The sequence below is a fragment of the Mixta sp. BE291 genome (assembly GCF_031457955.1).
In the GTDB taxonomy this organism is placed as follows: Bacteria; Pseudomonadota; Gammaproteobacteria; order Enterobacterales; family Enterobacteriaceae; genus Mixta.
The window spans coordinates 56,703-102,767 of the sequence record NZ_JAVDXN010000012.1 but is presented as its reverse complement, the minus strand read 5'-3'; the positions used below and the strand labels follow the sequence as shown (position 1 = coordinate 102,767).

The 46,065-nt window shown below is 53.9% G+C and carries 43 protein-coding genes, 7 tRNA genes and 1 pseudogene; 29 read left to right on the top strand and 22 right to left on the bottom strand.

Going from position 1 to position 46,065, the window contains the following annotated elements:
* Nucleotides 1-77 precede the first annotated feature (77 nt).
* From J2X14_RS19835 to J2X14_RS19820, 4 genes are all read right to left on the bottom strand, one after another.
* Nucleotides 78-153, bottom strand: a tRNA-Lys gene (locus tag J2X14_RS19835).
* A 2-nt stretch (nucleotides 154-155) separates the two neighbouring features.
* A tRNA-Val gene (locus tag J2X14_RS19830) sits at nucleotides 156-231 on the bottom strand.
* Nucleotides 232-257: 26 nt separating this feature from the next.
* Nucleotides 258-333, bottom strand: a tRNA-Val gene (locus J2X14_RS19825).
* Between the two features lie 41 nt (nucleotides 334-374).
* Nucleotides 375-450: transfer RNA gene (locus tag J2X14_RS19820), tRNA-Val, on the bottom strand.
* A gap of 271 nt (nucleotides 451-721) precedes the next feature.
* Here J2X14_RS19820 and gltX point away from each other — a divergent pair.
* Nucleotides 722-2,137 (top strand): glutamate--tRNA ligase, encoded by a 1,416-nt coding sequence (gene gltX, locus J2X14_RS19815; RefSeq protein WP_352412864.1) that lies wholly within the window; start codon nucleotides 722-724, stop codon nucleotides 2,135-2,137.
* A 50-nt stretch (nucleotides 2,138-2,187) separates the two neighbouring features.
* Here gltX and J2X14_RS19810 read toward each other — a convergent pair whose 3' ends face one another.
* Both J2X14_RS19810 and J2X14_RS19805 read right to left on the bottom strand, forming a co-directional pair.
* Nucleotides 2,188-2,541, bottom strand: coding sequence for a YfeC-like transcriptional regulator (locus J2X14_RS19810; RefSeq protein ID WP_352412863.1), 354 nt, complete (start codon nucleotides 2,539-2,541; stop codon nucleotides 2,188-2,190).
* 126 nt (nucleotides 2,542-2,667) lie between these two features.
* Nucleotides 2,668-3,456 (bottom strand): formate/nitrite transporter family protein, encoded by a 789-nt coding sequence (locus J2X14_RS19805; RefSeq protein ID WP_352412862.1) that lies wholly within the window; start codon nucleotides 3,454-3,456, stop codon nucleotides 2,668-2,670.
* A gap of 418 nt (nucleotides 3,457-3,874) precedes the next feature.
* Between J2X14_RS19805 and J2X14_RS19800 the strand changes: the two genes are divergently transcribed.
* Nucleotides 3,875-3,950: transfer RNA gene (locus tag J2X14_RS19800), tRNA-Ala, on the top strand.
* 42 nt (nucleotides 3,951-3,992) lie between these two features.
* Nucleotides 3,993-4,068 (top strand) — tRNA-Ala (locus J2X14_RS19795).
* Between the two features lie 190 nt (nucleotides 4,069-4,258).
* Here the strand turns inward: J2X14_RS19795 and J2X14_RS19790 are convergent.
* Nucleotides 4,259-5,446, bottom strand: a complete 1,188-nt coding sequence (locus J2X14_RS19790) for a NupC/NupG family nucleoside CNT transporter (RefSeq protein WP_352412861.1) — start codon at nucleotides 5,444-5,446, stop codon at nucleotides 4,259-4,261.
* Nucleotides 5,447-5,806: 360 nt separating this feature from the next.
* Between J2X14_RS19790 and J2X14_RS19785 the strand changes: the two genes are divergently transcribed.
* Nucleotides 5,807-7,051: an Nramp family divalent metal transporter gene (locus J2X14_RS19785; RefSeq protein ID WP_352412860.1), complete on the top strand. Its 1,245-nt coding sequence runs from the start codon at nucleotides 5,807-5,809 to the stop codon at nucleotides 7,049-7,051.
* 89 nt (nucleotides 7,052-7,140) lie between these two features.
* Here the strand turns inward: J2X14_RS19785 and J2X14_RS19780 are convergent, their stop codons facing one another.
* Complete coding sequence (locus tag J2X14_RS19780; RefSeq protein ID WP_352412859.1) at nucleotides 7,141-7,566, bottom strand: DUF2502 domain-containing protein; 426 nt, start codon at nucleotides 7,564-7,566, stop codon at nucleotides 7,141-7,143.
* Nucleotides 7,567-7,712: 146 nt separating this feature from the next.
* Nucleotides 7,713-8,702, bottom strand: a complete 990-nt coding sequence (gene mgrA, locus J2X14_RS19775; RefSeq protein ID WP_352412858.1) for an L-glyceraldehyde 3-phosphate reductase — start codon at nucleotides 8,700-8,702, stop codon at nucleotides 7,713-7,715.
* Between the two features lie 213 nt (nucleotides 8,703-8,915).
* Here mgrA and J2X14_RS19770 point away from each other — a divergent pair, with 213 nt between their 5' ends.
* Together J2X14_RS19770 and glk are read left to right on the top strand one after the other, a co-directional pair.
* On the top strand, nucleotides 8,916-10,571 hold the full coding sequence (locus tag J2X14_RS19770; protein ID WP_352412857.1) for an alpha-keto acid decarboxylase family protein: 1,656 nt from the start codon (nucleotides 8,916-8,918) through the stop codon (nucleotides 10,569-10,571).
* 149 nt (nucleotides 10,572-10,720) lie between these two features.
* The gene (gene glk, locus J2X14_RS19765; RefSeq protein ID WP_352412856.1) at nucleotides 10,721-11,686 is read left to right on the top strand and encodes a glucokinase; all 966 of its coding nucleotides are present in this window, start codon (nucleotides 10,721-10,723) and stop codon (nucleotides 11,684-11,686) included.
* Nucleotides 11,687-11,744: 58 nt separating this feature from the next.
* Here glk and J2X14_RS19760 read toward each other — a convergent pair whose 3' ends face one another.
* A complete protein-coding gene (locus J2X14_RS19760) occupies nucleotides 11,745-12,476 on the bottom strand; it encodes a LytR/AlgR family response regulator transcription factor (RefSeq protein WP_352412855.1) in 732 nt (243 codons plus the stop codon).
* A 13-nt stretch (nucleotides 12,477-12,489) separates the two neighbouring features.
* Nucleotides 12,490-14,172, bottom strand: coding sequence for a LytS/YhcK type 5TM receptor domain-containing protein (locus tag J2X14_RS19755; RefSeq protein WP_352412868.1), 1,683 nt, complete (start codon nucleotides 14,170-14,172; stop codon nucleotides 12,490-12,492).
* Between the two features lie 232 nt (nucleotides 14,173-14,404).
* Between J2X14_RS19755 and alaC the strand changes: the two genes are divergently transcribed.
* On the top strand, nucleotides 14,405-15,670 hold the full coding sequence (alaC, locus tag J2X14_RS19750; protein WP_352412854.1) for an alanine transaminase: 1,266 nt from the start codon (nucleotides 14,405-14,407) through the stop codon (nucleotides 15,668-15,670).
* Between the two features lie 44 nt (nucleotides 15,671-15,714).
* Here alaC and ypdK read toward each other — a convergent pair whose 3' ends face one another.
* The 3 genes from ypdK to J2X14_RS19735 form a co-directional block, all read right to left on the bottom strand.
* Nucleotides 15,715-15,786 carry a membrane protein YpdK gene (gene ypdK, locus J2X14_RS19745; RefSeq protein ID WP_103061073.1) on the bottom strand — a complete coding sequence of 24 codons (72 nt, stop codon included), beginning with the start codon at nucleotides 15,784-15,786 and terminating at the stop codon, nucleotides 15,715-15,717.
* 207 nt (nucleotides 15,787-15,993) lie between these two features.
* Nucleotides 15,994-17,022 carry an HlyD family secretion protein gene (locus J2X14_RS19740; protein ID WP_352412853.1) on the bottom strand — a complete coding sequence of 343 codons (1,029 nt, stop codon included), beginning with the start codon at nucleotides 17,020-17,022 and terminating at the stop codon, nucleotides 15,994-15,996.
* 2 nt (nucleotides 17,023-17,024) lie between these two features.
* Nucleotides 17,025-18,632 (bottom strand): MFS transporter, encoded by a 1,608-nt coding sequence (locus J2X14_RS19735; protein WP_352412852.1) that lies wholly within the window; start codon nucleotides 18,630-18,632, stop codon nucleotides 17,025-17,027.
* Nucleotides 18,633-18,801: 169 nt separating this feature from the next.
* Between J2X14_RS19735 and J2X14_RS19730 the strand changes: the two genes are divergently transcribed.
* From J2X14_RS19730 to J2X14_RS19715, 4 genes are all read left to right on the top strand, one after another.
* Nucleotides 18,802-19,584: an IclR family transcriptional regulator gene (locus J2X14_RS19730; protein ID WP_352412851.1), complete on the top strand. Its 783-nt coding sequence runs from the start codon at nucleotides 18,802-18,804 to the stop codon at nucleotides 19,582-19,584.
* Between the two features lie 12 nt (nucleotides 19,585-19,596).
* Nucleotides 19,597-20,049: a universal stress protein gene (locus tag J2X14_RS19725; protein WP_352412850.1), complete on the top strand. Its 453-nt coding sequence runs from the start codon at nucleotides 19,597-19,599 to the stop codon at nucleotides 20,047-20,049.
* Between the two features lie 22 nt (nucleotides 20,050-20,071).
* Entirely contained in the window at nucleotides 20,072-20,884 is an 813-nt protein-coding gene (locus tag J2X14_RS19720; RefSeq protein WP_352412849.1) for a hypothetical protein, read from the top strand.
* Between the two features lie 252 nt (nucleotides 20,885-21,136).
* On the top strand, nucleotides 21,137-21,418 hold the full coding sequence (locus J2X14_RS19715) for a putative periplasmic lipoprotein (protein WP_352412848.1): 282 nt from the start codon (nucleotides 21,137-21,139) through the stop codon (nucleotides 21,416-21,418).
* A 166-nt stretch (nucleotides 21,419-21,584) separates the two neighbouring features.
* Here the strand turns inward: J2X14_RS19715 and J2X14_RS19710 are convergent, their stop codons facing one another.
* Nucleotides 21,585-21,713 (bottom strand): hypothetical protein, encoded by a 129-nt coding sequence (locus tag J2X14_RS19710; protein ID WP_352412847.1) that lies wholly within the window; start codon nucleotides 21,711-21,713, stop codon nucleotides 21,585-21,587.
* Between the two features lie 753 nt (nucleotides 21,714-22,466).
* On the opposite strand from J2X14_RS19710, the gene licT reads away from it, so the two are divergent.
* From licT to J2X14_RS19690, 4 genes are all read left to right on the top strand, one after another.
* Nucleotides 22,467-23,321 (top strand): BglG family transcription antiterminator LicT, encoded by an 855-nt coding sequence (gene licT / locus J2X14_RS19705; protein WP_352412846.1) that lies wholly within the window; start codon nucleotides 22,467-22,469, stop codon nucleotides 23,319-23,321.
* 124 nt (nucleotides 23,322-23,445) lie between these two features.
* A complete protein-coding gene (gene bglF, locus J2X14_RS19700) occupies nucleotides 23,446-25,356 on the top strand; it encodes a PTS beta-glucoside transporter subunit IIABC (RefSeq protein ID WP_352412845.1) in 1,911 nt (636 codons plus the stop codon).
* Nucleotides 25,357-25,371: 15 nt separating this feature from the next.
* The gene (locus tag J2X14_RS19695) at nucleotides 25,372-26,766 is read left to right on the top strand and encodes a glycoside hydrolase family 1 protein (protein ID WP_352412844.1); all 1,395 of its coding nucleotides are present in this window, start codon (nucleotides 25,372-25,374) and stop codon (nucleotides 26,764-26,766) included.
* A gap of 82 nt (nucleotides 26,767-26,848) precedes the next feature.
* On the top strand, nucleotides 26,849-27,721 hold the full coding sequence (locus tag J2X14_RS19690; protein WP_352412843.1) for an SMP-30/gluconolactonase/LRE family protein: 873 nt from the start codon (nucleotides 26,849-26,851) through the stop codon (nucleotides 27,719-27,721).
* 78 nt (nucleotides 27,722-27,799) lie between these two features.
* Here the strand turns inward: J2X14_RS19690 and J2X14_RS19685 are convergent, their stop codons facing one another.
* Together J2X14_RS19685 and J2X14_RS19680 are read right to left on the bottom strand one after the other, a co-directional pair.
* The gene (locus tag J2X14_RS19685) at nucleotides 27,800-29,029 is read right to left on the bottom strand and encodes an L-lactate MFS transporter (protein WP_352412842.1); all 1,230 of its coding nucleotides are present in this window, start codon (nucleotides 29,027-29,029) and stop codon (nucleotides 27,800-27,802) included.
* Between the two features lie 268 nt (nucleotides 29,030-29,297).
* Nucleotides 29,298-29,597: a hypothetical protein gene (locus J2X14_RS19680; RefSeq protein ID WP_352412841.1), complete on the bottom strand. Its 300-nt coding sequence runs from the start codon at nucleotides 29,595-29,597 to the stop codon at nucleotides 29,298-29,300.
* A 151-nt stretch (nucleotides 29,598-29,748) separates the two neighbouring features.
* On the opposite strand from J2X14_RS19680, the gene J2X14_RS19675 reads away from it, so the two are divergent.
* Nucleotides 29,749-29,994, top strand: coding sequence for a hypothetical protein (locus J2X14_RS19675; protein ID WP_352412840.1), 246 nt, complete (start codon nucleotides 29,749-29,751; stop codon nucleotides 29,992-29,994).
* A gap of 196 nt (nucleotides 29,995-30,190) precedes the next feature.
* Here the strand turns inward: J2X14_RS19675 and J2X14_RS19670 are convergent, their stop codons facing one another.
* Nucleotides 30,191-30,793 (bottom strand): acyltransferase, encoded by a 603-nt coding sequence (locus J2X14_RS19670; RefSeq protein ID WP_352412839.1) that lies wholly within the window; start codon nucleotides 30,791-30,793, stop codon nucleotides 30,191-30,193.
* A gap of 368 nt (nucleotides 30,794-31,161) precedes the next feature.
* Here J2X14_RS19670 and J2X14_RS19665 point away from each other — a divergent pair, with 368 nt between their 5' ends.
* Entirely contained in the window at nucleotides 31,162-32,184 is a 1,023-nt protein-coding gene (locus J2X14_RS19665) for an acyltransferase (RefSeq protein ID WP_352412838.1), read from the top strand.
* A 181-nt stretch (nucleotides 32,185-32,365) separates the two neighbouring features.
* On the opposite strand, the pseudogene J2X14_RS19660 reads toward J2X14_RS19665, so the two are convergent.
* Nucleotides 32,366-32,662: pseudogene (locus J2X14_RS19660) on the bottom strand (tyrosine-type recombinase/integrase); the annotation flags it as partial.
* A gap of 104 nt (nucleotides 32,663-32,766) precedes the next feature.
* Between J2X14_RS19660 and J2X14_RS19655 the strand changes: the two are divergent.
* Nucleotides 32,767-33,878, top strand: a protein-coding gene (locus J2X14_RS19655) for an IS3 family transposase (protein WP_352412837.1) whose coding sequence is annotated in 2 segments (ribosomal slippage) — nucleotides 32,767-33,004 and nucleotides 33,004-33,878 — 1,113 coding nt in all. Because the reading frame shifts where the segments join, the coding sequence is not laid out codon by codon here.
* A gap of 234 nt (nucleotides 33,879-34,112) precedes the next feature.
* Here the strand turns inward: J2X14_RS19655 and J2X14_RS19650 are convergent.
* Both J2X14_RS19650 and J2X14_RS19645 read right to left on the bottom strand, forming a co-directional pair.
* Nucleotides 34,113-34,187: transfer RNA gene (locus tag J2X14_RS19650), tRNA-Arg, on the bottom strand.
* 79 nt (nucleotides 34,188-34,266) lie between these two features.
* Nucleotides 34,267-35,196: a formate/nitrite transporter family protein gene (locus tag J2X14_RS19645; protein WP_352412836.1), complete on the bottom strand. Its 930-nt coding sequence runs from the start codon at nucleotides 35,194-35,196 to the stop codon at nucleotides 34,267-34,269.
* A 240-nt stretch (nucleotides 35,197-35,436) separates the two neighbouring features.
* Between J2X14_RS19645 and ccmA the strand changes: the two genes are divergently transcribed.
* Genes ccmA through mlaA form a run of 10 tightly spaced genes read left to right on the top strand, consistent with a single transcriptional unit; the run spans nucleotide 35,437 to nucleotide 43,193 of the window.
* Nucleotides 35,437-36,054 carry a cytochrome c biogenesis heme-transporting ATPase CcmA gene (ccmA, locus tag J2X14_RS19640; RefSeq protein WP_352412835.1) on the top strand — a complete coding sequence of 206 codons (618 nt, stop codon included), beginning with the start codon at nucleotides 35,437-35,439 and terminating at the stop codon, nucleotides 36,052-36,054.
* Nucleotides 36,054-36,713: a heme exporter protein CcmB gene (gene ccmB / locus J2X14_RS19635; RefSeq protein ID WP_352412834.1), complete on the top strand. Its 660-nt coding sequence runs from the start codon at nucleotides 36,054-36,056 to the stop codon at nucleotides 36,711-36,713. The genes ccmA and ccmB overlap by 1 nt, the downstream gene beginning before the upstream one ends.
* Nucleotides 36,714-36,752: 39 nt before the next feature.
* On the top strand, nucleotides 36,753-37,496 hold the full coding sequence (locus J2X14_RS19630; RefSeq protein WP_352412833.1) for a heme ABC transporter permease: 744 nt from the start codon (nucleotides 36,753-36,755) through the stop codon (nucleotides 37,494-37,496).
* Complete coding sequence (ccmD, locus tag J2X14_RS19625; RefSeq protein WP_352412832.1) at nucleotides 37,493-37,720, top strand: heme exporter protein CcmD; 228 nt, start codon at nucleotides 37,493-37,495, stop codon at nucleotides 37,718-37,720. The genes J2X14_RS19630 and ccmD overlap by 4 nt, the downstream gene beginning before the upstream one ends.
* A 1-nt stretch (nucleotide 37,721) precedes the next feature.
* A complete protein-coding gene (ccmE, locus tag J2X14_RS19620; RefSeq protein WP_352412831.1) occupies nucleotides 37,722-38,204 on the top strand; it encodes a cytochrome c maturation protein CcmE in 483 nt (160 codons plus the stop codon).
* On the top strand, nucleotides 38,201-40,156 hold the full coding sequence (locus J2X14_RS19615) for a heme lyase CcmF/NrfE family subunit (protein ID WP_352412830.1): 1,956 nt from the start codon (nucleotides 38,201-38,203) through the stop codon (nucleotides 40,154-40,156). The genes ccmE and J2X14_RS19615 overlap by 4 nt, the downstream gene beginning before the upstream one ends.
* Nucleotides 40,153-40,710 carry a DsbE family thiol:disulfide interchange protein gene (locus J2X14_RS19610; protein ID WP_352412829.1) on the top strand — a complete coding sequence of 186 codons (558 nt, stop codon included), beginning with the start codon at nucleotides 40,153-40,155 and terminating at the stop codon, nucleotides 40,708-40,710. The genes J2X14_RS19615 and J2X14_RS19610 overlap by 4 nt, the downstream gene beginning before the upstream one ends.
* A 14-nt stretch (nucleotides 40,711-40,724) precedes the next feature.
* Nucleotides 40,725-41,189, top strand: coding sequence for a cytochrome c-type biogenesis protein (locus tag J2X14_RS19605; protein ID WP_352412828.1), 465 nt, complete (start codon nucleotides 40,725-40,727; stop codon nucleotides 41,187-41,189).
* A complete protein-coding gene (gene ccmI / locus J2X14_RS19600) occupies nucleotides 41,186-42,397 on the top strand; it encodes a c-type cytochrome biogenesis protein CcmI (RefSeq protein WP_352412827.1) in 1,212 nt (403 codons plus the stop codon). Before J2X14_RS19605 ends, ccmI begins: the two co-directional genes overlap by 4 nt.
* Nucleotides 42,398-42,431: 34 nt before the next feature.
* Nucleotides 42,432-43,193, top strand: coding sequence for a phospholipid-binding lipoprotein MlaA (gene mlaA, locus J2X14_RS19595; protein ID WP_352412826.1), 762 nt, complete (start codon nucleotides 42,432-42,434; stop codon nucleotides 43,191-43,193).
* Nucleotides 43,194-44,005: 812 nt separating this feature from the next.
* Here the strand turns inward: mlaA and fadL are convergent.
* Nucleotides 44,006-45,346, bottom strand: coding sequence for a long-chain fatty acid transporter FadL (fadL, locus tag J2X14_RS19590; RefSeq protein ID WP_352412825.1), 1,341 nt, complete (start codon nucleotides 45,344-45,346; stop codon nucleotides 44,006-44,008).
* A 346-nt stretch (nucleotides 45,347-45,692) separates the two neighbouring features.
* Between fadL and J2X14_RS19585 the strand changes: the two genes are divergently transcribed.
* Nucleotides 45,693-45,989: a YfcZ/YiiS family protein gene (locus tag J2X14_RS19585; protein WP_352412824.1), complete on the top strand. Its 297-nt coding sequence runs from the start codon at nucleotides 45,693-45,695 to the stop codon at nucleotides 45,987-45,989.
* Nucleotides 45,990-46,065 lie beyond the last annotated feature (76 nt).

The following is a 46,065-nucleotide window of genomic DNA, read 5'->3' as shown; positions in this document are numbered from 1 at the left end:
CGGCCCGAACCTGCTGCAGGTTCGCTTCCTGCCGATTACGCATAGCAAAAAGGCGCCTTTAGGGCGCCTTTCTACATTGGTGGGTCGTGCAGGATTCGAACCTGCGACCAATTGATTAAAAGTCAACTGCTCTACCAACTGAGCTAACGACCCGATGGTGGGTGATGACGGGTTCGAACCGCCGACCCCCTCCTTGTAAGGGAGGTGCTCTACCAACTGAGCTAATCACCCATTTCGGTGCGACAAAGTATAAAAGATGGTGGGTGATGACGGGTTCGAACCGCCGACCCCCTCCTTGTAAGGGAGGTGCTCTACCAACTGAGCTAATCACCCATCTTTTATCATCTGTCTTACACTGCGGGCCATCTTAGAGATGGTGGGTGATGACGGGTTCGAACCGCCGACCCCCTCCTTGTAAGGGAGGTGCTCTACCAACTGAGCTAATCACCCCCGCTGTGTGGAGTCGCATTATAGGGAGTGTTCGCAACGAGTCAACGCTTTTTAAAACGAAAATGTTTGTTCGTATTAAAATTAGGCAGCGTGTCGCGCTTTTAACCGAAACCAGGCGGGGTATGCATGAAAATTCAGCAGCATGCCGCATCAACGCCGGGTTTGCCGTTGAGGAATCAGGGGCAGGTGATAGAATATGCGCACTGAAACAATGCATGAAAATCATCTTTTCTGTCATTCCGCAGAAAATCTGCGCACTAAGGCAAGCTCAATGAAAATCAAAACCCGTTTCGCGCCCAGCCCAACCGGCTATTTACACGTTGGCGGCGCACGTACCGCGCTCTATTCCTGGCTGTTTGCTCGTAATCAAGGCGGTGAATTTGTCCTGCGCATTGAAGATACCGATCTGGAGCGCTCCACGCAGCAGGCTATCGACGCCATTATGGATGGCATGAACTGGCTGAATCTGGACTGGGATGAAGGCCCTTATTATCAGACCAAACGCTTCGATCGCTATAACGCCGTGATCGACGAAATGCTGGAAGCGGGTACCGCCTATAAATGCTATTGCTCTAAAGAGCGTCTGGAGCAGCTGCGCGAAACACAAATGGCGAACGGCGAAAAGCCGCGTTACGACGGACGCTGCCGTGACAGCCATGAGCATCATGCTGATAACGAACCGCATGTGGTGCGCTTCCGTAACCCGCAGCAAGGTTCGGTGGTATTTGACGATCAGATTCGTGGTCCCATCGAGTTCAGCAACCAGGAACTGGACGATCTGATTATTCGCCGCACCGACGGCTCGCCCACTTACAACTTCTGTGTGGTGATTGATGACTGGGATATGGGCATCACCCACGTTATCCGTGGCGAAGACCATATCAACAACACGCCGCGTCAGATTAATATCCTGCAGGCGATCGGCGCGCAGGTGCCGGTTTACGCGCATGTCTCCATGATCCTTGGCGACGACGGGAAAAAGCTCTCCAAGCGTCACGGCGCGGTGGGCGTAATGCAGTATCGCGACGACGGCTATCTGCCGGAAGCGCTGCTCAACTATCTGGTGCGTCTGGGCTGGTCCCACGGCGATCAGGAAATTTTCTCAATTGATGAGATGAAGCAGCTGTTCTCGCTGGATGCGGTCAGCAAATCCGCCAGCGCGTTCAACACTGAAAAACTGCAGTGGCTGAATCATCACTATATTAATAGCCTGCCGCCGGAGTATGTGGCTACGCATCTGCAGTGGCACATTGAACAGGCGCAGATCGATACCCGTACCGGGCCGGAACTGGCACAGCTGGTACAGCTGCTGGGCGAGCGTTGTAAGACGCTGAAAGAAATTGCCGCCAGCTGTCGCTATTTCTATGAAGAGTTCGACGCCTTTGATGCGGATGCGGCGAAAAAGCACCTGCGTCCGGTTGCGCGTCAGCCGCTGGAAGTGGTTCGCGATAAGCTGGCAGCAGTAAGCGACTGGACGGCAGAAAACGTTCACCACGCGATTCAGGCCGCGGCGGACGAGCTGGAAGTGGGTATGGGCAAAGTCGGTATGCCGCTGCGCGTTGCGGTAACTGGCGCAGGGCAGTCACCGGCGCTGGACGTAACGGTGCAGGCGATTGGTCGCTCGCGTGCCGTGGCGCGTATTGAAAAAGCGCTGGCCTTTATCAGCGAGCGGGAAGCGCAAGGCTAACGCTCTGTTATAGCCATAAAAAAACCGGAAGCATGCTTCCGGTTTTCTTTTTACTTACTGTCAATCCCCAGCCGCTTAAGCAGCCCCTGAACGCCTTCACGTAGCAGAAGGTTCTGCAGATTTTGCTGTTCTTGCGGCGTCATCTGCTGAACGAACGAGGTCAGCAGCCCGGGCAGCGTATTGGCGCTGGTGTAATAGTTCCCGGCCGGTTCCGCAGCATGGCGCGTCTCATGCAAAAAGGCGGATACCCTTTCATCGATTTTTACCACGCGCGCTTTGCCACCCTGTACACCGGGCTTGGGCTTTGTTGTCCAGTGCTCGCGCTTAATCCATTTATTAATCGTCTGACGCGTATAGCCTGTGCGTTTAGCAAGCTCGTCCGGCGTTAACCATTCCTCTTTCACGTTTTCATCCCTGTAAACTTAAGCAAACAGGCAAATATATTACATGAAAACGTCACGTGATTAACTAACCAGGATCACTAACAGAAAAGGTGAAGCCCTCTGCCCGCAGGCAAAGGGCTGGTTGAATCAGCGCGTAGTGGCGGCGCTTTCTACTGCAGGACGGTAGGCCAGGAAGTAGGCGAGGGCAACGAAAACCGCACCGCCAACGCCGTTGCCAAGGAAAACGGCAATAAAGTTCGGCAGGTATTCAGCCCAGGTAATCTGACCGGCAAAGATCGCTGCCGGTACGATAAACATGTTGGCGACAACGTGCTGAAAGCCGATAGCAACAAACGCCATGACCGGGAACCAGGCACCGAAAATCTTACCGACCATATCTTTACTGGCGAAGGCCAGCCAGACGGCAAGGCAGACCAGCCAGTTACAGCCGATGCCGGAAATAAAGGCGTGCATAAAATCTGCATTAACTTTTGCCGAAGCAATGGCCACGGTTTTATTCAGATAATCGCCTTCGGTCATACCAAGCAGGTGACCAAAAAACCATGCCACGGCGATGCTGCCGATAAAGTTAGCAATCGTGGCCCAAAACCAGTTACGCAGCACGCTGAAGCCGCTGATCTGACGTGCGAACCAGGCGATAGGCAGTGTCATCATATTGCCGGTCAGCAGTTCGCCACCGGCCAGAATGGTCAGGATCAGACCTACCGGGAATACGGCTGCGCCAAGAAAGCCGCCAAAAGAACCCCAGTCTGCGGGCAGTTTATTAATCACATGTAAATCCAGCAGAAAACCGACCGCAATAAATGCGCCCGCCATAAAGCCAAGAATTAACAAGGAAGTAATAGAGAGACGACTTTTCGCCACGCCAGACTGAATAGCAATGGCGGCGATTTCTTTAGGTGAATACAAGGACATAATGGCTCTGGTGTTAGTCAAAGTGTAATAATGGTTTTCGCTTCTCGGCGACAGCAGGAAGCCATCCGCGCGGATTCGATCAACCGATAGATTAATTAGCGTGCGAAGTTTTGCATAGCAAATTAACAATAACAAGCATCATTTTATAAATGCATTAACGCAAAATTAACAACGAAGCGCTCTCCGCCAGTGGCGGCCAGTAATATATCTTTCCCCAACCCCAACCTGCGCGATTGAAGGCAGTTCAACCACTGTTTTAAGGAGGATTATCTGGTTACTGGCCAGCAAAGCGCGGATGCGGTTAAATGTTGTTTGACGTCTTTTTCAGCGATCAAACACAGATTTTGAATTTGCCGTTGACACCCTGGAGGCGGTTTCATATTATGCGCTCCGTCAACACGACACGATTATCCGGTATGGGGCTATAGCTCAGCTGGGAGAGCGCTTGCATGGCATGCAAGAGGTCAGCGGTTCGATCCCGCTTAGCTCCACCAAATCTTATCCCAACAGGTTTGGACAGGGTAATCATCTGATGTGGGGGTATAGCTCAGCTGGGAGAGCGCTTGCATGGCATGCAAGAGGTCAGCGGTTCGATCCCGCTTATCTCCACCAATCTCTTTTCTGTTTCTCTCTCTCTTTGTTATTATTATTTGCTTATCTGCTTATCTGCTTATCTGCTTATCTGCTTATCTGCCTATCTGCTTATCTGCTTAATGCAAATGCATCTGCCGCCAGCGGTTATATGCCGTCACGCGCGCATAAAAAAACCGGGCCAGGCCCGGTTTTTTCAATGCTGATGCGATCAGGAAAGCACCAGACCGGCGATCGAGGCAGAAAGCACGCTGACCAGCGTTGAACCATACAGCAGCTTCAGGCCAAAGCGGGAAACCACGTTGCCCTGTTCTTCATGCAAACCTTTAATCGCACCGGCCACGATACCGATAGAAGAGAAGTTAGCAAAAGAGACCAGGAACACCGACAGGATGCCTTCACCGCGCGGCGAAAGCTGCCCGGCGATTTTCTGCAGATCCATCATGGCGACAAACTCATTGGAAACCAGCTTGGTTGCCATAATGCTGCCCACCTGCAACGCTTCGCTGGCCGGAACGCCCATCACCCAGGCAAACGGGAAGAAGACGTAGCCCAGCACGCCCTGGAAGCTGATGCCGAAAATGGCGTCAAACAGCGCGTTAATCGCGGAAATAATCGCAATAAAGCCGATCAGCATCGCCGCAACGATAATCGCCACGCGGAAACCGGCAAGGATATATTCGCCCAGCATCTCAAAGAAGCTCTGCCCTTTATGCAGATCGTTCAGCTGCAAATCTTCTTCGCTGTCGACGCGGTAAGGGTTAATCAATGAGAGCACGATAAAGGTACTGAACATATTCAGCACCAGCGCCGCGACCACATATTGCGGCTGCAGCATCGTCATATAGGCACCCACGATCGACATGGAAACGGTAGACATTGCGGTAGCGGCCATGGTGTACATGCGGCGCTGCGACATCTGACCCAGGATATCCTTATAGGCGATAAAGTTTTCTGACTGTCCCAAAATCAGTGAGCTGACCGCGTTAAAGGATTCCAGCTTGCCCATGCCGTTAACTTTTGACAGCACCGTACCGATCGCGCGAATCACGATCGGCAGAATACGGAAGTGCTGCAGGATACCAATCAGGGCGGAGATAAAAACAATAGGGCAGAGAACATTCAGGAAGAAGAACGCCAGACCTTTCTCACTCATACCGCCGAATACGAAGTTGGTCCCTTCAGCAGCGTATTTCAGCAGGTAGTCAAACAGGCCGGCAAAGCCTTTTACGAATCCCAGGCCAGCTTGTGAATTGAGGAAGAACCAGGCAAGCAGAACCTCAATCACCAATAGCTGTACGATAAAACGGACGCGGATATTTTTACGATCGCGGCTTACCAGCAATGCCAGTAACGCAACCACCACCAGCGCCAGAACAAAATGCAAAATGCGGGACATGTATGCTCCAAATTTGAGGCAGATTATATTTCGCTGCGTATTCTATGTAACGCCGGGCGTAAAAACGAGATCAAGTCCACAATATAACAATTGCCTATAGCAGGCTGCGTCAGAAAACGCACCCCGATCACAACTGTAACACTGAACAAAAAAAACACATGCGCATTGTTAACATTTTTGCGATGGCCTACAGTTAGTGGGTTGATGCGTTGTAAACAGTCAGTTATTGTAAATAATAATATAGCATTTGCTATACTTTATAGCGCGAGCTATCACAGCGATAATGATAATCACATTTTACCTTGGCTTACGTTCCTTTACGCTGTAAGGGCGACACCACTTTTAGACAGGATAATGACTATGTTAGAAAGCCGCACCGCGGAACGCGCAGCACGCGGAGCCCGTAAGATAAAGCTGGCGCTGCTTGGGCCGGCCTTTATTGCGGCGATTGGTTATATCGATCCGGGTAACTTCGCGACCAATATTCAGGCAGGTGCCTCCTACGGCTATAAGCTGCTGTGGGTAGTGGTATGGGCCAATATTATGGCCATGATCATTCAGCTGATGTCTGCCAAGCTGGGCATCGCCACCGGCAAAAACCTTGCGGAACATATTCGCGATCGCTTTCCGCGCCCGGCGGTATGGTTTTACTGGGTTCAGGCGGAGATCATCGCCATGGCGACCGATCTGGCGGAATTTATCGGCGCCGCGCTTGGTTTTAAAATGCTGCTGGGCATCTCGCTGTTAGAGGGCGCAGTGCTGACCGGCATCGCGACCTTTTTAATTCTGATGCTGCAAAGCCGTGGCCAAAAGCCGCTGGAGCTGGTCATCGGCGGGCTGCTGCTGTTTGTTGCCGCCGCCTATATCGTTGAGCTGTTTTTCTCTCAGCCGCAGATGAGCGAGCTGGCGCTGGGCATGGCGGTGCCTTCACTGCCGACGGCTGACGCGGTATTCCTGGCCGCAGGCGTACTGGGCGCAACGATTATGCCGCACGTGATCTATCTGCACTCTTCGTTGACGCAAAACGGCGGACGCGGCAACTCGCGTAGCGAGCGTTACTCGTCCACCAAGCTGGATGTAGCGATCGCCATGACCATTGCCGGTTTTGTTAACCTGGCGATGATGGCGACGGCGGCGGCGGCCTTCCACTTTAACGGTAATACCGGCGTGGCGGATCTCGATCAGGCCTACCTGACGCTGAAGCCGTTACTGAGCGATGCCGCCGCGTTTGTCTTCGGCCTGAGCCTGGTGGCTGCGGGGCTCTCTTCCACGGTGGTGGGGACGCTGGCGGGGCAGGTCGTGATGCAGGGCTTTATTCACTTTCATATTCCGCTCTGGCTACGCCGGACAATCACCATGCTGCCTTCTTTTATTGTGATCATGGCGGGCTGGGATCCCACGCGGATTCTGGTGATGAGTCAGGTACTGCTGAGCTTTGGGATTGCGCTGGCGCTGGTTCCGCTGCTGGTGTTTACCGGCAAGCAGGAGCTGATGGGCGACATGACTAACTCACGTATTATGCAAGGCATCGGTTGGATGATTGTTGGGCTGGTGGTCGCATTGAATATTTACCTGCTGGTTGGGGAAGCGATCGGACTGGGTTAAAACAGGCGCCGTAGCAACGGCGCCTGGGGTTTCAGGCGTGGGCATCGGTTCCCGCGCTTAATCGCCTGCCGATTAACCTGCGCAGGCGATCAGTCACGATGATGCTTTTCCCACTGTCGATGTTCGCGATCCAGATGTTTTTCCCACTGCCGATGATCGCGTTCACGCTGTTTCTCCCAGCGGCGGTGATCGCGCTCACGGGCGCGTTCATGGTGTCGCCACTCCCGCTCCCGCTGCCATTCGCGGCGCTGCCATTGCTGGCGTTCCCAGTCGCGATGGCGCCGCCATTGTTCATGACGCCACCAGCGACCCTGCTGCCATTCATAGCGATTGTGCCACCAGCGCCCGTCGCGCCAGCGTCCGCCATCCCAGTATTGACCCTGACGATCGCGATCGCCCAGCTGTAGCGTCACGCCTGGCGCCAGGGTAATTGTGGCGCCATCTGCCTGTGCTGTGTGTGTAACAAAAGGGGACAAGCTTGCCAGCAAAGCGGCAAAAATAAGGGCACGTTTCATATTTCTCCTTATCAGTGCGCAAACAGCAGCACTGTGGCGGCAGCATATAAATAAAGTCTGGAGATAACATCGGCGGCGGTCTGAAAAAGTTAAGGATAATCTGAATTGGGAGTTTTCTGGCTGCGCCTGGGCAGCCAGAGAAAAGGTTAACGCAGTATGCTTTCGATTTCCTGTAGCTCTTCCGTGCTCAGGCGGCTTTGCTGCAACATCGCTACCGCGTCATCGATCTGGCTGGTTTTGCTGGCGCCGATCAGTACGCTGGTCATGGCAGGCTGGCGCAGTACCCAGGTCAGCGCCATCTGCGCCAGTTTCTGGCCGCGCCGCTGTGCGATGGCATTGAGCCGCTGTACCTTCTCCATTTTCTCCGTGGTGAGCTGCTCGGCATTCAGGAAGCGACTACCGCTGGCGGCACGGGAATCTTCCGGTACGCCGTGCAGATAGCGATCGGTCAGCACGCCGCCAGCCAGCGGTGAAAAGGCGATGCAGCCCACGCCATCACGCGCCAGCACATCCAGCAGACCCTGTTCCGGCTGACGCTCAAACAGCGAATATTTCGGCTGATGAATCAGGCATGGCGTACCTAGCTCGCGCAGAATGCTAATCGCTTCTGCCGCGCGCTCGGCGGGATAGTTAGAGATCGCGGCATACAGCGCTTTGCCCTGACGCACCACCTGATCCAGCGCCATCATGGTCTCTTCCAGCGGCGTTTCCGGGTCGGGACGATGATGATAAAAGATATCTACGTACTCCAGTCCCATGCGCTTCAGGCTCTGATCGAGGCTGGAGATCAGATACTTACGTGAACCCCAGTCGCCGTACGGCCCATCCCACATGGTATAGCCCGCTTTGGTGGAAATGATCAGCTCATCGCGCAAGGCGTGAAAATCTTCCCGCAGAACGCGGCCAAAATTCTCCTCGGCCGATCCCGGCGGCGGGCCGTAATTATTTGCCAGGTCAAAATGGGTAATGCCTGCGTCAAAAGCGTGACGCAACAGCGCCCGGCTGTTATCGACGCGTGTGCTGTCGCCAAAGTTATGCCACAGGCCCAGAGAAATGGCGGGCAGCTTAAGGCCGCTGCGGCCAGAACGGCGATATTCCATCTGCTGATAACGCTCAGCGGCGGGTTGATAGTGCATGAAGGTTCCCTGTAGAAATAAGCGGTTAAACAGGCAGCTTAGCAGTGTATACGGTTACACCAGTTGAAAGCCGCAGGGCGGATCGCAATTACAGAAAAATCCTCAGGCGTAACGCGCGCTTGCCACGTTGCGCCAGCAGATAACAATATCGTATGTCGACGCGATGGCAGAATAATCAATACTGATATGACGTGATGATGCAAGGAGTCTGCTATGTCTGGCTTAACAGTTAGTGATTATCTGCTACAGCGGCTGCATGAAATCGGAATCGATCATCTGTTTGGCGTGCCGGGAGATTTTAACCTGGCGTTTCTCGATCGGGTTATCGCCCATCCGCAGCTGGCCTGGGTAGGCTGCGCCAATGAGCTTAACGCCGCTTACGCGGCGGATGGCTACGCACGCAGCGGCCGTCCCGCCGCGCTGCTCACCACGTTCGGCGTCGGCGAACTGAGCGCCATTAACGGCATCGCAGGCAGCTACGCGGAATATCTGCCGGTGATCCATATTGTCGGCGCGCCCGCGTTAGCGCAGCAGCAGCGCGGCGAGCTGGTGCATCATTCGCTTGGCGACGGGGATTTCGCGCATTTTTTGCGTATGCAGCGTGAGGTAACCGTCGCTCAGGCCGCGTTAACCGCCGACAACGCCTGTGAAGAGATCGACCGGGTGATTAGCGAAGCGCTGACGCAGCGGCGGCCTGGCTATCTGCTGCTGCCGGTGGATGTCGCGGGTGCGCCAGCGGGCCTGCCCGACGCGCCGCTGACGCTCCAGACGCCGGCCGATCCGCAGGCGCTGCAGGCGTTTCGCCAGGCGGCGGAGCGGCTGCTTTCCGGCGCGCGCAGCGTATCGCTGCTGGCAGATTTTCTGGCCGATCGCTTTGGCGTGCAGCAACAGCTGGCGCACTGGCTGGAGGCGGTGCCGCTGCCGCATGCCACGCTTCTGATGGGAAAAGGGGTGCTGGATGAACAGCGGCGGGGTTTTGTTGGCACTTACGCCGGAGAAGGCTGCGCCGCCGAAACGCGGCGGGTAATAGAGCAGGCGGATGTTATTCTCACTATCGGCGTACGCTTCACCGATACCATCACGGTAGGCTTTACCCAGCAGATTGCGGCGGCAAAAACCATCGACGTACAGCCTTTTAGCGTAACGGTCGCCGGGCAAGTTTTTGATGCGCTGCCAATCTCCACGGTGATTGCGGTATTGCAGGAACTCTGCCTGCGCTACGTTGCCCGTTGGACGCTGGACAGATGTCAGCCCGCGCCGCTGGCGGCCAGCGATCGGCCTGGCCTGACGCAAAATGCTTTCTGGCAGGCGATGCAGGATTTCCTGCGCCCGGGCGATCTGATTGTGGCGGAGCAGGGCACGGCCGCGTTTGGCGCGGCGGCGCTGCGCCTGCCCAGCGGCGCGCAGCTGATCGTGCAGCCGCTGTGGGGATCTATCGGCTATACTTTGCCAGCGGCCTTCGGCGCCCAAACCGCGCAGCCGGAACGGCGGGTGATTCTGTTGATTGGCGATGGATCGGCGCAGTTAACGGTGCAGGAATTGAGTTCAATGATGCGCGATAATTTGAAGCCGCTGATTTTTCTGTTAAATAATGACGGCTATACCGTTGAACGCGCCATCAACGGCGCCAACCAGCGCTATAACGATATTGCGGCCTGGAACTGGACGCAGATACCGCAGGCGCTCAGCACCGCCTGTCCGGCGCAAAGCTGGCGCGTGCTGGAGACGGTGCAGCTGACGCAGGTAATGACGTTGATTGCCGATGCGCGCCGCCTTTCGTTGGTTGAGGTGGTGCTGCCGCGTCTCGATATGCCGCCGCTGCTGCAGCAGGTCTCCGCTTCGCTGCATCAGCGCAATTCAACATCATGATTTCAGAAAGATGGTGCTGTTCAGCATCGGCTTTCACGGTTAAGGTAACGGGCAATTTGGCAACGCGCTCTTTTGATGGGCGTTGTTGTTTTACCGGGGGAAATTTATAGTGTCCCGTAGTGAATTGACATAAGCGGAGCAGCAGAATAATGACTAAATACGCTTTGGTGGGTGACGTTGGCGGTACCAACGCGCGCCTGGCGCTGTGTGAAGTAGAAACCGGCCTGATTTCTCAGGTAACGACATATTCCACCTCAGAGCATCACAGCCTGGAAGAGGTGATCCGTCTGTTTCTCACCGAACAGCAGCAGGATATAAAAGATGGCTGCATCGCCATCGCCTGTCCGATTACTGAAGATTGGGTCGAAATGACCAACCATGACTGGGCGTTCTCTACCAAAGCGCTGAAAGCCAGCCTGGCCTTCGATCACCTGGAGATCATTAACGATTTTACCGCCGTCTCCATGGCGATTCCGATGTTAACGGAAAATGACGTCATCCAGTTTGGCGGCGGTTCGGCGGTAAAAGATAAGCCGATCGCCGTGTATGGCGCGGGCACCGGCCTTGGCGTGGCGCACCTGGTGCATGTCGATCGCCGCTGGGTAAGCCTGCCGGGCGAGGGCGGTCACGTTGATTTCGCGCCCAACAGCGTTGAGGAAGATCTCATTCTGCGCGTGCTGCGTGAAGAGCTGGGCCATGTCTCCGCCGAGCGCGTACTGTCAGGCGCCGGTCTGGTTAACCTTTATCGCGCCATTGTGAAATCTGACAAGCGTGAGCCGGAAAATCTGAAGCCGAAAGATGTTTCTGAACGCGCGTTGGCCGATAGCTGTATCGACTGCCGCCGTGCGCTGTCGCTGTTTTGCGTGATTATGGGCCGTTTCGGCGGTAACCTGGCGCTGACGCTGGGCACCTTTGGCGGCGTTTATATCGCCGGTGGGATCGTACCGCGCTTCCTTGATTTCTTTACCGCTTCCGGTTTCCGCGCCGCGTTTGAAGACAAAGGCCGCTTCCGCGATTACGTGCATAATATTCCGGTTTACATGATCAGGCACAATCAGCCAGGGCTGCTGGGCGCGGGTGCGCATCTGCGCCAGACGCTGGGACGCGTGCTGTAATCCTGCCACCGTTTTAGCCTGCGCGTACGCAGGCTAAAACGGTTAGCGCTGGCTCGCCTTACAGGCGCATCAGCTGGCGAAACGCTTTGACTTTACTGCGGCTTACCGGCACCTGAAAATCCAGATCGCGTAGCCGCAGCAGATAGGTGTTATTAAACCAGGGTTCGATTTCACGGATCTTGTTCAGATTGACGCAATAAGAGCGATGGCAGCGGAAAAACTGGCTCTCCGGCAGTCGGCTGCAAAACTCGCTCATCGCCACCGACATCACATACTCCTCACGCCGCGTATAGACAAACGTCAGTTTTTCATGCGCTTCCAGATAATAGATCTCATTGATATCCGTTACGATAATCCGCTCGTCCCGCATCAGGTTAACGGTTTGCGCCACCGGACGCAGCGTGGAGGCATCCGGCGCGGCGGGCTGCTGTTGCCCGTGCGCTTCCAGCTTATGCAGCATGCTGACGATACGCGATTCGTGGTAGGGCTTCAGAATGTAGTCAAAGGCTTCCAGCTCAAACGCCTGTACCGCATGCTCTTTCCAGGCGGTAATAAAGACGATTTGCGGCTTATGGGCGAATTTGCTGATGTTTTGCGCCAGCAGCACGCCATCCAGCGACGGAATATTAATATCCAGAAAGATCACGTCGACGTCGTTATGTTGCAGAAACTTCAGCACGTCGAGGCCGTCATCGAAGCAGGCGACAATATCGATGCTGCTGTGCTGCTTAATCATCCAGCTCAGCTCCTGCTGCGCCAAAAACTCATCTTCCACAATGATGGCTTTCACTTGCCTCTCCTCTTCAGGCCGTCAGCGACAGCGTTTTTTCCGGCAGTTTTTCACCGTTCTTGCTGATGAAAAAGGCAATTTCGGTGCCCGGATGCAGCTGCGTAATCTGTAGCCCGCCGCCATACAGCAGCTTAACGCGATGATGCACATTCAGCAGGCCAATCTTATTGCCCGGCATTTCGTTACGCTGCACGCGGGCGATGACCTCATCGCTGATGCCGTTGCCGGTATCGCGCACCGCGATCCGCACCCGATCGCCAAGATCCTCAACCGACAGCGTCACCACCCCTTTACCGCGGCAGGGCTGGATGCCATGCACAATCGCATTTTCCACCAGCGGCTGAATCAGCAGGCTGGGCAGCACGCAGTTTAACTCTTCGTCGATGTGATAAATCATGGTCAGCTTATCGCCAAAGCGCGCCTGCTCGATGGCGATATAATCTTTCACCTGATAAAGCTCTTTTTTAATATCGATCGGCTCGTCATCGTTCAGCTCAAGGTTATAGCGTAGATAGCGCGATAGATTAATAATCAGCTGACGCGCAGTATCGGGATTAAGGCGAATCGAGGAAGAGATGGCGTTCAGCGCGTTAAACAGAAAATGCGGGTTAATTTTGCTTTGCAAGGCGCGCAGTTCCGCCTTGTTGGCCATTTCACGCAGCTGCTCGGTACGCGACACTTCCAGCTGGGTAGAGATAATCTGTGACAGGCCGACCGCCATCTCCTTCAGCGACCAGGTAATACGGTGCGCATGGCGATAATAGATTTTCAGCGTGCCGGTGACTTCCCCTTTTTCCCACAGCGGAATAACGATCATGGAGTGAATATCGCGCGTACGGTAGGCCTCATCATTGTTTTTAATAATGATTTTGCCGTAATTGATCGCCTGACGGGTGGTGGGACTCAGGCTGTCGTCGCCCTCACGATAATGCTGTTCGCCGTAGCCGACATAGGCAAGGATCTGATGCTTATTGGTCATTGCCACGGCGTCGGCGTTGATGTCGTTGCAAATAATTTCACACACCTGACGCAGCGAGTCGCTGTTAACCTGGCGGAACAGCGGCAAGGTTTTATTGGCGATATCCAGCGCCAGCTTGGCGTGACGCGCGGCAACTGCCTCTTTTTCCCCTTCCACGCTCTGCACCAGCAGCACAATCAAACCGATGCTGACCGCGCCCAAAATCATCGGAATCGAAATCTCAGAAACAATCTCAATGCCCAGCGCCGGAGGCCTGGCCCAGAGCAGAATCAGCAGCATGGTCAGTGCTTCGCACAGCATGCCGCCGAGAATGCCGAGCCGCCAGCGCTGCGCCTTCGGCACTTTCAGGTTAATCCAGCCGGAGACCACGCCAGCGATGATGCTGGTAATCAAACAGGGCACCGACGAGACGCCGTGAATATCGATTAAAAATCGATGCAGCCCGGCGATAATTCCGGTAACGATGCCCACCCACGGACCAAACAGAATGCCGCCGGACATCACGGCAATGGTGCGCACGTTCAGCAGCGAACCTTCCACATTCACCGCCGACCAGGTGCTGAACAGGGCAAACAGGGAGAAAATCGCGGTCACCGCCAGCAGCTCCTGGCGCGAGTGTTCATCTTTTTGCAGTAGCTGGCGAAAGTGGCGCGTGCGCGTCAAAAAAAACAGGCAGATCAGCATCAACGCGGCGCGGTCAAACACCGCCAGCAGCATATCGAATATAGATTGCACAGGCATCTCATGGCGTGATTAAGAGGCCACATGATAAAAAATGCGGCCACAGGGCGCTACGATCTTCGCACTTTTCCGCCCCCCGCTCGATAAAAGTTTATTTTTTCTGCGTGCTCGACAAGCGCGTGGCGGCCAGGCTATGTTGATTATTCGACCGTTTTGCGGTCAGCGTCGCTCGGACGGTCCGGGCGCTTACGTCTATTCAGAGGATGCTATGGCTGATAACAGCTCATCTCGTCGTTTCTCTCGTATTGAACGCCTTCCCCCTTACGTGTTTAACATTACCGCTGAATTGAAAATGGCGGCGCGTCGGCGCGGTGAAGATATTATCGATTTCAGCATGGGTAACCCGGACGGCGCGACGCCGCCGCATATCGTGGAAAAACTGTGCCAGGTGGCGCAGCGTGACGATACGCACGGTTACTCCACCTCACGCGGTATTCCGCGCCTGCGTCGGGCCATTTCGCGCTGGTACGCCGACCGCTACGCTGTCGACATCGATCCCGAATTAGAAGCCATTGTCACTATCGGCTCAAAAGAGGGGCTGGCGCATCTGATGCTGGCAACGCTCGATCACGGCGATACCGTGCTGGTGCCTAATCCCAGTTATCCTATCCATATTTACGGCGCGGTGATCGCGGGCGCGCAGGTGCGTTCGGTGCCGCTGGTGGCCGGGGTGGATTTTTTTAACGAGCTGGAAAGGGCGATTCGCGAGAGTTACCCCAAGCCGAAAATGATGATCCTCGGTTTTCCCTCTAATCCTACCTCTCAGTGCGTCGAGCTCGATTTTTTTGAACGAGTAATTGCGCTGGCGAAGCAGTACAACGTGCTGGTGATCCACGATCTGGCCTACGCCGACATTGTATACGATGGCTGGAAAGCGCCTTCGATTATGCAGGTGCCGGGCGCGCGCGACGTGGCGGTTGAGTTTTTCACGCTGTCGAAAAGCTACAACATGGCAGGCTGGCGCATCGGCTTTATGGTAGGCAACAAAGATCTGGTGGCGGCGCTGGCGCGCATTAAAAGCTATCACGATTACGGCACCTTTACGCCATTGCAGGTGGCGGCTATTGCCGCGCTGGAAGGGGATCAGCAGTGCGTACGCGATATCGCGCAGCAGTATAAGCGTCGCCGCGACGTGCTGGTAAAAGGGCTGCATGAGGCGGGCTGGATGGTGGATGTGCCGAAAGCGTCTATGTACGTCTGGGCAAAAATTCCCGATCGCTATGCAGAGCTGGGCTCGCTGGAGTTTGCCAAACGGCTGCTGCAGGAGGCGAAGGTATGCGTTTCGCCCGGCGTGGGCTTTGGCGACTATGGCGATACCCATGTGCGCTTTGCGTTAATCGAGAATTGCGACCGCATTCGTCAGGCGGTGCGCGGGATTAAAGCGATGTTTCGCGCCGATGGCATTCTGCCGGCGAACGGCAAAAGCAGCGAAGCAGGGGAGAGCAATCTGAAAAGCGACGTTGCGCCGGAGTAGCAATAAATCGGGCGACAGAGTATGTCGCCCCTATTTTTGCATGCTTACAGCATTAACATGAACGTGCCAACCCAGACTAACAGGAAAAAAGAGATTCCCATCAATGCATATTTCACCTGACAACTCCTCTGAGCGATTATATCAGTGGCGATCCCAAACCTGCATAACGCAAACAGAATAAGAACAAGGCATGCTTTCTTTGGCGCGACGCCGTTGTTCCGGTGAGTTCTGAATAACTCAGAACGGGATCGCGCGCTAATTTACGCGGATTCGATCACAAAATAAATAGGCATGCTCCGAGCCGTAGCCCGGCAGCCGTACCCTTATTTCACGGCAATTTCCGGTATTACCGACATGCCCACCCGCAGATGCGCCAGGTTCGGCTGATCGTTATCCAGCACGATTTTCACCGGCAGACGCTGTACCACTTTGGTGAAATTACCGGTGGCGTTATCCGCCGCAATCGCGGAAAAGGTTGCGCCGGTGGCGGGCGCGATGCTGTCAACGTGACCGCGAAAATGCTGACCAGGCAGCGCATCAACGCTGATCGCCACCGCCTGGCCGGGCTGCACATGGTCCAGCTGGGTCTCCAGATAGTTAGCGATAATATAGCTCTGCTCCAGCGGCACCAGCGCCAGCAGGCGGCTTCCGGCAGAGACATAAGCGCCCTGACGCAGTGCGCGCTGGCCTACCATCCCGCTCACCGGCGCCACAATCCGCGTATAAGAAAGATTCAGCCGCGCCTGATCCACCGCCGCCTTCGCCGCCGCAATATCGGCTTCCGCCTGTTTCTGGCTGGCGAGTAAAATAGCGGTTTCCTTTTCTGCGGCCAGCACCGCCGCGCGGTTTTGCTCAACCTGCGCAGCGGCAGAACGCATCGTGGAGCTGGCCTTCTGCTGCTCGTCGGCGGTGGCGGTGCCGCTCTGCAACAGACGACGATAGCGATCGGCATTTTGTCCGGCATAGCTTAACGTCGCCTGGCTGGCGTTAACCGCCGCTTTTTGTTGCGCAATCACCGCCTGCTGCTGCTCACGCTGGGCAACAATGCTGGCGAGCTTCGCCTCGCTTAGCTGCTGTTTCGCCTCGGCGCTCTCCAGCGCTACGCGGTAGTCGCGGTCATCCAGCGTCGCGAGCAGGTCGCCCGCTTTCACCCGCTGGTTATCGCGCACCATCACCTCGCTGATATAGCCCGAAATTTTCGGCGCAACCAGCGTGTAGTCTGCGGTGACCCAGGCGTCATCGGTGCGATAGTCGGCCCGCGTCATGCTGGACCAGATAAAAAAAGCCATTGCCAGTAAAGCAATTAACAGCGCCGCCAACAGGCCGGTGCGTTTAGCAGGAGTTAAAGACATCGTTAAGTTCCCGGTTTTGAGATAACAGGTTGTTGTAATAGCGTTTGCGGCGGCCAGACGCGTTTCGGCAGCCAGGCGGTAAGCAGAATCAGCAACAGCGCAATCGCGATCAGCAGCAGATAGCTATCGCTGATGCTTAATATCTGCGCCTGATGCCTGATCAGCGTGGAGAAGTGCGCAATATTCTCTGTGGAGCTGATACTGCCGTCCGGCAGCAGCGGTGCCGAGCTGCTGGCATCGCTGGCCGACCCGGCGCGTAACAGCCAGCTGCGGTTGGCAGCGCCGTCCAGCAAGATATGGGAGTGAAACTGTTCTCGATGGCTGATAAACCACTGCACCAGCGTACCGGCCGCGACGCTGGAAAAGCCGCGCACGGTATTAAACATCGCCGAAGCAAACGGGCCTTCCGGCGGCATCACCACCGACGTTGCGCTCATTAGCACCGGCAAAATCATCATCGGCTGACCAAAAGCCTGCATGATCTGGATCAGCCAAAAATTCTGGCGCGCCCAGTCGCTGGTGAGCTGTGTTCCCATCAGGCAGGAGCCCGCCATCAGCAGCGCGCCGCAGGAGAGCACCCAGCGGCAGTCTATCCAGCGCAAATTCAGCAGCATGGCGATAAACGGCGCAATCAGCAGTTGCGGCGCGCCAATCATCAGCGCTAACGGCGCAAACTGCGCGGTACGAAACCCTTCCACCTGCGCAAAGTAGGCCGAAGGCAGCGCGGAACCAGAAAGCGCCACCAGCAGTACGCCCGCCAGCGTCAGCAAACCGTGCGTCAGATTGGGACGCGACAGCATTTGCAGACGAAACAGCGGCAGCGGATGAAACCATTCATTAATCAGGAAGGTCACCAACAGCGCCACGCTTGCCAGCAGCATGGCGCTAATCAGCGGCGAACTCAGCCAGTCTAGGCGTTCCCCGTGATTTAACACCAAAATCAGTAGCGCAACACCGCTACAGCCGGTAAGCATGCCGAACAGATCCATCTGGCGAAAACGCTCAAAGCGCGTGGGATCCTGAGGAAGGCCCCAGCCAATCAGCAGCATGGCGATCAGCATTGCCGGAATAATCTGCCAAAAAACAAACGCCCAGCCCACGCTGTCGGTCCAGAAGGCGGCAAGGCTGGCCGCCATATTCGGGCCGAAAGTGGCGGTTAACGCATACGCGCTCAATCCGTAAAGTTTTAGCGGCGGCGGCAGAAAGCGCAGGGCGACGGTCATCAGCAGCGGCGGCAGCGCACCGCCGAAAATGCCCTGCAGCACACGCAGCGCCAGGAATAACGGATAATGCGTAATAAAAGGCAGCAGCGCCGCCGTCAGACCAAAGCCAAACGCTACGCCAAGCGCAAAGCGACGCAGCGATAGCGTAACGGCAAACCAGGGCGCAATCATCATCGCCGCGACTTCAGCCGCTTGGTAGCTGGCAATTAACCAGCTTCCCTGGTCATGGCTGATGCCCAGCGCAGCGCGAATATCGGCCAGCGCAATATCGGTGACGCGATCGTTAAGCCCGGAAGCGAGGGCGGCAATCAGCACCCCGACCAGACCCAGCGCCAGCCGCAGGGTAAAAGGGTGGGGAGCCGGTGCAGCGGCAGGCTGACCGTTCATAGCAGGTACTCCATAGCGTTTTTATTATGGTGAGGTGTATTGTGATGCGATACAGCGAGCGCGCATCTTACATGGCGATTAGATGTATTGCAATGCGGTACAGGGTGGGAAAGCGGCATAAAACGCGCTACAGTATCGGCGCCTTTCATGGAAAGAGAACAGCATGTTCATGTCTGAAAAACCGTCTTGTCGTGACGATGAGAAAACGGGCGGCATCCAGGTGATTGCTCGCGCAGCAAAAATTCTTAATGCCCTGGGCGAGCAGCCGGGCGGCATGAGCCTGGGTGAAATTGCTCAGGCGGTGGATTTACCACGTTCAACGGTGCAGCGCATTGTCGCGGCGCTGGACGCGACGCAAATGGTGCGTAGCCATGGCGCAGGCGGCGTGCGTCTGGGGCCTGCGCTGCTGCGCCTGATCTCCAGCGTACATACGGACGTCGTGGAGGTGGCCCGCCCTTCGTTACAGGCGCTAAGCGACGCCACCGGCGAAACCGTTTCGCTGGCGCGCGCCAGCGGCACGCAGCTGGCGATTGTGCATTTTATCGTTGCCGATCGGGAACTGCGCGTGGTGCCGCGCATGGGGCTGAATCTGCCTCTGTTCAGCACCTCAGGCGGACGGGCGCTGTTGGCGCTGGAGAGCGACGACGACGTGCGGGCGCTGGTGGGAGAATCCTGGGACGCCATTACCGAAAACACCATCAAAACGCTGCCGGAACTGCTGCGGCAGTTAAAAGCGATCCGCCAGACCGGCGTCTCTTTCGATCGTGGCGAGACGTTAGAAGGGATCTCGACCATGGGCGTGGCGCTGGATACGTTACTGGGGCGCTTTGCCGTTTCGCTGCTGGTTCCGGCGGCGCGTTTCCATAAGAATGAAGCACTCTATCGCGCAGAAATACTAAAGTGTAAAGAAGCGATGACGCGTGAAATTGGTAAACATCTGGCGCATGACTGAGGAATAAACCAAATGACAACCTTACTGGTGGCAATAGATAACTCGGATCACTCACGTAAAGTTATCTCTCTGGCAACGGAACAGGCACGAGCGTTAAAGGCGCAGGTACTGGTGCTGTGCTGTATCGATCCCGCTTACGCCACCTGCGGTGAACCGCTGGATATTACCGCAGGCGAAGATCCTAATGATTTTGGCGCGGCGCTGGATGAGCAAAACACGGCGGAGTTGGTGATTCGTCATGCGCTGGCTCAGCTGCTAGGCGCGGGGATCGCGGCACGCGGACGCGTGGTTGCGGGCGAATCGGCGGAAACCATTGTGGCGCAGGCCGCCGCGCTGGATGCGCAAATGATTATTATGGGACGCCGCCACCTTTCACCGTTTAACCGGCTGCTGAAAGGTTCCGTCAGCGCGGCGGTGATTGAGCGCGCCCATTGTCCGGTACTGGTGGACGTACGCGCCCAGTAGCGGCTTTGGCAGGAATAACATTTTGCAGCTTTCTCTTATTATCAGCGCGCTGTTGCTGGTGGCGCTGATCGGCGCGTTAACCGCCTTATACCGCCGCAAACAGCTCTCCAGAATCAAGGCTTTAGGGCTGACACTAGCGCTGGCGCTGCTGTTGGGCGGCTGGCTTGGCTACCGTTACCTTATTTTGCCGGAGATGCGCCTGCAGGCACGCATTGAGGCGACGCAGACGCAGCTGATGCATTTACCGGGTTATCGTCTTCTCCAGCAGCAGGAACCGGCGCTGTGGCGACAGTTAAACGAGGAATTAGCGGCGCAGCTGCGTGCCGGTGTCAACCCATCGCAGGCATTCGGGCATTTACGCCCGCTGCTGACCGATCTGCTTAATCAGCGCATTGGACGCGCCGGGGATGCGGCCATCAATAGCTATATCGCGGTGTCGTTAAAACAGATGGAAAGCCTGCGCGCCCGCGACGTGAAACTCTGCTTTCGCTTTCTTTTTCCGCAGGTTAATGGTGGCGTTAATTTAAATCAGCTGCTGCCGGAAAAGCTGATCCAGCAGGACAGCGCAGTGATTGAGCAACTGTTACAGGAAAGTACGGGAGCAGAACGGGCAGTGGATCTCCCGGCGGCCCATCAACAGCTAAACCGCGTCGTACAGCAGCTGTATCTTTCCTGGGGCGATGATTTACAGTGGCTGAATGCGCCTGCTGATGCACATGTGGATCGGCAAAAAATGTGTGATATGACCATCGACCTATACCGCGCCATCCTCGCACTTCCGGATACGCAATCGGCTAACGTTTTGCGTATGATGCTTAGCGCTAACGCCGGATAACCGACAAAAAAAAGCCCGCATCAAGCGGGCCTTAACGGTTAACTCATTGTTATTTATATATAAAACCTGGTGTGTGGCACAGACATCATGGCGTCTGAAAAGATAATCGCACTTAACGGGCAACTCCACTAAACGTTAACTTGAATCGATTCAATTGATAAAACCTTGCATGGCGCGCTGCGCTTTAAGCCGCATTCCGATTGTGCCTGCCTTGCCGCCTGTTAAGATGCCGCACCAGCATAAGGAAAAGAGATGAAAAGCAAAATTTACGGCGTTTTGGCGCTGTTTTTATTAGCGGGCTGTACGGCCAGCAAACCAGGCGCTTTCGAGCGGGTAGATGAAGATCCCGTTTCCCATACGGTACAGTATCGTTATCACCCGCAGAAAGTAGATAAAGATGCGCTCAAACTTGATGTGGCTAATTATTGCCGCGCTCAGGGCTTTGATTTAGTTGATGCATTACCGCCACAGGATAGCCATATCCCAGGATTAACCACCGCCTGGTATCAATGTAATTTCGCGTTGAAAGGCTAATAAAGAAAAGGGCGAGAATATTCTCGCCCAAATTTTCTTACTTATTTTTTATTATATTGCTGTGTGCAGGCTTTGCCCGCCAGGTATGTCGTGACTTACCTGTTTCTACCCGCCCTGTTTCAGATTGCAGCCGCGTCGGCTTTTCTGGTTCACTTCAGTCACTGACTTACGTAAGTGTCTGATAATTCACAGTGTCGCCGCCTGCCTGCGTGCCGAACGGGTTAGGGTTAGAATCTTTTTTACCATCCGCGATGATGATGGTGGTGGCGCCAGCCATTATGATGACCATTGTCATGGTGCCAGCCAGGCCCGCGATCGTGAGCAATAATACACCCACTTAGCATACTGACAATCGCCAGAACAGACGCGCTTTTTATCATTATTCGCATGGTGAACTCTCTTGCTGCCTTTAATACCAACCACTATAAAAAACAAAAGTGGAGGAATAACGACGCTAATGTAGAGTTTATTAATAAAATATTTACAAATATTTCAATGCGATTAAGCGTAGATGAAAAGTGCCATGTAAAAATATAGGAATGGACCGAATGGATAGCTATAATAACAGGAATTATCCTAAAGGCAACAAACTTTATATTCTCATTCTCATTTACCGTCCAGCTTGTTAATCGCGTTTACCGCAGGAATTTACCTTAAGGAAAAATATGCCCGTGACAACGGTGCGGCTATTAAAGCCGGGCGGAAAAGCAGCGTGTGATTGCAGGAAAATATCTGGACAGATATACAGGGAAAAATAGATTGAAAGGGATTAACCGCAGCATTAATAATGCCTGCACGCAACATAGCGGGTAGCTAAAGCCAAAGGAAATTTGCGCTAAGCCCGCAGGGCGCAATAAAAAAACATAGCGGAAACAATTCAATAACCTTAGCAGGTTGCTGATGATCGCTATCACGTTTTTATTCATAACGCATTGAGCGCTTAAACAAAGCTGATAGAGTGAAGTCGCTGAATTGTTACTGCATACGCAGGCAAAACCTGATGCTCTGGCCTGTGCCGGAGGTCGGGTTTTTTTGTTTTGAGGGATGCATGAAGATCACCAAGGTACTTAATAATAATGTCGTGGTCGTTCTGGATGAACATCAGTGCGAGCAGGTGATGATGGGATGTGGCCTTGGCTTTCAGAAGCGCCCGGGCGACAGCATTGACAGCAGCAAAATCGAAAAAATATTTGCCCGGAAAAATAGCGCGCTGGTAACGCGGTTAACGGAACTATTAAGTCATATTCCACCGGAGGTGGTGACCACCTGCGATCGCATTACTGAACTGGCGCAGCGGCGGCTGGGTAAGCTTCAGGACAATCTTTGCATTGCGCTTATCGATCACTGCCACTTTGCTATTGTGCGCTATAACGGCAATGTGCTGCTTCCCAACGCGCTGCTTTGGGAAATTAAGCAGCTCTACCCAAAAGAATTTACCCTTGGCCTGGATGCGCTGGCCATCATTCATCAGCGGCTGGGCGTGCTGTTACCGGAAGATGAGGCGGGGTTTATTGCGTTGCATCTGGTGAATGCGCAGCTTAATAGCGAGATGCCGGAAGTGATGCATATTACCGGCGTGATGCAGGAGATTTTGCATATTGTGAAATATCAGCTGCACCTGGAATACGATCTGCAATCGCTCAGTTATCAACGCTTTATTACGCATCTGAAATTTTTCGCGCAGCGCATGCTGGGGCGTTGCGTGGTGGCCGATGATGAGGCGATGCTCTATCTTTCGATCAAGGAAAATTATCCGCAGGCGTGGCGCTGTGCGGAAAAAATCGAACAGCATTTAATGCGCCAGTATCAGAGCGCACTCACCAACGAAGAAAAAATGTTTCTCGCTATCCATATTGAACGCGTGCGTAAGGAGAGCGAAAGCCAGCAGCCGATCGCGCACTAAACATCATCTGGATTGTTACTGCTTCGGCAGGCAAAACCTGAAGACAGGCTGCATCAGCAGACCTGCCGTCAGGTTTTTTTTCGTTTTATGCTGCCGCCGGGCAGCCGTCATAAAAGGATTGAATATGTCGTATCAACAATTAGCCAGGGATATTATCAGCGGAGTAGGCGGGCGCGCCAATATTATCAGCATGATGCATTGCGCTACCCGGCTGCGCTTTAAATTAAAAGATCTTACGCTTGCACAAAGCGAGCAGCTAAAAGCCCATCCGGGCGTGATCATGGTGGTGATCAGCGGCGGTCAGTTTCAGGTGGTCATCGGCAACCATGTGCATGAGGTCTGGCAGGAAATCTGCCAGCAGAATGGCAGCGACGAGCAGGCTGCGCCCGTCGCGAAAGCGGAAAAGCCAGGTCATCTTTTTAATCGCTTAATCGATATTATTTCCGCCATTTTCACCCCGTTTCTGGGCGTGATGGCAGGCTCCGGTATCCTGAAAGGGCTGCTGGCGCTAAGCGTAGCCTGTGGCTGGCTGCGCACTGAGAGCGGTACTTACCAGATATGGTTCGCCGCCAGCGATGCGCTGTTCTATTTCTTTCCGTTGGTTTTAGGCTATACCGCCGGTAAGAAGTTTGGCGGCAGCCCGTTTCTTACCATGACCATTGGCGGCGCGCTAACGCATCCGCTGATGATTCAGGCATTTCAGGCCAGTACGCGGTCCGATGCGCCCCTCGTTGGCTTTCTCGGCATTCCGGTCACCTTTCTGAATTACAGCTCATCGGTGATCCCGATTATTTTTGCCGCGTGGGTAAGTTGCTGGCTGGAAAAGCAGTGCGGGAAGATTCTGCCTGCGGTGGTTAAAAATTATTTTACACCGCTGATTTGCCTGATGATCACCGTGCCGCTGACGTTCCTGCTTATTGGACCGGCGGCCACTTGGCTAAGCCAGGGGCTGGCTCACGGCTATCAGGCGATTTATATTTTAGCACCCTGGCTTGCGGGCCTGGTGATCGGCGGCATCTGGCAGGTTTGCGTGATGTTCGGCCTGCACTGGGGGCTGGTGCCGTTGATGATGAATAACCTGGCGGTGCTGGGCTATGATACGTTAACGCCGTTAGTGCTGCCCGCAGTAATGGGGCAGGTAGGCGCCTGTCTGGGCGTGATGCTGCGCACCCGCGATGCGCAGTTAAAAATGCTGGCAGGCTCAGGCGCAACCGCAGGCGTGTTTGGTATTACCGAACCGGCGGTATATGGCGTGACGCTGCCGCATCGTCGTCCCTTTATGTTTGGCTGTATCGGCGGCGCGCTGGGCAGCGCTGTAACCGGCTTTTGCGGCGTCAGCGCTTACTCTTTTGGCCTTGTCAGCATCTTCAGTCTGGCGCAGTTTATTCCTCCCTCCGGGATCGATATCAGCGTTTGGGGTGCCGGACTGGGCACGTTATTGGCGCTGCTGGTCGGCTGCCTATTAACGTTGATCGCTGGCCTGCCGAACGGCGCGGTTTCCGCTGCGAAAAAGGAGGCTTCACCCGCTGAACGCCCTTCCGCCTCATCTTCTTGTGTTACGCCAGCTGAGGTCGAAAATCACGATACGCTGCTTGCACCGCTCAGCGGAACAGTGCTGGCGCTGGACAAGGTAGCAGATCCCACCTTTGCCAGCGGGCTGCTGGGCATGGGCGCGGCAATTCTGCCGCACGACAACTATTTGCTGGCACCGTTTCACGGCGAAGTCGCTTCGCTGTTTGCCACGCGGCACGCCATTGGCCTGTTGAGCCGCAGCGGTATCGAAGTGTTGATTCATGTGGGCATTGATACCGTCAAACTCAACGGGCAGCACTTTATCGCCCATGTAAAACCAGGCGATACCATCAAGCCGGGCGATCTTTTGCTCGAATTCGATCGACAGGCGATCAAAAACGCCGGTTACGATCTCACTACGCCGGTGATTATCAGCAACAGCGACGATTACGCAGCCGTCGCTACGCTGGCCAATGGCGAACGTATCCACGCAGGCGCGCCTTTTCTCGGCGTGCAACCTTAATAACAAGGAGTCAGTATGAAACGGTTTCCGGATAATTTTTTATGGGGCGGCGCGATCGCGGCTAATCAGGTTGAAGGCGCATGGCAGCAGGACGGTAAAGGCCTGACGACATCGGACGTTCAGCCGCAGGGGATCTTTGGCCCGGTGGTCGAGCGTCGCGCTGGCGATAGCGCGTTAAAGGATATCGCCATCGACTTTTATCACCGTTACCCGCAGGACATTGCCTTATTTGCCGAAATGGGATTCAGCTGTTTACGCGTTTCCATCGCCTGGGCGCGCATTTTTCCGCAGGGCGATGAAACCCAACCCAACGAAGCCGGACTGGCATACTACGACCGGCTGTTCGACGAGCTGGCGCAGCATCAGATCCAGCCGATGGTGACCTTATCCCACTATGAAATGCCGCTGGGGCTGGTGCAAAACTACGGCGGCTGGGGAAGTCGCCAGCTGATTGATTTTTTCCTGCGCTACGCCCGCACCGTTTTTCAACGCTATCAGCACAAAGTGAAGCTGTGGCTCACCTTTAATGAAATCAATATGTCGCTGCATGCGCCTTTTACCGGGGTTGGCTTGCCCGGCGATAGCAGCAAAGGCGACATTTATCAGGCGATCCATCATCAGCTGGTTGCCAGCGCGCTGGCGGTAAAAGCGTGCCATGACCTTATCCCTGATGCGCAAATCGGCAATATGCTGCTGGGCGGGTTGATGTATCCGCTGACCTGTAAACCGGAAGATGTTTTTGCCACCCTGCAGGAGAACCGCAGCTGGCAGTTCTTTGGTGATGTGCAGTGCCGCGGCGCGTGGCCGGGTTATATGTTGCGTCAGCTACGTGAGCAGGGTATTGAACTGAATATCACCGATGAGGATCGCGTTGCGCTGCGTGAAACCGTGGATTTTATCTCTTTCAGCTATTACATGACCGGCTGTGTTACCGCTGATGAAGCGCTGAATCAGCAGGCGCGCGGCAATATTCTCAGTATGGTGCCGAATCCGCATCTGCACAGCTCTGAGTGGGGCTGGCAGATCGATCCGATTGGCTTGCGTACGCTGCTGAATACGTTATGGGATCGCTATCAAAAGCCGCTGTTTATCGTCGAAAACGGCCTGGGCGCGAAAGATTACCCGCAGGCAGACGGCACCATTGAGGATGATTACCGCATCAGTTACCTGAATGACCACCTGTTGCAGGTGGCGGAAGCGTTGAAAGATGGCGTCGAGGTGATGGGATATACCAGCTGGGCGCCCATTGACCTGATTAGCGCCTCGAAAGCGGAGATTTCTAAACGCTATGGTTTTATCTATGTTGATCGCCATGACAATGGCGAAGGCAGCCTGGCGCGTAGCCGCAAAAAGAGCTTTTACTGGTATCAAAAAGTGATTGCCACGCAGGGCGACAGCCTGCAGCCGTGATAATTTTGCCCAACAGGTAAGCCGCAGCGCGCCAATTTCCGCTACAGTTTATGCACCAAACTCGTAGCGAAAAGGAGCCGCCATGAACTGGCAGGTAGAGCGCGTTTTACCGATTGAGACCGAGCTGGGCGAATGCCCGTTGTGGTCAACCGCAGAGCAGGCGCTGTGGTTTGTTGATATCCTGGCCCCGGCGATTCACCGCTTCGATCCAAAAAGCGGTGAACACCGGGTTTTTCCGCAGCGGGAGGAGGTTGGCTGTATCGGTTTGCGCCGGGAAGGCGGCCTGGTGGCAGCAATGCGCAGCGGCGTCTGGTTTATTGACGCGCAGGGAAAGCCGGAACGTAAGATCGCCGATAACCCCGGCGAAGCCAGTAAAAGCCGCTTTAACGACGGTCGCGTCGATCCCTTTGGCCGTTTCTGGTGCGGCAGCCTGTGGGAGCCGCAGGATCGTAACGGCGCGAAGCTCTGTCGTCTTGATAAAGATCTGCAACTGCAGGTGATCGATGATGATGTGCAAATCTCCAACGGCCTGGCGTTTTCACCCGATCGGCGCTGGGTTTACCATAGTGACACACCGCATCACGTTATCTGGCGCTATCCGCTTGATCCCGAGACCGGTGAGCACGGCAAGCGTGAGGTTTTCCGTCGCTTTAACGATGGGCTAATGCCGGATGGCGCGGCGGTGGATGCAGAAGGTTTTTATTGGTCGGCGCTGTTTGATGGCGGACGTATCGTGCGCATCGACCCCAATAGCGCAGAGATTGTTGATGAGATCCCGCTGCCGGTGCGCTGGCCGACCATGGTTGCCTTTGGCGGCGATGATTTGAAAACGCTTTATATCACTTCCAGCCGTGAAAACCGCACGGCGGAAGAACTGGCGCAATATCCGTGGTCAGGAAGCATTCTGGCGGTGCGGGTGCCGGTTGCGGGTCAGCCAGAACCGCTGTTTGGATAAAAAATTCCGGACGGGCAGAGCGCGTCCGGAAGCTAAAGCGAACGGCCGGGCGGCGTTGCTGGCTGCCCGGCAGAGAGATTAACTGCGTTGCAGAACCTGCTGCATGTTGTGCGCCCGGTGCGGCATACGAATGATTAACGACATCACCAGCGAGATCACCAACAGCGTCATAATCAGGCTAAAGGTAACGGTAAAGCCGCCAAACAGCGAAGCGATAAGCGAACCCAACACGCTGCCGATACCAAAGCCCAGGTAAATCACCCCGTAGTTTTTCGTCAGGTTATTAAGCCCAAAGAAATCGCTGACCAGCGAAGGATAAACGGTAATGGTGCCGCCAAAGCTAAAGGCGATACAGGCAACAGAGATAAAGAACGTGGTTTCATTCATATGGGTAAAAAGCAAGATTGCCATACCCACCAGCGACACCACCTGCGCCAGCGTAATCACGCGGATGCGCGCCATTTTATCGGACAGCACGCCCAAAATCAGACGGCCGCTCAGGTTAGCGATGGCGATAATGGTTACCGCGCTGGCAGCGGTTTGCGTGCTGAGCTGTACCATGCCTTCGCCAATATCTTTCGCCACGCCAATGACATACAGGCCACTCATGCAGGCGGTTAAAAACATCAGCGCCAGCATCCAATATTGCGGCATACGCATTGATTCCGCCAGGCTGTAATCACGCGTGGCCGCCTCGCCGTTTTTATTCTGAGACACCTGCTGCTGCGGCGCATCTTTCATCAGCAACGCGCCAATAATGACCATGCTCATCGCCAGCGCGCCCCAGATCAAAAAGGTATTTTCCAGACTAAAATGCGCCAGCAGGCTGCTACAGATAAATTTAAAACCGAGGCTACCCAGGCCGTAGGCACCAATGGCGCAGGCGGAGATCACGCCTTTACGCTCCGGGAACCACTTTACGCAGTTGGATAACGTCATAAGATAACCGGCACCGTCCGCCAAACCGACCAGCACACCGGCGCTCAGCCACAGCATCAGCAGGGAATTGGCCTGCGCCGTCAGATAAAAGCCCAGCGCCAGCAACAGACCTGCGCCGATAGCGACGTTGCGCACACCAAAACGCTCCTGCAACTTACCGGCAACCGATGAAGAGATCGCCAGCCCAAGGCTGAGCAAACCAAAGGAGAAAGCCACCTGGCTCACAGGCGCATCCAGCTTTTGCGACAGCTGCCCGTTAAACAGGCTCCAGGTGTAAACCGAGCCAAGCGCGAACTGCGTGATAATGGTGCCGAGTAGCGTTAACCAGCGAACGGAATTTGGAACGGATGAGAGGTTGGTTCTGCTCATTATCTTCTCCCTGAGGGAATGCCTGAATTAGCCTGATAATAGAGCTGACGCGTTTTGTTGCGGGGTAAATTGCCGTGAATCGCCGCAGGGACGGAATAAGCTGCCTGTTTCACGGCATGAATGACATTGCATTGCTAAACAGGGGCAGGATTAAAGAGAAAAAAGAGGTTAAGACCGAGGGTTACAGGTGAACAACTTGTCAATTTTTTGCTAACGAGGTAAACGATAATAATGCACTTACCTTTATATCGCAATGTGCCTGTTTACCTCACCGGCGATTTAACGCAACGTTAAGCCGATCCAGATAAAATTGACGCAGCGCGTGAGTCAATTGCTGGCGCTGCGGTTCTTTATAAGAGGCCAGCCAGCTATCAACCAGAGGTTTGCAGAGCAGAAAGGCGCGATTCACAATCGCTTCTGGTGCGCTATTGCTGCCCATCTGCGGCAAAATATGGTCATTAAGGCAATTGGTCATTGGGTTAGCGTGCGTTAACGGATTCGCACAGGCTGCCGACATTTCCCCTGTAACCAGCGCTAGCAGCAGCGCCAGCGCGCAAAAAAACCGCATTGATATGCCTCCGATAAAGATTTTTCGGTAGTTTTGGCGCTAAATCGCAAGCAAAAGACAATAAACGTTGCAACATATTTCACTGGTGGGAAAGTTTACACAAGAAACTATTATCTGTGCCAGACTTAGTTTTTACATAAAAGGAGGAAATATGAAAGACCGAGCATATGAATCCACTACCAAAGAGGACGAAGTTTGTTGCCTTATCGGTCGTGCTGTTATTGAACTGAGTGATGCGACTCAGCCACTGAACAAATCGACCCTTTCACTGAAACTGCTTTCCATGGCAGATCGTGAAGGCGATGATGACCGAGTTTTACTTTACTGGCTGGCAAGGAAAGCGATCAACCAGCCGCATCAGGTTGTTGACCTGAACGCCTTCCGTCAGGCGCGTTAAACCAGACCGGCAGGCATGGAGGCCTGCCACAGGTGCGTTTTTAGTTTCATCTGTTATCAGATTAGCCCTGCGTTGATATGTTATCCTTCTTGGCACATATGCGCCTGAATATAATAGAGAAAATATCACTAGCAGCATTTTAGCGAAGTAGATACTCATTTGGGTTTCTCCATTCTTTTAGCGATATAGCTGCGGTTCACTCCACTTTATTCAAAGCAGGTTCAAAAATCTTTATAACCTTTGCTGGTGTACCGCCATATAAACAAAATGGTGGCACTGATTTGGTGACAACACTACCAGCAGATATAACAGAACCACGCCCAATCCTTACTCCAGACAACACTGTGGTACCTGCACAAATCCATACATCATCTTCGATAATTACAGGCTTAGCGCCGCTTGTCGTATTGATTCGATTTGCCACATTCTCGAATGATAGTTCGTGTCCATTACAATCAGTAATCTGACAGTTTGCAGCTATTAAGCATCGATTCCCAATTTCAACCAATTCGTAAGCGTGTATACATGAGCCATGAATGCGCGTGTTATTGCCGATACGGATCTTAGCCCCAACACGATCGGCCATTAATTTCACAGGGGAAAACATGTTTAGGTGGTAACCTTTGTTCGATGAGTTTATTGTGCAATTTGGGCCAATAATTACTTCAGCATCTTTGGTTATTTCTATAAGGGGATAGCCATTGAAAATGACTCCGTTTCCTATGCGTAGCCCTTGCTTTGCACGCATGATAAGTAAAATCAATGTCCTAATTAACTTTCGCCAAATCTTGAGAACCATTACGTTGCTCTTTTAAAATCAATAGAAATTATGATATATCACAACTTTATGTTTTTACATATACGTAACATGAGATTCTTATTAGCAAAAGTTCTAAATCTTTTCATTAGCGGTATCATTTGCTTTGTCGCGGCATATGCAGTGATATGCGACAATGATTTTGTATGTAAGATTGTTCTTGAAATGTTGCATTATGTGCGTTTAGCTGTTTTAACCATGCGTGGTTTAGAAGAGGGTGTGGAAAAATGCTATACTATTTTCTGGTGCTAATTTCTGTAATTTTAAAAGTAAGGTAGGTTTACGTTGGTATTAATTTTTAGAGTATGCCAATATCATTAATAGTAACATGGCTTTTCAGTGAGAATACTGTGAATAGAGTTTTTTGGATAGATTGCGCCAGATTCGTAGCTATAACTTTGGTTTTACTGACCCATGCTCATGAACAGGCTAACGTCAGCAATGAAACTGTTAAAAGTATTCTGTATTGCATAGATAGAACAGGTGTGCCAATTTTTTTTATGCTTTCAGGCGGTCTGATACTTCCTAAAATACACTCTGTACCGGTATTAACTTTTTATCGGAAGAGAATACCACAGTTTTTTTTATTGCTTATTCTATATTCTGTGGTCACAAATACAGTTTCTCAATGGCTAAACGGTGGTTTCTCTTTGTCGTCACTTTTTTCATCAATTATTAATCACAATGGCATTTACCCAGCGAATTACGGTTTTGCTGCTCAAATGTGGTTTATGTATGCGATTATTCAGCTCTATTTAATTGCGCCGTTCCTCTCCAGGTTATTAGTGAGTTTAAAAACAGGTGAAATATTTATTTTTCTCGCTGTTTGTATCCTGTTTAATTTTTTTCGCCATACTATTCCTGCGCTAGGATCTGACTGGAGAATTCTGGGAAGGTTAGGGAATGAATTTACGGGCCCTTACATTGCTTACTTTATTACAGGCTATTTATTAATGAACCGAGGCTGCGCTGAATGGCATCTGATGAAAAACAAACTGTTAAATTTTATTATTTTTACTTTTCCAGTGATGGCGGTTGTTGCCGTTGATTTTCGTGCAGGTAAAGTTATAGATAACCTGCACTGGTATAGTTCTTCTTTGTTTATCTACATATCAAGTATTGGCGCAATTCTTTTAATTAAAAATTTCGCTGATGGTAAAGTAAATAAATTTATTTCTACTGTTGGCCTATATTCCTTTGGGGTTTACTTGGTTCATTTTGTTTTTATTAGTATGTCTAAGAAAATAACCAATTACTTTGAAATGAACTGGGTTTGGACAACGATTTTATTATTTATTTTATCTATGCTGCTTAGCATAATTTATACACATATAATGTTCAAGAGAAAAGCAACAAGATATTTTGTGTCGTAATATTTAAGGCGCGCGACTGGCGCGCTATATTATTAAAGATAGTCAATATTCTGATCCCAATAGCTGCCCTATTCATAATCATATTTTTCAGGTCTAAATCTTTCTGTTCCCGCGCCATTTGAAACTTAATTTCACAAAAAAATCATCCTACCTACTATATGCCAATCAATTCGTACATGACCTAGTCTTTCGGAAATTTGTTCTCAAATCTCAAGGATTTTGTCCTGCACATTGGGAGCGGGCCCTTATATTGTTGTTTTATATTAAATTGCTGAGGTTGGAATTTTTCTGTTTCCATATATGCCGAGTGATTGTATCTAACTTGCGTTCCTTTACTATTTGTGCGCACCAGCTGTGCCTCAATAGCGTCGCTGTTCCAGTGCTTTTCATTAAGCACCGTACTGAACGAGTGTCGGAATACATGCCCAGAAGTTTGCCTTCCGTAGCCGATGCGGCAAAGCAAGCTAAAAATAGTATTTTCGCTGCTCGACTTTCTCTTTCTTCTTTACTGCTTGCTTCTGAATCGCCACGGGTTTAACAGACACCTCGGAGTCATTTAAAATGGCTTAAAGAGAGGTGCCTATGAGTGGTAAGCGTTATCCCGAAGAGTTTAAAATTGAAGCTGCCAAACAGATTGTTGATCGTGGTTATTCTGTTTCCAGTGTTGCAACACGTCTCGATATCACTACCCACAGTCTTTATGCCTGGATAAAGAAGTACGGACCGGATTCTTCCACTAATAAAGCACAGTCAGATGCTTTGGCTGAGATCCGCCGACTCCAGAAAGAGCTGAAGCGGGTTACGGACGAACGGGACATATTAAAAAAAGCCGCGGCGTACTTCGCAAAGCTGTCCGACTGAGGTACGCCTTTATCCGTGATAACACCTGTTGCTGGCCTGTTCGCCTGCTCTGTCGGGTGCTGGATGTTCATCCCAGTGGGTTTTACGCCTGGCTTCAGCAGCCGCATTCACAACGCTATCAGGCAGACCTGAGACTGACAGGACAAATTAAACAGTTCTGGCTGGAATCGGGGTGCGTCTATGGTTATCGCAAGATCCATATGGATCTGCGGGACAGCGGGCAACAGTGCGGAGTTAACAGAGTCTGGCGACTGATGAAAAGAGCCGGAATAAAGGCTCAGGTCGGATACCGAAGCCCGCGGGCACGTAAAGGCGAGGCCAGTATCGTGTCGCCCAACAGGCTCCAGCGGCAGTTCAATCCGGATGCTCCGGATGAGCGTTGGGTAACGGACATAACCTACATCAGGACCCACGAAGGCTGGCTGTATCTTGCCGTGGTTGTTGATCTGTTCTCACGCAAAATTATTGGCCGGTCAATGCAATCCCGGATGACAAAAGATATTGTCCTGAATGCGCTTCTGATGGCCGTGTGGCGGCGTAATCCACAAAAACAGGTGCTGGTTCATTCTGATCAAGGTAGTCAGTACACAAGCCACGAGTGGCAGTCATTCCTGAAATCACACGCACTGGAGGGCAGTATGAGCCGCCGCGGTAACTGCCACGATAATGCGGTTGCAGAAAGCTTTTTCCAGTTATTGAAACGCGAGCGGATAAAGAAAAAGATCTACGGAACGCGGGAAGAAGCCCGCAGCGATATTTTTGATTACATCGAAATGTTTTATAACAGTAAGCGTCGGCATGGTTCGAGTGATCAGATGCCACCAACGGAATAAGAAAAAAAATATTACCAACGGCTCGGAAGTGTCTAAATTACCCGTGGCGATTCATTGCTTAACGGTGAGTATTGGGTAAAATCCAGATGGGTAAAGTTGATTTACCCAGAATTTACTCAGTTAAAAGTCAGGCTGTCAACGAACGACGGCGAACAAGTGCGAACGAGCGTTTAGCGTGAGCCTTAGTGGGAGAGGTTTTTTGCGAACTTTAACGGAAGGTGGCGAACGATGAAATGGCGTCCCCTGCAGGAATCGAACCTACAACTAGCCCTTAGGAGGGGCTCGTTATATCCATTTAACTAAGGGGACGGCGGCGGGCAGTATAGCGCAATTTATTCCACAGATTAACCACTTACCCGCCTGATTGCTTATTCTCTCAGCAACTTCGTTATTTTTGCGCCTTTTTCTGCGCTTTCTCCTGCTGGCGCGCCCGCTTTTTCTGCTCGGCTGCCGCCTGCGCTTTTTTCTCATTGCTCATATCGTTACGGATTTGCGCATGGCTGATCAGAGCAAAAATAAAGGTTCCGCCGATGATATTGCCCGCCAGCGTTGGCAAGGCGAATGGCCAGATAAACTCCTGCCACGGCAGCGCGCCGGTAAACACCAGATACCAAACCTCTACCGAACCCACCACAATATGTGATAAATCCCCCAGCGCCACCAGCCAGGTCATCAGAATAATCACCAGAATCTTGGCGGCACCTGCAGAGGGAAACATCCAGACCATAGTAGCGATAATCCAGCCCGCAATAATGGCGTTAGCGAACATCTCCGCAGGCGGGTTCGCCATCACTTTTTCACTGATGTGGGTAAACGCGAGGCGCGTAGCGTCATCGAAAATCGGCATATGGGCGAAGGCCAGCGCCGCTAAACCAGTGCCGATCAGGTTGCCCAGCAGCACCATCCCCCAAAGACGCAGCAGCAGCAGAAAATTACTGCCGCTCGGTTTATGCATTACCGGCAGCACCGCGGTAACGGTGTTCTCGGTAAACAGCTGCTGGCGCGCCATGATCACAATAATAAAGCCAAAGGTATAGCCCAAATTCTCCAGTAAAAATGCGCCCGGCACATCGCCCAGATGCGTCTGAAAAATGCCTTTGGCCATCAGCGAAGCACCCATCGAAAGCCCGGCCGCAATCGCCGACCACAGCAGCGCAACGCTGTCACGCTCCAGCTCTTTTTCCCCATCCTGACGTATCTGCTCATGAATCGCCGCCGCGCGCGAGGGCAGCTCCTCTTCATCTACTTCGATCTCTTCGCCCTGATCTCTTTCTTCGCTTTCCACTTCCGGCTCATGTTCTTTTTCTTGTGTTGTCATATTTCCCCCAGCGTTATAAACGTAATTTAAGCGTAGCCAGTTTTTAAGTAAGTAAAATGTGGCTTAATTTTAGAATAAAAGTAACAAAGCTTTAATGTTGTGTTCTTTTTCAGCAAAAGCAGTAATTTTTGCCGCTTATTTGGCCGTTTTGCCGCTCGCTAAAAGTGAGCACAGACTTCGGGGAAATACTGACTTATGTTATTATCGCGCCCCTATCTAATAGCGCGAACGATTCCTTTTATGCTGGAAGCTATCAATCTGACCTGCATTCGCGATGACCGTACTCTGTTTAGCGAGCTTAATTTTACCGTGCATAGCGGTGATATCGTGCAGATTGAAGGGCCGAACGGCGCAGGTAAAACCTCATTGCTACGTCTGCTCGCTGGCTTAAGCAGCGCTGAGCAAGGCGAAGTGCGCTGGCAGGCTGAGCCGTTAAAACAGCAGCGTGAGCAATGGCATCGCCATCTGCTGTTCCTTGGGCATCAGCCCGGCGTGAAAAGCATCCTGTCGCCGTTGGAAAATCTTGCCTTTTATCATGCTGAATCTGATGAGGAACAGCGTTTTGCCGCGCTTGAAGCCGTAGATTTACTGGGCTTTGAAGAGGTGGCGGTGGCGCAGCTCTCTGCGGGTCAACAACGGCGCGTTGCGCTTGCGCGGCTATGGCTAAGCCAGGCGGCGGTATGGATATTAGATGAACCGTTAACCGCAATTGATGTTAATGGCGTTGAAAAGCTGATGGCGCTGTTTGTGCGGCATGCGCAACGGGGCGGCATGGTGATACTTACCACGCATCAGCCTTTACCGGCCAGCGCCTGGCCGCTGCGGAAAATTAGCCTGACGGCAGGAGAGCGCATCTGATGTTATGGCGCGTAATAAGCCGGGAGCTGCGTATTGCCTTTCGCAGCGGGGCGGAAATCATTAACCCGCTGTGGTTCTTTTTGATCGTGATTACGCTGTTTCCGTTGGGCATTGGGCCGGAGCCGCAGCTGCTGGCGCGGATTGCGCCAGGCGTGGTATGGGTGGCCGCTTTGCTCTCATCGCTGCTGGCTCTGGAACGCTTGTTCCGGGATGATTTCAACGATGGCTCGCTGGAGCAGCTGCTGTTGCTGCCGACGCCGCTGCCGATAACGGTGCTGGGGAAAGTGATTGCCCACTGGCTGATTACCGGCCTGCCGCTGCTGCTGCTGTCACCGCTGGCGGCGCTGCTGCTGTCGCTGGATTTTAATAGTTGGCGCGCGCTGGCGCTGACCCTGCTGGTGGGCACGCCGGTGTTTAGCCTGCTTGGCGCCATTGGCGTGGCGTTAACGGTGGGCCTGCGTCGCGGTGGCGTGCTGCTTAGCCTGTTGGTTTTACCGTTGGCGGTGCCGGTGCTGATCTTTGCCAGCGCGGCGATCGACGCGGCGGGCATGGGGCTGCCCATCGGCGGTTATCTGGCGATTTTAGGAGCAATGCTGGCAGCCAGCCTCTGTCTGGCGCCGTTTGCGACGGCGGCAGCGTTACGTATTAGTCTGCACTAAAACATTATCGTTTTATATTTTTTACCGTGAGCAATAACAATGTGGAAATGGATACATCAGCTGGCGAAGCCTGAGCGGCTTTATCAGTTTAGTGGTCGCCTGGTGCCAGGATGCGCGCTGCTGGCAGCCGTAACGCTGTTTATTGGCTGGGGCTGGGGATTTGGCTTTGCGCCAGCCGATTATCAGCAGGGAGAGAGCTACCGCATTATCTATATTCACGTACCTGCCGCTATCTGGTCTATGGGCATCTACAGCGCCATGGCCGTCGCCGCCTTTACCGGCCTGGTATGGCAGATGAAAATGGCTGATTTGGCCGCGGCCGCGATGGCGCCGGTTGGCGCAACCTTCACCTTCATTGCTTTGATCACCGGGTCGGCCTGGGGTAAGCCGATGTGGGGCACCTGGTGGATCTGGGACGCACGCTTGACCTCTGAGCTGGTGCTGCTGTTCCTTTATATGGGCGTTATCGCGCTGTATAGCGCCTTTGACGATCGACGTCTTGCCGGGCGCGCCGCCAGTATTTTGATTCTGGTGGGAGTGGTGAATATCCCGATCATTCATTTCTCCGTGCAGTGGTGGAACACCCTGCATCAGGGATCCTCCGGTATGTTGCAGCAGGCGATTGCTCCGGCGATGCGCATACCGCTGCGCTGGTCGATTATCGGTTATCTGTTGCTGTTTATTACCCTGACGCTGATGCGGCTGCGTAATCTGATCTTATTAACCGAGCGCCACCGGCCCTGGGTCGCTGCGTTAGTGAATAAAGGAGGACGTTCCGCATGATGCCTGCATTTTCTTCCTGGCACGACTTCCTGGCGATGGGCGGTTACGGCTTTTATGTCTGGCTGGCGGTGAGCTTTACGCTGCTGGCGCTGGCTGCGCTGGTGGGGCATACCTTATGGCAGCGCCGTCAGCTATTACAAAGCGTCCGGCAGTATCAGGCGCGTGAACGCCGCATCAGGGCGGCAAAAACGAAGCAGGCCGCCAGCGAAGCGGCAGGAGAGTAATGTGAATACCCGTCGTAAAAACCGCCTCTATGTGGTCGTGGCGATTCTGGTTGGTCTTGGCCTGGCAACGACATTAGTGATGTACGCGCTGCGTTCTAATATTGACCTGTTCTATACCCCCAGTGAAATTTTATACGGCAAGGGCGAAGCGCATACGCGCCCGCAGCCCGGCCAGCGTTTACGCGTCGGCGGCATGGTAATGCCCGGCAGCGTCAAGCGTGATGAAAAAACGCTGCGCGTCTCGTTTACGCTGTATGACGCCAAAGGCGAGATTAACGTCAGCTACGAAGGCATCCTGCCCGATCTGTTCCGGGAAGGGCAGGGCGTTGTAGCGCAGGGCGAGCTGCAGGCGGGCAACCTGGTTCAGGCGAAAGAGGTGCTGGCAAAGCACGACGAAAAATATACGCCGCCGGAAATCAGCGAGGCGATGCAGAAAAATCATCAGACAACGGCGACAACACAGCCGCAGGGTGACCGCTCATGATGCCAGAAATCGGTCACTTTCTGCTTTGTCTGGGGTTGGCGCTGGCGCTGCTGTTGAGCCTCTATCCACTCTGGGGCGCGGCGCGTCAGGACAGCCGATTAATGGGGCTGGCGCGCCCGCTCGCCGTGGGGCTGTTTTTCTGCGTGGCGGGCAGTTTTCTGCTGCTGGTACACGCTTTTATTGTTAACGATTTTACCGTGGCCTATGTGGTCAACAACGCTAACAGCCAGCTGCCAGTTTATTACCGCATCGCCGCCACCTGGGGCGCGCATGAAGGCTCTCTGCTGCTGTGGGTTTTGATGCTCAGCGGCTGGACGCTGGCGGTGGCGATATTCAGTCGCGGCATGCCGCAGGATGCCATCGCGCGCGTGCTGGCGGTAATGGGCATGATTAACGTCGGTTTCCTGCTGTTTATTATTTTTACCTCCAATCCGTTTGCCCGCACGTTGCCGGACTATCCCATTGACGGTCACGATCTGAATCCGATGCTGCAGGATATCGGACTGATCTTCCATCCGCCGCTGCTCTATATGGGCTACGTCGGTTTTTCCGTCGCCTTTGCGTTTGCTATCGCCTCGCTGATGGCGGGACGACTGGATACGGCCTGGGCGCGCTGGTCACGTCCCTGGACGCTGGCTGCCTGGCTGTTCCTGACCATTGGCATCGTGCTGGGATCCGCCTGGGCCTATTATGAATTGGGCTGGGGCGGCTGGTGGTTCTGGGATCCGGTGGAAAACGCCTCCTTTATGCCGTGGCTGGCGGGCACGGCGCTGATTCACTCGCTGGCGGTAGCCGAGAAGCGTGGCGCGTTCAAAGCCTGGACCGTGCTGCTGGCAATTGCCGCGTTTTCGCTCAGCCTGTTAGGCACGTTTCTGGTGCGCTCCGGCGTGCTGGTTTCGGTGCATGCTTTCGCCTCCGATCCGGCGCGCGGCATGTTTATTCTGGCTTTCCTGGTGATCGTCATCGGCAGTTCGCTGCTGCTGTATGCGGTGAAAGGGGGGCGGGTGCGCAGCCGGGTACAGAACGATTTCTGGTCACGTGAGTCGTTCCTGCTGAGTAACAACGTCTTGTTGATCGCCGGGATGCTGGTGGTGCTGTTAGGTACGCTGCTGCCGCTGGTGCATAAACAGCTGGGGCTGGGCACGATTTCTATCGGCGAACCCTTTTTTAATACCATGTTCACCTGGCTGATGGCGCCTTTTGCGCTATTGCTGGGCATCGGCCCGTTGGTGCGCTGGCGACGTGATGAACCGCAAAAGCTTTGGAAACGTTTGGCGCTGGCGCTGTTGGTCACGCTGCTGCTGTCGGTGATGCTGCCGTGGCTGATGCAGGATCGCATTGAGGCGATGACGGTGGTCGGGCTGAGCATGGCGCTGTGGGTAATACTATTAACGCTGCTGGAACTGCACGAGCGCGCCACGCATCGCCATAGCCTGCTGCGCGGCCTGCGTCAGCTTTCCCGCAGCCACTGGGGCATGGTGCTGGGCCACCTGGGCGTGGCGGTAACGGTTATTGGCATCGCCTTTAGCCAAAATTACAGCGTGGAGCGCGACGTACGCATGAAAGCGGGCGACAGCGTGGATATCCATCATTATCACTTTGTGTTTCGCGACGTACGCGAACTGAACGGCCCGAACTACAGCGGCGGCGCGGCGATTATTGATGTGACGCGCGACGGCAGGCCGGAAGCGACGCTACAGGCGGAAAAACGCTATTACAGCGTGGCGCGCAGCATGATGACCGAAGCGGCGATCGATGGCGGCCTGACGCGCGATCTCTACGCGGCGCTTGGCGAGGAGCTGGAAGATGGCTCCTGGGCGGTACGGATTTATTACAAACCTTTTGTGCGCTGGATATGGTATGGCGGCCTGTTTATGGCGTTCGGCGGCTTGCTTTGCCTGCTCGACCCGCGTTATCGCAGCCGTAAAAAAGCGCAACGGGAGTTGGTATGAGCAAGAAAATTCTCTATATTCCGCTGGTCCTGTTTCTGCTGCTGGCGCTGGCGCTGATGTGGCAGCTAACGCGCAACGCCGAGGGCGAGGATCCGACGCGGCTGGAGTCGGCGCTGATCGGGAAGCCGGTGCCGCCATTTACGCTGGAGTCGCTCGCTTCGCCGGGCAAAGTTTACCATCAGGCGGTGCTGGCGGATGGCAAGCCACTGTTGCTGAACGTCTGGGCGACCTGGTGTCCTACCTGTCGCGCTGAGCATCACTATTTGAACCAGCTGGCGGAGCAGGGCGTGCGCGTGGTCGGGCTGAACTATAAAGACGACCGCGCAAAAGCGGTGGAATGGCTCAATAGCCTGGGCAACCCCTATGCGCTTAGCCTCTATGACGGCAGCGGTATGCTTGGACTGGATCTCGGCGTCTATGGCGCGCCGGAAACGTTCCTGATCGATGGTCAGGGCATTATTCGCTATCGCCATGCAGGCGATCTTAATCAGCAGGTCTGGCAGCGGGAAGTCGCGCCGCTGTGGCAAAAATATAGCAGGGAGGCGGCACGATGACGCAGGGAAGCAGCATGGCAAAACGGTTAGTATGCTTACTGGCGGGGCTGTTGTTCAGCCTGAGCGCGCTGGCGGCGATCGAAACCTGGCAATTTGACTCGGCCGCGCAGGAGCAGCACTACCGCGAGCTGACCGCCTCGCTGCGTTGTCCGAAATGCCAAAACAACAGTATTGCCGACTCAAATGCGATGATTGCGGCGGATATGCGCCTGAAGGTTTATCAACTGCTCAAGCAGGGGCAGAACAAACAACAAATCACGCAATATATGATTGACCGCTACGGTAATTTTGTGACCTATCAGCCGCCGGTTACGCCATCAACGCTGATTCTGTGGGCGGGACCGTTGCTGTTTATTATTGCCGGGGCGCTGGTTATTTTTCTCCGCAGTCGCCGCCCGCCGCCTGCCGGGGCACGGTTAAATGTGGATGAACAACAGCGCCTTGATGCGCTGCTGAACGATGACAGGAAATCTTCATGACGCTTTTCTGGCTGGTTTTTAGCGGTCTGCTGCTGGCCGCGCTGCTGTTGCTGTTAATCGCGGGCTGGCGCGGCGCTCGCCCGTCGCCGGATCGCGATACGCTGAATAAAATTTTCTATCAGCAGCGCTTGCATGAGCTGGATCAGGATGAGGAGCAGGGGGTGATTGCCGCTCGTCAGCCGCTGGTGCAGGAACTGCAACAAACGCTGCTGACCGATATTCCCTCCTCTTCGTCGTCTGCGCCAGCGCGTCCGCTTGGTCGCTGGGTATTGCTGCCCGGCGCGCTGTTATTAGTGGTGGTGAGCCTTGGCTGTTATCTGAAAACCGGTGGGTTGCCTGGCCTGATCGCCTGGCAACAGGTACAGAATGATTATCCGGCGCTGCGCGCGCGTCTGCTCGATCCGCAGGCGAAGCCGCTGACGCTGGAAGAGCTGGCGCGTCTTGGGCTGGGGCTGCGCACCGCGCTTCAGCAGGATGGCAGCCAGCTGCATGACTGGCTGATGCTGGGGCGTATCGGCATGGTATTAAACAATCGTGATACCGCTATTGAGGCGTTTCAGCGCGCATTACAGCTGGCGCCGAATAACAGTGAGGTAAAACTCAGCTATGCTGAAGTGCTGACCCGTTCCAGCGATCCGCAGGATAACCGTGAAGCGCAGGTGATATTGCAGGCGATGCAGCAGCAGGATCCTGCGAACACGCGTCTGCTGGGGCTGGTGGCCTTTAATGCTTATCAGCAACAGCACTATGCGCAGGCAATTGCGGCGTGGCAAACCCTGCTGACGCAGCTGGCGACAAACGATCCGCAGCGAGCGCAGGTGCAGCGCAGTATCCAGCAGGCGAAAAGCGCCGGTGGGCTGCAAACCAGCCAGCTTTCGCTTAACGTCACGCTGGCCGCGACTGTAGAAAAAATGTTACCGCCGGGCGGAGTCATGTATATTTCTGTTTCCGACGGTGTTTCACCGGTTCCGGTGGCAGTAAAAAAACTGCCGCTGAGTCATTTTCCGCTATCGCTGACGCTGGATGACAGCAATGCCATGATGCCGGAACGCCTGCTTTCGGCGCAGCATCAGGTTAAAGTTCGCGTGCGTATTGCGCGTGACGGCAGCGCAACTCCCCGGCCTGGCGACTGGTTCGGAGAGAGCGCATTAACGCCTTTTGATGGTCATCAGCATCTTGCTGTTGAAATTAATCAGCAGCAGCCCTGAAGCGGTAAACACTTAATTAGACAGGGAGAAAATTATGAACTTCCGCCTGACGGGGTTGGCGCTGGCCAGCGTTTTGTTAGCAGGATGCGCCAGTTCACAGCATAACGATGAACCGCAGGGGCGTTCCGATCCGCTGGAGGGTTTTAACCGCACGATGTTTGATTTCAACTACAACGTGCTGGATCCCTATGTGCTGCGTCCGGTTGCGGTCGCCTGGCGCGACTACGTGCCGGTTCCGGCGCGTACCGGCGTCAGTAATTTCCTCGGCAACCTGAGTGAACCTGCGGCGATGGTGAACTCATTTCTGCGCGGCGATCCCTATCGCGGCATGATTCATTTCAACCGTTTCTTCCTGAATACCGTTCTGGGTCTGGGCGGTTTTATTGATGTCGCCGGTATGGCGAACGATAAGTTAGCACGTGAAGAGCCGCCGCGCTTTGGCGGAACGCTGGGGACCTGGGGCGTCGGCTACGGCCCTTATGTGGTTTTGCCGGGCTACGGCAGCGCTACGCCGCGTGAAGATGGCGGTGATTATCTCGATACGCTTTACCCGGTGCTGGGCTGGCTGAGCTGGCCGATGACCGCCGGTAAATGGGTGCTGGAGGGCGTGGAGACGCGAGCGCAGCTACTGGATTCCGATGCGATGTTGCGCAATACCAGCGATCCTTACGCTTTTGTGCGTAACGCTTATTTCCAGCGTCACGATTTCCTGGCTAACGGCGGCAAGCTGAAGCCGCAGGAAAACCCGAACGCGCAGGCGATTCAGGGCGATCTCGATGAGATCGACGCCGAATAACCGGCAAAGAAACAGCAAAGGCGGGAGATTCCCGCCTTTTTTATGACCTTTATAACGCCAAACGCCAAACGCCAAACGCCAAACGCAGGGCGTAACAACCCCCAAACGCAAAGCGCAGGGCGTCATAACTCGGAACTTAAGGCGTAGGGCGTAATAACTCTGAACATAAGGCGCAGGGTGTCATAACTCGGAACTCAAGGCGCAGGGCGTGATAACGCGGAACTTAAGGCGCAGGGCGTGATAACGCGGAACTTAAGGCGTAGGGCGTAATAACTCTGAACGTAAGGCGCAGGGCGTCATAACTCGGAACTCAAGGTGCAGGGCGTAACAACTCTGAACATAAGGCGCAGGGCGTAACAACGCTGAACTCAAGGCGCAGGGTGTCATAACTCGGAACTCAAGGTGCAGGGCGTAATAACTCTGAACGTAAGGCGCAGGGCGTAATAACTCTGAACTCAAGGCGCAGGGCGTAACAACTCTGAACGTAAGGCGCAGGGCGTTTGGGCAGAAGAGTAAAGCGTCCCGCGCCATGGACGGCGCGGGCCGAGCCGTCAGGGATGACGTTTTTTGCGTCTTTACGATCGGCCCAAACGCCCTGTGCGAGCACCCTGGTGCGAACGCCCTGCGCATACACCTCAGGCGAACGCCCTGCGCATATACCTCAGGCAAACGCCCTGCGCATACACTCAGGCAAACGCCTTGCGCATATACCTCAGGCAAACGCCCTGCGCATACACCTCAGGCAAACGCCCTGTGCGAACACCAGAAATAACCTGGAAAAAGGCGAGAAATCCCGCCTTTTCTTTCAGCTATCAGAAGCGGTAGTTAAAGCTGGCGCCGTACAGCCAGGCCTTACCTTCAGAATTAAACTCGTAAGGGGTTGCAGTGCCGTTGCGCGCGGTCGCTACCGGATCGATACCCTCTTGCACCGTCACTTTCTGACCATGCATATAGGACACGCCCACATCCACCGAAGCATTCTCATTAAAGGCGTATGAAGCGCCAGCGCTCAGCCACAGGCGATCCTGATCCGGGATAGAGATAGAGCGTTTATCCGCCGGAACCGGGCTGTCATCAAAGGCGATACCGGTGCGGAAAGTCCAGTGATCGTCATAGAAATACGTGGTGCCGAGCGCAATACGGTAAGCATCGCGATAGCTTTCATCTTTATAGAACAGTTGCTGACCGTTGCTGCCGGTGGCCTTCAGCTCCTGGAACTGACTCCAGCTGGTATAGGCCAGGCTATAGTGCACTGCCCACTGCGGCGCGACCTTATGATAGCCTGAAATTTCCCACATTTCCGGCAGGTTCAGGGTCAGCGCGCCTGGAATGGTGCTGCCGCTGGTGCCGTACGGCAAATCAAGTCCCGCGCCGCCGATAATCGGATTCAATTGCGAAGGAATAGAACTTTTGTAATCGCCGTTAAAATCGATTTTCACTTCAGAACGATAGCTCAGGCCGAAGCGGTTATTTTCATCCACTTCATACAGAATACCGGCGTTCCAGCCGTAGCCCCACTCATCGCCTTTCAGGTGCGCAATCTGCGTATCCGCGGCGGCGGCTGGCAGGCCCGCAGCAGGCAGCAAACCGCCAAGCTCGCCCATATAACGCTCAATTTTCGCCCGCGCATAAACCGCGTCAAAACCAACGCCAAAGCTGAAATGCTCATTCATGCGCCAGGCGGTGCTGAGGTTAAGGTTAGTGGTCAACAGATCGGTTTTACCGCCGAAAGCGCCGCCCGCGTAATCATTATTAAATTCAGTCGCCAGACCATAATTGGTCGTAGCGGAAGCGCCGATCCACCATTGGTCATTAATAGGCTGCACATAATGAATATTCGGCACCCACTGCGTCGGGGCGATATTATTCGCCCGTAAACTATTCCCGGCACCGCTATCGCCATCGATATTCACATCGGGATCGATAAATACCGCGCCGACAGAAAACATCGGACGGTCCATTAATGCCATGGTGGCTGGGTTGCGGCTGGCAGAAGCGGCGGTATCGCCCATCGCGCCTTCGCCAGAATAGGAGCGGCCTAAACCGATCGAGGAGAATTCATTGAGCTGAAAGCCCGCTGCGTAAAGATTTGAGGAAGCGATTGCCACTGCAATGGCCAGAGCTGACTTTGCACACAGGTTTTTATGGTTCATGACCACAACCTCATTATGTGATTTTTATAAATTCTGTTACACCAGGTAACAAGGAGCCGGGAATTGTAGGTGCTGAAATACAACGGACAAATCAGACCAGTGCGCACAGTATAGGTCTGACCTGTGTGTATGTTGCAATATTGTTTTTTAAATATTTCAAATGTTATCGATGAAATAAGACGCGCTTAACAAAAAAGCGGGCATTGCCGAAGAGATGACGACGTAATCCTGCGTCAGATCAATATTATTCGTGATTACGTTCACACAATTTAGCGCAGAGAAAAAGGCGGGGTAAAATAGCCGACAGTTAATATCAACTGTATAAAAAGCATGGTGGGAGAGAGCAATGAGTGATGCTTTAAATAAATGTAGCGCTAACGAAACGGCGGCCTGCTGCTGCGTCGATGTCGGCACCGTAATGGATAACAGTGACTGCACCGCCTCATGGTCACGTCTGTTTGATAATCGTCAGCAGGCGGAAGCGATGCTGGCCTCGCTCACGGAAAAAGCGCGTGGCGTTGAATCTGAGCCCTGTGTCATCACGCCAACATTCAGCGAACAGCCTGATGGCGTGCAGCTTGATGTCGATTTTACCTTCTGCTGCCAGGCGGAAACCCTGATTTTCCAGCTCGGCCTGCGTTAAGTTCTGCCCGTCGGCGCAAAACAGCGCGCCGACATTCTTTCGGCCCAGGTCAGGGCGTTCGTTTGCTTTATTCCTC

Coding starts and splice junctions, on each gene's coding strand:
- gltX (WP_352412864.1), top strand. CDS start 722: ATGAAAATCAAAACCCGTTTCGCGCCCAGCCCAACCGGCTATTTACAC.
- J2X14_RS19805 (WP_352412862.1), bottom strand. CDS start 3,456: ATGTCCTTGTATTCACCTAAAGAAATCGCCGCCATTGCTATTCAGTCT.
- J2X14_RS19790 (WP_352412861.1), bottom strand. CDS start 5,446: ATGTCCCGCATTTTGCATTTTGTTCTGGCGCTGGTGGTGGTTGCGTTA.
- J2X14_RS19785 (WP_352412860.1), top strand. CDS start 5,807: ATGTTAGAAAGCCGCACCGCGGAACGCGCAGCACGCGGAGCCCGTAAG.
- J2X14_RS19780 (WP_352412859.1), bottom strand. CDS start 7,566: ATGAAACGTGCCCTTATTTTTGCCGCTTTGCTGGCAAGCTTGTCCCCT.
- mgrA (WP_352412858.1), bottom strand. CDS start 8,702: ATGCACTATCAACCCGCCGCTGAGCGTTATCAGCAGATGGAATATCGC.
- J2X14_RS19770 (WP_352412857.1), top strand. CDS start 8,916: ATGTCTGGCTTAACAGTTAGTGATTATCTGCTACAGCGGCTGCATGAA.
- glk (WP_352412856.1), top strand. CDS start 10,721: ATGACTAAATACGCTTTGGTGGGTGACGTTGGCGGTACCAACGCGCGC.
- J2X14_RS19755 (WP_352412868.1), bottom strand. CDS start 14,172: ATGCTGCTGGCGGTGTTTGACCGCGCCGCGTTGATGCTGATCTGCCTG.
- alaC (WP_352412854.1), top strand. CDS start 14,405: ATGGCTGATAACAGCTCATCTCGTCGTTTCTCTCGTATTGAACGCCTT.
- J2X14_RS19740 (WP_352412853.1), bottom strand. CDS start 17,022: ATGTCTTTAACTCCTGCTAAACGCACCGGCCTGTTGGCGGCGCTGTTA.
- J2X14_RS19735 (WP_352412852.1), bottom strand. CDS start 18,632: ATGAACGGTCAGCCTGCCGCTGCACCGGCTCCCCACCCTTTTACCCTG.
- J2X14_RS19730 (WP_352412851.1), top strand. CDS start 18,802: ATGTCTGAAAAACCGTCTTGTCGTGACGATGAGAAAACGGGCGGCATC.
- J2X14_RS19725 (WP_352412850.1), top strand. CDS start 19,597: ATGACAACCTTACTGGTGGCAATAGATAACTCGGATCACTCACGTAAA.
- J2X14_RS19715 (WP_352412848.1), top strand. CDS start 21,137: ATGAAAAGCAAAATTTACGGCGTTTTGGCGCTGTTTTTATTAGCGGGC.
- J2X14_RS19710 (WP_352412847.1), bottom strand. CDS start 21,713: ATGACAATGGTCATCATAATGGCTGGCGCCACCACCATCATCATCGCG.
- licT (WP_352412846.1), top strand. CDS start 22,467: ATGAAGATCACCAAGGTACTTAATAATAATGTCGTGGTCGTTCTGGAT.
- bglF (WP_352412845.1), top strand. CDS start 23,446: ATGTCGTATCAACAATTAGCCAGGGATATTATCAGCGGAGTAGGCGGG.
- J2X14_RS19695 (WP_352412844.1), top strand. CDS start 25,372: ATGAAACGGTTTCCGGATAATTTTTTATGGGGCGGCGCGATCGCGGCT.
- J2X14_RS19690 (WP_352412843.1), top strand. CDS start 26,849: ATGAACTGGCAGGTAGAGCGCGTTTTACCGATTGAGACCGAGCTGGGC.
- J2X14_RS19685 (WP_352412842.1), bottom strand. CDS start 29,029: ATGAGCAGAACCAACCTCTCATCCGTTCCAAATTCCGTTCGCTGGTTA.
- J2X14_RS19680 (WP_352412841.1), bottom strand. CDS start 29,597: ATGCGGTTTTTTTGCGCGCTGGCGCTGCTGCTAGCGCTGGTTACAGGG.
- J2X14_RS19675 (WP_352412840.1), top strand. CDS start 29,749: ATGAAAGACCGAGCATATGAATCCACTACCAAAGAGGACGAAGTTTGT.
- J2X14_RS19670 (WP_352412839.1), bottom strand. CDS start 30,793: ATGGTTCTCAAGATTTGGCGAAAGTTAATTAGGACATTGATTTTACTT.
- J2X14_RS19645 (WP_352412836.1), bottom strand. CDS start 35,196: ATGACAACACAAGAAAAAGAACATGAGCCGGAAGTGGAAAGCGAAGAA.
- ccmA (WP_352412835.1), top strand. CDS start 35,437: ATGCTGGAAGCTATCAATCTGACCTGCATTCGCGATGACCGTACTCTG.
- ccmB (WP_352412834.1), top strand. CDS start 36,054: ATGTTATGGCGCGTAATAAGCCGGGAGCTGCGTATTGCCTTTCGCAGC.
- J2X14_RS19630 (WP_352412833.1), top strand. CDS start 36,753: ATGTGGAAATGGATACATCAGCTGGCGAAGCCTGAGCGGCTTTATCAG.
- ccmD (WP_352412832.1), top strand. CDS start 37,493: ATGATGCCTGCATTTTCTTCCTGGCACGACTTCCTGGCGATGGGCGGT.
- J2X14_RS19615 (WP_352412830.1), top strand. CDS start 38,201: ATGATGCCAGAAATCGGTCACTTTCTGCTTTGTCTGGGGTTGGCGCTG.
- J2X14_RS19610 (WP_352412829.1), top strand. CDS start 40,153: ATGAGCAAGAAAATTCTCTATATTCCGCTGGTCCTGTTTCTGCTGCTG.
- J2X14_RS19605 (WP_352412828.1), top strand. CDS start 40,725: ATGGCAAAACGGTTAGTATGCTTACTGGCGGGGCTGTTGTTCAGCCTG.
- ccmI (WP_352412827.1), top strand. CDS start 41,186: ATGACGCTTTTCTGGCTGGTTTTTAGCGGTCTGCTGCTGGCCGCGCTG.
- mlaA (WP_352412826.1), top strand. CDS start 42,432: ATGAACTTCCGCCTGACGGGGTTGGCGCTGGCCAGCGTTTTGTTAGCA.
- fadL (WP_352412825.1), bottom strand. CDS start 45,346: ATGAACCATAAAAACCTGTGTGCAAAGTCAGCTCTGGCCATTGCAGTG.
- J2X14_RS19585 (WP_352412824.1), top strand. CDS start 45,693: ATGAGTGATGCTTTAAATAAATGTAGCGCTAACGAAACGGCGGCCTGC.